The sequence below is a fragment of the Streptomyces sp. NPDC102360 genome (assembly GCF_044766085.1).
GTDB lineage: Bacteria > Actinomycetota > Actinomycetes > Streptomycetales > Streptomycetaceae > Streptomyces.
In genome coordinates, this window is sequence record NZ_JBIWLG010000001.1 from 1923463 (window position 1) to 1978408 (window position 54946).

At 71.4% G+C, this 54946-nt stretch carries 58 protein-coding genes (2 of these 58 running past the window's edge); 35 read left to right on the plus strand and 23 right to left on the minus strand.

The genetic code is table 11. From position 1 onward, the window contains the following. The 3 genes in view from ACIRHA_RS08840 to ACIRHA_RS08850 are tightly spaced (each overlapping or abutting the next) and all read left to right on the plus strand, a layout consistent with a single transcriptional unit that may run on beyond the window. Positions 1-186 carry the final stretch of a PadR family transcriptional regulator gene (locus tag ACIRHA_RS08840; RefSeq protein ID WP_403841651.1) on the plus strand. The gene continues 339 nt to the left of window position 1, outside the view, so only the last 186 of its 525 coding nucleotides appear in the window; its start codon lies beyond the left edge, outside the window; its stop codon occupies positions 184-186. Continuing rightward, positions 183-866, plus strand: a complete 684-nt coding sequence (locus ACIRHA_RS08845; RefSeq protein ID WP_403841654.1) for an ABC transporter ATP-binding protein — start codon at positions 183-185, stop codon at positions 864-866. Before ACIRHA_RS08840 ends, ACIRHA_RS08845 begins: the two co-directional genes overlap by 4 nt. Continuing rightward, positions 863-3151 (plus strand): FtsX-like permease family protein, encoded by a 2289-nt coding sequence (locus tag ACIRHA_RS08850; protein WP_403841656.1) that lies wholly within the window; start codon positions 863-865, stop codon positions 3149-3151. The genes ACIRHA_RS08845 and ACIRHA_RS08850 overlap by 4 nt, the downstream gene beginning before the upstream one ends. A gap of 49 nt (positions 3152-3200) precedes the next feature. Here the strand turns inward: ACIRHA_RS08850 and ACIRHA_RS08855 are convergent, their stop codons facing one another. Then, positions 3201-4109 (minus strand): LysR family transcriptional regulator, encoded by a 909-nt coding sequence (locus ACIRHA_RS08855; protein ID WP_403841659.1) that lies wholly within the window; start codon positions 4107-4109, stop codon positions 3201-3203. 135 nt (positions 4110-4244) lie between these two features. Here ACIRHA_RS08855 and mdlC point away from each other — a divergent pair, with 135 nt between their 5' ends. From mdlC to ACIRHA_RS08880, 5 genes are all read left to right on the plus strand, one after another. Beyond that, positions 4245-5831, plus strand: a complete 1587-nt coding sequence (gene mdlC, locus ACIRHA_RS08860; RefSeq protein WP_403841661.1) for a benzoylformate decarboxylase — start codon at positions 4245-4247, stop codon at positions 5829-5831. 2 nt (positions 5832-5833) lie between these two features. Continuing rightward, positions 5834-7291: an aldehyde dehydrogenase family protein gene (locus ACIRHA_RS08865; RefSeq protein ID WP_403841664.1), complete on the plus strand. Its 1458-nt coding sequence runs from the start codon at positions 5834-5836 to the stop codon at positions 7289-7291. Positions 7292-7396: 105 nt separating this feature from the next. Beyond that, complete coding sequence (locus ACIRHA_RS08870) at positions 7397-8626, plus strand: MFS transporter (RefSeq protein WP_403841667.1); 1230 nt, start codon at positions 7397-7399, stop codon at positions 8624-8626. 44 nt (positions 8627-8670) lie between these two features. Beyond that, positions 8671-9156, plus strand: a complete 486-nt coding sequence (locus ACIRHA_RS08875; RefSeq protein WP_403841670.1) for a GNAT family N-acetyltransferase — start codon at positions 8671-8673, stop codon at positions 9154-9156. Positions 9157-9256: 100 nt separating this feature from the next. Further along, entirely contained in the window at positions 9257-10813 is a 1557-nt protein-coding gene (locus ACIRHA_RS08880; RefSeq protein WP_403841673.1) for an MFS transporter, read from the plus strand. Here the strand turns inward: ACIRHA_RS08880 and ACIRHA_RS08885 are convergent. From ACIRHA_RS08885 to ACIRHA_RS08905, 5 genes are all read right to left on the minus strand, one after another. After that, positions 10797-11735 carry a PDR/VanB family oxidoreductase gene (locus ACIRHA_RS08885; protein WP_403841675.1) on the minus strand — a complete coding sequence of 313 codons (939 nt, stop codon included), beginning with the start codon at positions 11733-11735 and terminating at the stop codon, positions 10797-10799. The genes ACIRHA_RS08880 and ACIRHA_RS08885 overlap by 17 nt on opposite strands. Continuing rightward, complete coding sequence (locus ACIRHA_RS08890; RefSeq protein ID WP_403841677.1) at positions 11732-11902, minus strand: hypothetical protein; 171 nt, start codon at positions 11900-11902, stop codon at positions 11732-11734. The genes ACIRHA_RS08885 and ACIRHA_RS08890 overlap by 4 nt, the downstream gene beginning before the upstream one ends. Continuing rightward, a complete protein-coding gene (locus ACIRHA_RS08895; RefSeq protein WP_403841679.1) occupies positions 11899-12921 on the minus strand; it encodes a Rieske 2Fe-2S domain-containing protein in 1023 nt (340 codons plus the stop codon). The genes ACIRHA_RS08890 and ACIRHA_RS08895 overlap by 4 nt, the downstream gene beginning before the upstream one ends. Before the next feature lie 93 nt (positions 12922-13014). Beyond that, on the minus strand, positions 13015-13782 hold the full coding sequence (locus tag ACIRHA_RS08900; RefSeq protein WP_403841682.1) for an IclR family transcriptional regulator: 768 nt from the start codon (positions 13780-13782) through the stop codon (positions 13015-13017). 9 nt (positions 13783-13791) lie between these two features. Further along, positions 13792-14604, minus strand: a complete 813-nt coding sequence (locus tag ACIRHA_RS08905; protein ID WP_403841686.1) for an alpha/beta fold hydrolase — start codon at positions 14602-14604, stop codon at positions 13792-13794. A gap of 176 nt (positions 14605-14780) precedes the next feature. On the opposite strand from ACIRHA_RS08905, the gene ACIRHA_RS08910 reads away from it, so the two are divergent. The 3 genes from ACIRHA_RS08910 (at position 14781) to ACIRHA_RS08920 (ending at position 17622) form a co-directional block, all read left to right on the plus strand. Next, complete coding sequence (locus ACIRHA_RS08910; RefSeq protein ID WP_403841688.1) at positions 14781-15635, plus strand: Cof-type HAD-IIB family hydrolase; 855 nt, start codon at positions 14781-14783, stop codon at positions 15633-15635. A gap of 177 nt (positions 15636-15812) precedes the next feature. Further along, positions 15813-17150, plus strand: a complete 1338-nt coding sequence (locus tag ACIRHA_RS08915; protein ID WP_403841690.1) for a lipase family protein — start codon at positions 15813-15815, stop codon at positions 17148-17150. 64 nt (positions 17151-17214) lie between these two features. After that, positions 17215-17622, plus strand: coding sequence for a RidA family protein (locus ACIRHA_RS08920; RefSeq protein WP_403841692.1), 408 nt, complete (start codon positions 17215-17217; stop codon positions 17620-17622). Positions 17623-17699: 77 nt separating this feature from the next. On the opposite strand, the gene ACIRHA_RS08925 is transcribed toward ACIRHA_RS08920, so the two are convergent. From ACIRHA_RS08925 to ACIRHA_RS08960, 8 genes are all read right to left on the minus strand, one after another. Beyond that, a complete protein-coding gene (locus ACIRHA_RS08925; protein WP_403841694.1) occupies positions 17700-19181 on the minus strand; it encodes a SulP family inorganic anion transporter in 1482 nt (493 codons plus the stop codon). Between the two features lie 8 nt (positions 19182-19189). Further along, a complete protein-coding gene (locus tag ACIRHA_RS08930) occupies positions 19190-19771 on the minus strand; it encodes a carbonic anhydrase (protein WP_403841696.1) in 582 nt (193 codons plus the stop codon). Positions 19772-19844: 73 nt separating this feature from the next. Then, entirely contained in the window at positions 19845-20204 is a 360-nt protein-coding gene (locus ACIRHA_RS08935) for a hypothetical protein (protein WP_403841698.1), read from the minus strand. Positions 20205-20650: 446 nt separating this feature from the next. After that, positions 20651-22288, minus strand: coding sequence for an ABC-F family ATP-binding cassette domain-containing protein (locus tag ACIRHA_RS08940; protein ID WP_403841701.1), 1638 nt, complete (start codon positions 22286-22288; stop codon positions 20651-20653). An 82-nt stretch (positions 22289-22370) separates the two neighbouring features. Next, positions 22371-24005 carry a ribosomal protection-like ABC-F family protein gene (abc-f, locus tag ACIRHA_RS08945; protein ID WP_403841704.1) on the minus strand — a complete coding sequence of 545 codons (1635 nt, stop codon included), beginning with the start codon at positions 24003-24005 and terminating at the stop codon, positions 22371-22373. Between the two features lie 213 nt (positions 24006-24218). Next, positions 24219-24707 carry an HPP family protein gene (locus ACIRHA_RS08950; protein WP_403841706.1) on the minus strand — a complete coding sequence of 163 codons (489 nt, stop codon included), beginning with the start codon at positions 24705-24707 and terminating at the stop codon, positions 24219-24221. A 113-nt stretch (positions 24708-24820) separates the two neighbouring features. Beyond that, the gene (locus tag ACIRHA_RS08955) at positions 24821-24985 is read right to left on the minus strand and encodes a hypothetical protein (RefSeq protein WP_385761637.1); all 165 of its coding nucleotides are present in this window, start codon (positions 24983-24985) and stop codon (positions 24821-24823) included. Positions 24986-25115: 130 nt separating this feature from the next. Further along, entirely contained in the window at positions 25116-25673 is a 558-nt protein-coding gene (locus tag ACIRHA_RS08960; RefSeq protein WP_403841708.1) for a Dps family protein, read from the minus strand. A gap of 143 nt (positions 25674-25816) precedes the next feature. On the opposite strand from ACIRHA_RS08960, the gene ACIRHA_RS08965 reads away from it, so the two are divergent. Genes ACIRHA_RS08965 through ACIRHA_RS08975 form a run of 3 tightly spaced genes read left to right on the plus strand, consistent with a single transcriptional unit; the run spans position 25817 to position 29728 of the window. Next, positions 25817-26689, plus strand: a complete 873-nt coding sequence (locus ACIRHA_RS08965) for an ABC transporter ATP-binding protein (protein ID WP_403841711.1) — start codon at positions 25817-25819, stop codon at positions 26687-26689. Continuing rightward, the gene (locus ACIRHA_RS08970) at positions 26686-27669 is read left to right on the plus strand and encodes an ABC transporter substrate-binding protein (protein WP_403841714.1); all 984 of its coding nucleotides are present in this window, start codon (positions 26686-26688) and stop codon (positions 27667-27669) included. Before ACIRHA_RS08965 ends, ACIRHA_RS08970 begins: the two co-directional genes overlap by 4 nt. Positions 27670-27673: 4 nt before the next feature. After that, positions 27674-29728: an iron ABC transporter permease gene (locus ACIRHA_RS08975; RefSeq protein WP_403841716.1), complete on the plus strand. Its 2055-nt coding sequence runs from the start codon at positions 27674-27676 to the stop codon at positions 29726-29728. A gap of 9 nt (positions 29729-29737) precedes the next feature. Here the strand turns inward: ACIRHA_RS08975 and ACIRHA_RS08980 are convergent, their stop codons facing one another. Next, positions 29738-30211 (minus strand): peroxiredoxin, encoded by a 474-nt coding sequence (locus ACIRHA_RS08980; RefSeq protein WP_403841719.1) that lies wholly within the window; start codon positions 30209-30211, stop codon positions 29738-29740. A gap of 123 nt (positions 30212-30334) precedes the next feature. Here ACIRHA_RS08980 and ACIRHA_RS08985 point away from each other — a divergent pair, with 123 nt between their 5' ends. The 3 genes from ACIRHA_RS08985 to ACIRHA_RS08995 all read left to right on the plus strand — a co-directional run bounded on the left by ACIRHA_RS08985 (position 30335) and on the right by ACIRHA_RS08995 (position 31687). Beyond that, on the plus strand, positions 30335-30541 hold the full coding sequence (locus ACIRHA_RS08985) for a hypothetical protein (RefSeq protein ID WP_403841721.1): 207 nt from the start codon (positions 30335-30337) through the stop codon (positions 30539-30541). A gap of 278 nt (positions 30542-30819) precedes the next feature. Further along, positions 30820-31290, plus strand: a complete 471-nt coding sequence (locus tag ACIRHA_RS08990) for an SsgA family sporulation/cell division regulator (protein ID WP_403841724.1) — start codon at positions 30820-30822, stop codon at positions 31288-31290. Between the two features lie 112 nt (positions 31291-31402). After that, complete coding sequence (locus ACIRHA_RS08995) at positions 31403-31687, plus strand: hypothetical protein (protein WP_403841727.1); 285 nt, start codon at positions 31403-31405, stop codon at positions 31685-31687. Positions 31688-31764: 77 nt separating this feature from the next. Here ACIRHA_RS08995 and ACIRHA_RS09000 read toward each other — a convergent pair whose 3' ends face one another. Further along, on the minus strand, positions 31765-32511 hold the full coding sequence (locus tag ACIRHA_RS09000) for an IclR family transcriptional regulator (protein WP_403841729.1): 747 nt from the start codon (positions 32509-32511) through the stop codon (positions 31765-31767). Between the two features lie 178 nt (positions 32512-32689). Here ACIRHA_RS09000 and ACIRHA_RS09005 point away from each other — a divergent pair, with 178 nt between their 5' ends. The 9 genes from ACIRHA_RS09005 to ACIRHA_RS09045 are packed head-to-tail and all read left to right on the plus strand — an operon-like array spanning position 32690 to position 38597. Then, positions 32690-33850: an amidohydrolase/deacetylase family metallohydrolase gene (locus ACIRHA_RS09005; RefSeq protein ID WP_403841730.1), complete on the plus strand. Its 1161-nt coding sequence runs from the start codon at positions 32690-32692 to the stop codon at positions 33848-33850. A 52-nt stretch (positions 33851-33902) separates the two neighbouring features. Next, positions 33903-34298, plus strand: coding sequence for a hypothetical protein (locus ACIRHA_RS09010; RefSeq protein ID WP_403841732.1), 396 nt, complete (start codon positions 33903-33905; stop codon positions 34296-34298). 24 nt (positions 34299-34322) lie between these two features. Then, positions 34323-34691 (plus strand): SFCGS family glycine-rich protein, encoded by a 369-nt coding sequence (locus tag ACIRHA_RS09015; RefSeq protein WP_351331924.1) that lies wholly within the window; start codon positions 34323-34325, stop codon positions 34689-34691. Further along, positions 34688-35023 (plus strand): DUF4312 family protein, encoded by a 336-nt coding sequence (locus ACIRHA_RS09020; RefSeq protein ID WP_403841735.1) that lies wholly within the window; start codon positions 34688-34690, stop codon positions 35021-35023. Before ACIRHA_RS09015 ends, ACIRHA_RS09020 begins: the two co-directional genes overlap by 4 nt. A 4-nt stretch (positions 35024-35027) precedes the next feature. Next, positions 35028-35816, plus strand: a complete 789-nt coding sequence (locus ACIRHA_RS09025; RefSeq protein WP_266718419.1) for a DUF4311 domain-containing protein — start codon at positions 35028-35030, stop codon at positions 35814-35816. A gap of 13 nt (positions 35817-35829) precedes the next feature. Then, positions 35830-36576 carry a DUF4310 family protein gene (locus ACIRHA_RS09030; protein ID WP_403841738.1) on the plus strand — a complete coding sequence of 249 codons (747 nt, stop codon included), beginning with the start codon at positions 35830-35832 and terminating at the stop codon, positions 36574-36576. A gap of 25 nt (positions 36577-36601) precedes the next feature. Next, positions 36602-37714 carry a DgaE family pyridoxal phosphate-dependent ammonia lyase gene (locus ACIRHA_RS09035; protein WP_403841741.1) on the plus strand — a complete coding sequence of 371 codons (1113 nt, stop codon included), beginning with the start codon at positions 36602-36604 and terminating at the stop codon, positions 37712-37714. After that, a complete protein-coding gene (locus ACIRHA_RS09040) occupies positions 37711-37974 on the plus strand; it encodes an HPr family phosphocarrier protein (protein WP_403841744.1) in 264 nt (87 codons plus the stop codon). Before ACIRHA_RS09035 ends, ACIRHA_RS09040 begins: the two co-directional genes overlap by 4 nt. Positions 37975-38003: 29 nt before the next feature. Then, positions 38004-38597, plus strand: coding sequence for a bifunctional 4-hydroxy-2-oxoglutarate aldolase/2-dehydro-3-deoxy-phosphogluconate aldolase (locus ACIRHA_RS09045; RefSeq protein WP_403841746.1), 594 nt, complete (start codon positions 38004-38006; stop codon positions 38595-38597). Positions 38598-38719: 122 nt separating this feature from the next. On the opposite strand, the gene ACIRHA_RS09050 is transcribed toward ACIRHA_RS09045, so the two are convergent. Both ACIRHA_RS09050 and ACIRHA_RS09055 read right to left on the minus strand, forming a co-directional pair. Continuing rightward, positions 38720-39136, minus strand: a complete 417-nt coding sequence (locus ACIRHA_RS09050) for a 5-carboxymethyl-2-hydroxymuconate delta isomerase (RefSeq protein WP_403841749.1) — start codon at positions 39134-39136, stop codon at positions 38720-38722. A 148-nt stretch (positions 39137-39284) separates the two neighbouring features. Continuing rightward, positions 39285-40649 (minus strand): FAD-dependent oxidoreductase, encoded by a 1365-nt coding sequence (locus ACIRHA_RS09055; protein ID WP_403841751.1) that lies wholly within the window; start codon positions 40647-40649, stop codon positions 39285-39287. A gap of 249 nt (positions 40650-40898) precedes the next feature. On the opposite strand from ACIRHA_RS09055, the gene msrA reads away from it, so the two are divergent. The 3 genes from msrA (at position 40899) to ACIRHA_RS09070 (ending at position 43500) form a co-directional block, all read left to right on the plus strand. Continuing rightward, entirely contained in the window at positions 40899-41408 is a 510-nt protein-coding gene (msrA, locus tag ACIRHA_RS09060) for a peptide-methionine (S)-S-oxide reductase MsrA (RefSeq protein WP_403841754.1), read from the plus strand. A 106-nt stretch (positions 41409-41514) separates the two neighbouring features. Beyond that, entirely contained in the window at positions 41515-43242 is a 1728-nt protein-coding gene (locus tag ACIRHA_RS09065) for an MFS transporter (RefSeq protein WP_403841756.1), read from the plus strand. Positions 43243-43344: 102 nt separating this feature from the next. Next, positions 43345-43500 (plus strand): hypothetical protein, encoded by a 156-nt coding sequence (locus tag ACIRHA_RS09070; RefSeq protein ID WP_403841758.1) that lies wholly within the window; start codon positions 43345-43347, stop codon positions 43498-43500. A 3-nt stretch (positions 43501-43503) separates the two neighbouring features. On the opposite strand, the gene ACIRHA_RS09075 is transcribed toward ACIRHA_RS09070, so the two are convergent. After that, complete coding sequence (locus ACIRHA_RS09075; protein ID WP_403841760.1) at positions 43504-44670, minus strand: MalY/PatB family protein; 1167 nt, start codon at positions 44668-44670, stop codon at positions 43504-43506. A 3-nt stretch (positions 44671-44673) separates the two neighbouring features. Further along, positions 44674-46266 (minus strand): maltose/glucose-specific PTS transporter subunit IIBC, encoded by a 1593-nt coding sequence (gene malX, locus ACIRHA_RS09080; protein WP_403841763.1) that lies wholly within the window; start codon positions 46264-46266, stop codon positions 44674-44676. A gap of 423 nt (positions 46267-46689) precedes the next feature. On the opposite strand from malX, the gene ACIRHA_RS09085 reads away from it, so the two are divergent. The 3 genes from ACIRHA_RS09085 to ACIRHA_RS09095 all read left to right on the plus strand — a co-directional run bounded on the left by ACIRHA_RS09085 (position 46690) and on the right by ACIRHA_RS09095 (position 49844). Further along, positions 46690-47913 (plus strand): styrene monooxygenase/indole monooxygenase family protein, encoded by a 1224-nt coding sequence (locus ACIRHA_RS09085; RefSeq protein ID WP_403841766.1) that lies wholly within the window; start codon positions 46690-46692, stop codon positions 47911-47913. A gap of 72 nt (positions 47914-47985) precedes the next feature. After that, the gene (locus ACIRHA_RS09090; RefSeq protein ID WP_403841769.1) at positions 47986-48579 is read left to right on the plus strand and encodes a TetR/AcrR family transcriptional regulator; all 594 of its coding nucleotides are present in this window, start codon (positions 47986-47988) and stop codon (positions 48577-48579) included. Positions 48580-48605: 26 nt separating this feature from the next. After that, entirely contained in the window at positions 48606-49844 is a 1239-nt protein-coding gene (locus tag ACIRHA_RS09095) for an NADH:flavin oxidoreductase (RefSeq protein ID WP_403841772.1), read from the plus strand. 26 nt (positions 49845-49870) lie between these two features. Here ACIRHA_RS09095 and ACIRHA_RS09100 read toward each other — a convergent pair whose 3' ends face one another. The 3 genes from ACIRHA_RS09100 to ACIRHA_RS09110 all read right to left on the minus strand — a co-directional run bounded on the left by ACIRHA_RS09100 (position 49871) and on the right by ACIRHA_RS09110 (position 52264). After that, positions 49871-50524, minus strand: coding sequence for a dihydrofolate reductase family protein (locus tag ACIRHA_RS09100; protein WP_403841775.1), 654 nt, complete (start codon positions 50522-50524; stop codon positions 49871-49873). 78 nt (positions 50525-50602) lie between these two features. Next, positions 50603-51319 carry a hypothetical protein gene (locus tag ACIRHA_RS09105; protein ID WP_403841777.1) on the minus strand — a complete coding sequence of 239 codons (717 nt, stop codon included), beginning with the start codon at positions 51317-51319 and terminating at the stop codon, positions 50603-50605. A gap of 150 nt (positions 51320-51469) precedes the next feature. Beyond that, positions 51470-52264, minus strand: coding sequence for an SAM-dependent methyltransferase (locus ACIRHA_RS09110; protein WP_403841780.1), 795 nt, complete (start codon positions 52262-52264; stop codon positions 51470-51472). Between the two features lie 287 nt (positions 52265-52551). Here ACIRHA_RS09110 and ACIRHA_RS09115 point away from each other — a divergent pair, with 287 nt between their 5' ends. From ACIRHA_RS09115 to ACIRHA_RS09125, 3 genes are all read left to right on the plus strand, one after another. Next, positions 52552-53277, plus strand: coding sequence for a GntR family transcriptional regulator (locus ACIRHA_RS09115; RefSeq protein WP_403841783.1), 726 nt, complete (start codon positions 52552-52554; stop codon positions 53275-53277). 58 nt (positions 53278-53335) lie between these two features. Then, complete coding sequence (locus ACIRHA_RS09120; RefSeq protein ID WP_403841786.1) at positions 53336-54097, plus strand: sulfite exporter TauE/SafE family protein; 762 nt, start codon at positions 53336-53338, stop codon at positions 54095-54097. Positions 54098-54184: 87 nt separating this feature from the next. After that, positions 54185-54946: the 5' portion of an aldo/keto reductase gene (locus tag ACIRHA_RS09125; RefSeq protein WP_403841789.1), read on the plus strand. Its footprint extends 93 nt past the window's final position; only the first 762 of its 855 coding nucleotides appear in the window; it begins with the start codon at positions 54185-54187; its stop codon lies beyond the right edge, outside the window.

Consider the following 54946-nt stretch of genomic DNA (forward strand, 5'->3'; position numbering starts at 1 on the left):
TATCTCGATACCCAGCGGGCCGCCCATATGCAGCGGATGCGCGAGCTGACCGAGCTGCGCCGCACCGGGCAACTGGTCGACAGGCTGCTGGCCGACCACGGTCTCTTCCACCTCGAAGCCGACCTGCGCTGGATCGACACGACCGTGGCGCGGCTCGGAGCGTTGGCGGCGGAGGTGCGGCCATGAGCCTGGTCGAGGCACGCGATGTGATGCTCTCGTTCGGCAGCACCCCCGCGCTGCGCGGCGCCGAACTGTCCGTGGCACAGGGCGAGATCGTCGCCGTGACGGGTCCGAGCGGCTCCGGCAAGTCGACGCTGCTGCACTGCCTCGCGGGAATCCTGGTGCCCGACGAGGGCGAGATCCACTACGACGGGCGGCGCATCGACGCCCTGCGGGAGACCGAACGCAGCGCGCTGCGCCGCGACCGCTTCGGCTTCGTCTTCCAATTCGGCCAACTCGTACCGGAACTGACGGCCGAGGAGAACGTGGCGCTGCCGCTGCTCCTCGCGCGCGGCCGCCGGTCAAGCGCGCTCCGCGAGGCCCGAGCCTGGTTCGAGCGGCTCGGCCTCGACGGCCTCGAAGGACGCAGGTCGGGTGAACTGTCGGGCGGGCAGGCCCAACGCGTCGCGCTGGCACGGGCGTTGGTCGCACGCCCCCGAGTGCTCTTCGCCGACGAGCCCACCGGGGCCCTCGACTCGCTCACCGGGGAACAGGTGATGGACCTGCTGGTCGGCTCCGTCCGCGAGCAGGGCACCACCGTCGTCCTCGTCACCCACGAGCCGCGCGTCGCCGCCTTCGCCGACCGTGAGGTCATCGTCCGCGACGGCAGGGTGACACCGCTCTCCGTCGAACGGGCCGCCTCATGATCCGGCTCGCGCTTCGCCTCACCGTCGCGGGCGGCCGTGAGGCCCTGGTGCGGCTGACCGTGATCGCCGCCGCGGTGGCGGTGGGCGTCGCGCTGCTGCTCTCGACACTCGCCGCCATCCAGGCCACCCGGACCCAGAACGACCGCAACGCCTGGCTCAACACCGGCGCCGAGTCCACCCGGAGCAGGGACGCTCGGGCCTCCGGCGTCGACCCGCTCTGGTGGCTGCTGCGGGCCGACCACTACGACGGCGGGCTCATCGGCCGCGTCGACGTGGCGGCCACCGGGCCGAACGCGCCGGTGCCGCCGGGCCTGCCACACCTTCCGGCCCCCGGCGAGTACTACGTCTCCCCGGCGCTCGCCGAGCTGCTGCGCGCCACGCCCGCCGGTGAGTTGGCGGACCGCTACCCCGGCCGCCGGGCGGGCACGATCGGCAGGTCCGCGCTGCCGGGACCCGACTCCCTGCTCGTCGTGGTCGGACACCGCCCGGCTGAACTGGCAGGCAAGGAGGGCGCCCGGCGCGTCACGACCATCGAGACGCACTCGCCCAGCAGTTGCAGCGGCCCCAACTGCGACGTCGCCGTCGGCATCAACGCCGAGGGCATGGCGCTCATCCTCTCCGTGGTCGCGGTGGCGCTGATCTTCCCCGTGCTGATCCTGACCGGCACGGCGAGCCGCCTCGCCGCCGCCCGCCGTGAACAGCGCTTCGCCGCGATGCGTCTGGTCGGCGCGACACCGGGACAGGTGTCACTGATCTCCACCATCGAGGCCGCGGTCGCCGCCGTCGCCGGTACGGCCGTGGGCTTCGCCCTCTGGTACGCCCTGCGGCCCCTGGTGTCGCGTGCCGACCTGACCGGCACCCCGTTCTTCACCGCGGACCTGACGCTCGGCGCGGCCGACGTGCTGGGCATCGCCGTGGGCGTGCCGGTGGCCGCGGCGGTCGCAGCGCGTGTGGCACTTCGCCGCGTGCGGGTCTCACCGCTCGGCGTCACCCGCCGGGCCACGCCCCGTCCGCCGCGCGCCTGGCGGCTGATCCCGCTGGCGCTCGGCATCGGGCAGCTGTGGTGGGTCATCGGACGCGTTCCCGAGGACAGCTCGGGCCAGATACTCGCCTTCGTCCCCGGCATCCTGCTGATCCTGGTCGGCGTCGTCCTCGCGGGCCCATGGCTGACGATGGCCGGGGCGCGGCTGCTTGTCCGCTTCACCCGGCGGCCCGCGCTGCTCGTCGCGGGGCGGCGCCTCGCGGACGACCCGAAGGCCGGGTTCCGCGCGGTCAGCGGGCTCGTACTCGCGCTCTGTGTCACCAGTACGGCGGTCGGGATCATCACCTCGGTGGTCGCGGAGAGCGGAGTGCCCGAGGACAGGGCGGCGTTCGGCAGCTCGGTGGTCGCCGATTACGAGCGGCAGTTCGGGCCCGAGTCCAAGCGGAAGCCCCCGGCAGCGCTGCCTGCCGCGACCCGGTCGGAGCTGGACTCCATGTCCGGCGTCGAGAGCGTCATGGTGATCCGCACGAATCCGCTCGGCATCCCGGATCCCGCCGAGCCGGCCCCGCAGAAGGGGCAGCCGAAGATCCTCGCGGGCCTGGTGTCTTGCGGGGAACTGGCGCGGATGCCCGAGCACAACGACTGCCCGGCGGGGGCCGAAGCCGCCGCGATCCCGCCGGACTTCTCCCGCCTGGGCATGCAGGAGGACCGGGCCTGGCCCGCCGTATGGCCCGCGGCGAAGATCAGTGCGCAGCGGCTCGAGTCCTTGCCGGTCAGTCAGATCATGGTGACGACGGACGGCTCCACCGCCGCGGTCGAGCGGGTCCGCACACTCCTCACCGCGGCGTACCCCTACGAACTGCCGCCGTACACCGTCGCCGAGGATTACGCGCAGCGGTGGGGCGACATCGAGGGATACCGGCAACTGGCCACCGTCGTCATCGTGATCAGCTTCCCGATCGCCGGATGCAGCCTGGCGGTCGCGGTCGCCGGCGGGCTGAACGAACGCAAGCGCCCCTTCGCCCTGTTGCGGCTGAGCGGAGTGCCGCTGAGCACGCTGCGCCGGGTGGTGCTCCTGGAGAGCGCCGCGCCGCTGCTGATCGTCGCGGCGCTCGCCATCGGCATGGGCTTCCTGACCGCGCAGCTGTTCCTGCAGGCGCAGTTCGACTACTCGGTACGGGCGCCGGGGGCCGGCTACTACGGCCTGACCCTCGCCGGAATCGTCGTCTCGCTCGCCGTCATCGCGTCCACGCTGCCGCTGTTGCGGCGCATCACGGGGCCGGAGACGGCGCGCAACGCCTGATCCCGCAACGACCGACCGCGCGGCGTCCGCCCTTGCCGGTGGGCGCCGCTCACGCCTGTGTCGCATCGACCAGCGTGTCCCGCATGAAGTCCACCAGCCAGTGCTGTGCGGGTGTGCGGGCGTGCGCGTGCCGGGTATAGACCGAGACCTGCGCCGGTTCGATGTCGATCGGGAGTTCCAGCGACCGCACCCGGTGGTCGGCGGCGAACATGCGGGCCACAAGCCGGGGCGCCACCGCGACGAGTTCGCTGTCCTGGATGAGGTACGGCAGGCCCGCGAACCGGGTCACGTCGAGCACCACGCGATGCACGAGACCGTGCGCCTCCAGGGCGCGGCGCGGCCCCTCGTGCCCCGCGGGTCCCGAGACCGTCACATGCTGTTCGGCGCCGAGCGCGGCCAGGTCCACGGAGCGGCCGCGCAGCCGTGGATGGTCGCGGGCCACCACGGCGACGTATCCCTCGGAGAACAGCGGGATCCGCTCCACCCGCGGCGAGCCGAGCGGTGTCGAGGCGATGAAGGCGTCGATCTCCCCGCGGCCCAGCTGGTCGGCGGCGCCGCGGATGTCGAGCGGCCGCACCGTGAGCGTGGTGCCCGGCGCCCGGCGCGGCAGTGCGGCCATCAGCCGCGGCAGCAGGGCCACCTCGCCCAGATCGGACAGGCACAGGGTGAACGCGGTCCGCGCAGTCGCCGGATCGAAGGAGTGGGAGCCGCTGAGCGTCGTCTCGATTTCCGAGAGGGCGCGGTGCAGCGGCTCGTACAGGGCGCGGGCCGTCGTCGTCGGGGCGAGCCCCGCTCCCGTGCGCCGGAACAGTTCGTCGTCGAAACGGCGGCGCAGCTTCTGCAGCCCGTAGCTCACCGTCGGCTGCGTCACGTGCAGGGCCTCGGCGGTCGCCGTCACGCTCCGGGTCTCGTAGAGCAGCACGAAGGTCCGTACGAGGTTGAGGTCGAAGTCGCGCATGGTTGGCTCCTGTGTCCTGTCCGTCCCTCCCTTATCGAACCTGTCTATGAAGCGGGTAGGCAACATTGATTGGAGCGTGGTCGGCTTTGTTTCTAGGCTCAACCACATAGCCGCCGGTCAAGGAGGAGTCTGCGCATGCCGACCGCACGCCGCATCGCCCACGCATTCCTCGAGCGCCAGGGCCTCACCACGATCTTCGGAAACCCCGGCTCGAACGAACTGCCCTTCCTGGCGGGGCTCCCCGAGTCCTTCCGTTACGTCCTCGGCCTGCACGAAGGCGTCGTCGTCGGCATGGCCGACGGATACGCGCAGGTCACCGGCGGCCCGGCGCTGGTCAATCTGCACGCCGCCGCCGGTTCCGGAAACGCGATGGGCGCGCTCACCAACGCGGTGTACGCGCGCTCGCCACTGGTCCTCACGGCGGGCCAGCAGGTGCGCTCCGCCATCGGCCTGGAGGCGATGCTCGCCAACGTCGACGCCCCGCAGCTGATGCGCCCGCTCGTCGGCCACTCCGCCGAACCGGCCTGCGCCGCGGACGTCCCGCGCTCGCTGGCCCAGACGGTGTTCGAGGCCGAACTGCAGCGCCGCCCGTGCTACCTCTCCGTGCCGTACGACGACTGGGACGCCGAGGTGTCATCGCACGCCGGTGACGTCCTGGAGCGGCGGGTGCGGCGCGGTCTCACCCCCGACGCGGAGCAACTCGACGACCTCGTACGGGACATGGGCGCCGCCCGCAACCCCGTACTCGTCCTCGGCGGTGACATCGACACGGCCGGACACTTCGACCTGGCGGTGGCCTGCGCCGAACACCTCGACCTACCGGTGTGGGTGGCACCCTCGCCGCACCGCCTCCCGTTCCCCAACCGGCACCCGCTGCTGCGCGGTGTGCTGCCCGCCGGGATCGGCTCCGTGTCCTCCGCGTTGGCCGGACACGACCTGGTGCTCGTCGTCGGCGCCCCCGTCTTCCGTTACCACCAGCACGTGCCGGGCCCCTATCTGCCGGACGGCGCCAGGCTGATCCAGGTCACCGACGACGCGGGCGCCGCGGCCCGCGCGCCGATGGGGGAGGCGCTGGTCGCGGACCCGGGCCCTGTACTGACGGCGCTGATGGCACGACTGCCACAACGCACAAGCGGGTCAAGGGAGTTCACACCCTCGCCCGAACCCGCCACCGCTTCCGAAGGCGCCGCCCTCCACCCCGAGGGGGTCTTCGCCGCCCTTCGCGACACCCAGCCGCCCGGCACCCGCTACGTCGTCGAGTCGACCTCCACCAACGGTGCCTGGTGGCGGCAGATGGACCTCCGGCACCCCGGCTCCTACTTCTTCCCGGCCTCCGGCGGACTCGGCTTCGGTCTGCCCGCCGCCGTCGGCGCGGCGCTGGGCGACCCGGACCGGCCGGTCGTCGCCGTCGTCGGCGACGGCTCCGCCAACTACGGGATCACTGCGCTGTGGAGCGCCGCGCACTACCGGGTGCCCGTCACCTTCCTCATCCTGCGCAACGGCACGTACGGTGCGCTGCGCTGGTTCGGAACGCTGCTCGACACCCCCGACGTGCCGGGCACCGAGATTCCCGGCCTCGACTTCACCGCGCTCGCCGCGGGCTACGGGGTGCCCGCCACCGCCGTCACTGAACTCGCCGATCTGCGCGAGCAGTTGAAGAAGACCGCGACCGATGGGCCCCGCCTCATCCAGGTCGACACCCACCCCACCTCACCGGAGTGAACATGACTCTCCTCGAAGATCCCGTATGGCACGAGCGGATCCACCTCGACGGCTGGACCGCGGGAAGCGGGGGCACGTCCGCCGTCGTCGAACCCGCCACCGGGCAGCGGCTCGGTGCGATCGGCAGTGCCACCGCCGACGACGTGGCCCGCGCGGCAACCCGCGCCGCCGAGGCGCAGCAGGAGTGGGCCCGCACCTCGCCCGCCGAGCGCGCCGCCGTGCTGCGCAGGGCAGGTGACCTGTTCGCCGAGCACGCCGAGGAGATCAAGGACTGGATCGTCCGCGAGGCCGGATCGACCCGCACCAAGGCAGGCGTCGAGACCGACTTCGCCGCCGCCGAGTGCTACGAGGACGCGGCCCTGCCCGCACACCCGCTCGGCGACGTGCTCAGCAGCGGCGAGCCCCGCTGGTCGTTCGCGCGCCGCGTGCCCGCCGGTGTTGTCTCGGTCATCGCGCCGTTCAACTTCCCGCTGATCCTAGGCATCCGCTCCGTCGCTCCCGCGCTCGCCCTCGGCAACGCCGTGCTCCTGAAGCCGGACCCGCGCACCGCGGTGTGCGGCGGTGTCACCATCGTCCGCATCTTCGAGGAGGCCGGCCTGCCCGAGGGACTCCTTCACCTGCTGCCCGGCGACGCGAGCGTCGGCGCCGCCGTCGTCGAGGCGCCCGAGGTCTCCGTCGTCTCCTTCACCGGTTCAACTGCCGCCGGGCGCAAGGTCGGTGAGGCCGCCGCCCGCAACCTCAAGAAGGTCCACCTCGAACTCGGCGGCAACAACGCCCTCGTCGTCCTGCCCGGCGCCGACCTCCCCGCCGCCGCCTCGGCCGGTGCGTTCGGCTCGTACCTCCACCAGGGCCAGATCTGCATGGCGACCGGCCGCCACCTCGTCCACGAGTCGCAGGCGGAGGAGTACGTGGCGCTGCTCGCCGAGAAGGCGAACCGGCTGCCCGTCGGCGACCCCGCCGTCGGTGACGTCGCGCTCGGCCCGATCATCGACGGCCGGCAACTCGCCCACATCGACAAGGTGGTGACGGACAGCGTCGCCGCGGGCGCGAAGATCGCCGCGGGCGGCAAGGCCGACGCGCCGTACTACCCGGCGACCGTCCTCACCGGCCTCGACGACGACAGCCCTGCCTGGCGCGAGGAGATCTTCGGGCCCGTCGCGCCCGTGCGCACCTACCGCGACCTCGACGAGGCGGCCCGCATCGTCGACGCCTCGCCGTACGGGCTGTCCGTCGGCATCCTCGGCGACGTCGGCACCGCCATGACCCTCGCCGACCGGATCCACTCCGGCAAGGTGCACATCAACGAGCAGACCGTCATGGACGAGCCCGGCGCGCCCTTCGGCGGCGTCGGCGACTCCGGCAACGGATCCCGGTTCGGTGGCGCGCAGGCCAACATCGAGGCGTTCACCGAGACGCAGTGGGTGACCGTGCGCCCGCAGATCGCGCCGTACCCCTTCTGATTCCCCGCAGAAGCCCTACTGAAGGGGCCGGCCCCTTCAGATCACCGTCCCCCAGGAGCAGCGCGTCCCCGTCCCCATCCGCTCATTCCGGCAAGGAGCACGCCAATGACGACGTCTCCCACGCGGGCAGCCAGCACGGCGGTGCTGTGCTGGCTGACCGTTCTGCTCGAGGGATACGACCTGGTGGCGCTCGGCGCCACCATCCCCACCCTGCTCAAGACGCACCACCTCGGCTTCACCGCCGCCGATGCCACCGCGGTCGCCACCGTCTCCCTCGTCGGGGTCGCGGTCGGCGCCGCGGGGCTCGGCCCGCTCACCGACCGCTTCGGCCGGCGCGGCATGCTCATCGGCTCGGTACTGCTGTTCTCGGTGTTCACGTTGGTGACACCACTCGCCCCGAACGTGGCCGTGTTCGGTGTCCTGCGCTTCCTCGCCGGGCTCGGCCTCGGCGCCTGCATGCCGGTCGCCCTGACCGTCATGTCGGAGAACCTGCCCGAACACCGCCGCGCCAGCGCCAGCACGTTCACCATGACCGGCTATCACGTCGGCGCCGTGCTGACCTCGGTGCTGGCGCTCGCCGTGGCCGGGGACTGGCACTGGCTGTTCTACGGCGGGGGAGTCGCGGGCCTGCTCGTCGTCCCGCTGATGTGGTGGAAGCTGCCGGAGTCCGCCGCGTACCTCGCGGCCAAGCAGCAGCCCGAGGCCGACCGCATCGGCATGCGCGATCTGCTCGGCCCGCGCGTCCGCCGCACCACGCTCGCCGTATGGGGCGGCTCCTTCATGGGCCTGCTCCTCGTCTACGGGCTCAACACCTGGCTGCCCCAACTCATGCGCAGCGCGGGCTATCCCATCTCCCGCTCCATCGCGCTCCTGCTGGTCCTCAACGTCGGCGCCGTCATCGGGCTCGTCGTCGCCGGGATCGTCGCCGACAAGTACGGCATCCGGCGCGTGGCCCGCATCTGGTTCGCGGCGGGCGCCGTACTGCTCGCCGTCCTGAGCCTGCGTATCGAGAGCAGTCTGCTGCTCAACGCTCTGGTCCTGCTCACCGGCGTATTCGTCTTCTCCGCGCAGGTCCTCATCTACGGGTACGTGGCCCATGTCTTCCCGGCCCGCACCCGCGGCACCGCGCTCGGCCTCGCCTCCGCGGTGGGTCGGCTCGGGTCGATCACCGGGCCCTTCGTCACCGGCGCCCTGGTCACGGCGGGCGTCGCCCACCCCTGGGGCTTCTGGTTCTTCGCGGGCGTCGCGGCACTCGGTCTCGGCGCGATGCTGCTCCTGGCGCCGCCGACATCCGACGACCGGGCCAGGAGGCCGAGCGCGGCGTTCACCGGCTGAGCCGCCCCGACGGACAGGACCGGCTCCGTGCCAGACTCGCCACCATGAAGATCAGAGACATCAGGGACGGGGACTGGGAACGGATCTGGCCGTTCTGGCAGCGGATCGTGCGCGCGGGCGAGACCTACGCCTGGGACTCCGACACCAGCGAGCCCGAGGCCCGCGCCCTGTGGACCGGGGGCGCGGGCAAGCGCGTCCTCGTCATGGAGAACGACGCCGGTGACGTCGTCGCCACCGCGTACGTGAAGCCCAACTACAGCGGTCCGGCACGGGACATCGCCAACGCCGGATTCATGGTCGACCCCGACCACGGCGGCCACGGCCACGGCCGCGCACTCGCCGAACACGTCCTCGCCACGGCCACGGCGGACGGCTACCGCGCCATGGTCTTCAACGCCGTCGTCGAGACCAACCCCGCCGTACGGCTGTGGACTTCGCTCGGATTCACGATCCTCGGCACGGTGCCCGCGGCGTACGAGCACCCCCGGCACGGCAGGGTCGGACTGCACATCATGCATCGGACGCTGTAGCCCCTGGTGGGGTGGTGCGGACGCGAGCCATCCGTTGAGTTAGGGTTACCTAACCAGCGGGGTGGTCCCCGTGTTCACCGCCTGCCCACAAGGAGCCCGCATGACGGCGACGCCCGCCGCCGAGCAGCCGACCACCCCCGCGCCCGCCCGGCCGAGGGACCCGCGCCGCTGGCTCATCCTCGGCGTGATCTGCCTCGCCCAACTCGTCGTCATCCTCGACAACACGATCCTCAACGTCGCCGTCCCCACCCTCACCGCCGACCTCGGCGCCGACACCGCAGACGTCCAGTGGATCATCAACGCGTACGTCCTCGTGCAGGCGGGACTGCTGCTCGCGGCGGGCGCGGCCGCCGACCGCTACGGCCGCAAGAAGCTGCTCCTGAGCGGTCTCGTACTGTTCGGTGCGGGCTCGCTCGCCGCCGCACTCGCCACCAGTACCGGCCAGTTGATCGCCGCGCGCGCCGGCATGGGCGTGGGCGGCGCCCTCCTGCTGACCACCACTCTCGCGGTGGCCGTGCAGGTCTTCGACGACGACGAACGCGTCCGCGCCATCGGTGTCTGGGCCGCCGTCAACGCCCTCGGCTTCGCGGCGGGGCCGCTGGTCGGCGGCGTCCTCCTCGCCCACTTCTGGTGGGGCTCACTCTTCATGGTCAACGTGCCCGTCGTGCTGCTCGGCCTGTGCGCCGTCAGCGTCCTCGTGCCGGAGAGCCGGGCCGAGCAGAGCCACCGACCCGACCTGCTCGGCGCGCTCCTGTCGACGGTCGCGATCGCCTCGCTCGTCTACGCCGTCGTCTCGGGCCCCGACCATGGCTGGTCCTCCCCGTACGTGCTCGTGGGCGCGGGGGTCGGGGTGTGCGCGCTGACTGGGTTCGTGCTGTGGGAGCGGCGCGTCACCGACCCCATGCTCGACATGAGCTTCTTCCGCAACCGGACGTTCACCGGGGCCGTGATCGGCGCCGTACTGATCACCTTCGGCAGCGGGGGAGCGCTCTTCCTCCTCACGCAGCAGCTCCAATTCGTCCTGGGCTACGGCCCGTTGGAGGCCGGGCTGCGCACCGCGCCGTTCGCGCTCACCGTCGTGCTGCTCAACTTCACCGGCGTGTCGGCGCGGTTGAGCAAGCGGCTCGGCATTCCGGGATCCGTGGCCGTCGGCATGACCCTTCTCGCCTGCGGACTCGCCGCGGTCGCCCTCGCCGGGCGGGTCGTGGACGGGTACGGAGGACTGCTTGTCGGGCTCGTCCTCATGGGGGTCGGCTGCGCCTTCGCCAACCCGGCGATGGCCGTCGCCGTGATGGGTGCGATCCCCCGCGAGAAGGCGGGGGCGGGCGCCGGTATCCAGGGCACGGTCACCGAGTTCGGCAGCGGCATCGGCGTCGCCGTCCTCGGCGCCGTCCTCAGCGCCCGCTTCTCCGCGCTCGTGCCGGTGGCGGCGGCCTCGCTGCCCGCCGCCCTCGCCGCGAGCGACTCGGCGGCCGAACGGCACACGGTGACGCGGGCCTTCGGCTCCGCCCTGGAGACCGGTCAACTGGTGGGCGCGGCCGCCGTGTTGACCGGAGGCCTGGTGGCGGCCACGCTGCTGCGCCGCGCGGAACACGCGGCGCGGCCGGAGGCCGAACCCGACACCGTCACGGACGCGGCGGTCACAGGTCCAGCGTGAGCCGCTCGCCCTTCGCCCGCGAGACGCACACCATCATCGTCTCGTTGGCGTCCCGCTCGGCGGCGGTAAGCACGCTGTCGCGGTGGTCGACCTCCCCGGCGAGCACGTCCGTCTCGCAGGTGCCGCACGTGCCCTCGGTGCAGGAGTACAGCACCTGGACCCCGGCCTCCTGCAACGTGGCGAGGATCGTCCGGTCCGCCGGTACCTTCAACGTCCGCCCACAAGCGGCCAGTTCGACCTCGAAGGCCGTGTCGCCGCTGGTGTCGGTCGCCGTCGGCGTGAACCGCTCCGTGCGCAGCGCCTCGGCCGGCACCAGCTCCTCGACGGCGGCGAGCAGCGGTTCGGGACCGCAGGCGTAGACGAGTTCACCGGGCCGAAGATCCGCGAGGACCGCGGGGAGGTCCAGCAGGCCCTCGACGATGTCGACCCGCCCGCCGGGGTGTCGGCCGGTCAACTCCTCGGCGAACGCCATCGTCGCGCGGGAGCGGCCCCCGTAATGCAGGGACCATTCCGCTCCCTGACCGGCCGCCGCGGACAGCATCGGCACGATCGGCGTGATGCCGATGCCGCCCGCGACGAACCGGTACGCGGGAGCCGGTTCGAGCCGGAAGTGGTTGCGCGGCCCACGGGCACGTACCGCCGCGCCTTCCTGGAGCTCGCCGTGCACATGCGCCGAACCGCCCCGCCCATCCTGCTCGCGCAGCACGGCGATCCGCCAGGAGCCGGCGTCGCCGCCGCACAGCGAGTACTGGCGCTCGACGCCCTCCGTGAGCAGCAGGTCGATGTGCGCGCCCGCCTCCCACGCGGGCAGCGGCGCGCCGTCCGGGCGGCGCAGCAGCAGGGAGACGACGCCGTCGGCCTCCTGGCGGCGTTCGGCGACGACGAGGTCGTACGTGTCGAGACGGTCGAGCGGGTCGCTCACGAGGTGCGGTCCTTCTGATCGGGGGCCTGCGGGTGGTCCGGGTGGGCGAGCATCCACTCCCACATGGCGACCGGGTCCTCGCTCATGGCCTGCGCGCCGCAGTAGCAGCGGCCGTCAAGGAGGTCGGTGCCGGGGAGCCATTCGATGCGGTAGACGGGCCTGTTCACCGCGCCGCCAGCTTCCCGAGGATGCGGCGCGCGGCCAGGCCGCCCGTGTCGATGTTGATGCTGAGCTCCTGGTATCCCTCCGGCTCGGTGTCCAGGGTGCGCTGCAACAGATTGAGCGCGTCCACGTCCTGCATGACGACCTTGTGGTTGAACTCCCGCAGGAACGTGGTCACTTCGTCGTCCTCGGTCGCGAAGTTCCGCGAGACCGCCCAGAAGTCGTACACCTTGCCGGGCGAGGACGGGGTGATCGCGTATGTGATCTCCGTGCGGAACGCGGGGGTCTCCTGCCCCGACGGGCTGATCGTGCTGTGCAGCAGATACAGGCACGGCGCGTGGTACTCGATGTCCTGGCGCCGGTCGATGCGGCCCTCGATGCCGGTGGAACGGGCGTAGAACGGCGGGCACTCGGCGTCCTTCATGTGCCGCGACACCCGCACGATCCCGGACTCCTCGTCGACCTCCGTGGCGATCGGTGTCTCGGCGACCTCGGGTGTCCCGATGTAACCGCCGTGCAGATACGTCTCGTGGGAGAGGTCCATGAGGTTGTCGACAAGGAGCATGAAGTCCGCGTCGATCGGCTCCATGCCCTCCACGGTCACGAAACCGTCCTCGACCAGGTGCGGGGCGCGCGGGATCACCGACGCGTCGGCCCGCTCCGGGTCGCCGACCCACACCCACACCATCCCGTCGACCTCGGCGACGGGGTACGAACTCACCCGCGCGGTCCGCGGCACGCGCTTCTGCCCCGGCACGAACACGCACGTGCCCGTCGTGTCGTAGGTGAAGCCGTGGTACCCGCACACCACCCGGTCACCGTCGAGCCCGCTCTCCGACAGCGGGTAGCGGCGGTGCACACAGCGGTCCGCGAGCGCCACCGGCTCCCCGGCCTCGGTGCGGTAGAAGGCGATCGGCTCACCGAGGATCGTGCGGCCGAGCAGCTCCCTGCCCACCTCCTTCGACCACGCGGCGACATACCACTGCTCACGGGCGAAGGCCGAATACGACGAGTTGCCGGTCATGACGGGCGTCCCTCCAGTCACCGCGCGGCACCGTCGCCGCGCGTCACCGACCACACTGGTGACCTGAACCACAGCCCCACAACGCCACTTCCGTCAGACGGAAGCCGGGGGCGCGCTCGAGACGGGTTGCCACCCCAGGGCGCGCGAGATGCCGCGTCCGGCCAGCTGCACCGCCGGAATGAGCGCGGGCGTCCGCGCGCCCTCGACCGGTACGACGACGGAGACCGCGGCGACGACATCCCCGCGCGGTCCGCGCACCGGCGCCGCCACCGACAGCGCGTCGTCGGTGATCTGACGGTCACTCACCGCCACGCCGGCGCGCCGCACTTCGGCCAGCATCCGGCGCAGCCGCACCGGATCGGTGACCGTGTACGGGGTGAACGCGTCGAGCCCGTCCCCGGGGTAGCCGTCCTGCAGATCGAGGCCGCCGTGCGCGAGCAGCACCAGACCCACGCCCGTCGCGTGCAGCGGCCAGCGCGCGCCGACCCGCGAGTGCACGCCCACCGCCGAACGGCCCGACAGGCGCTCGATGTAGACGACCTCCCGGCCATCGCGCACGGCGAGGTGCACGTTCTCGTGCGTGGCCTCGTACAGGTCCTCAAGGAACGGCAGCGCCGCCTGGCGCAGGCCGAGACCCCGCGGCGCGAGCGCCGCGATCTCCCACAGGCGCAGCCCTACGTGGTAGTTCCCCGCGTCGTCGCGCTCCAGGGCGCCCCAGCGGGAGAGCGCGCCGACGAGCCGGTGCGCGGTGGGCAGCGGAAGTTCGGCGCGGTGCGCGAGCTGGGTCAGCGTGAGCGAGGGGTGGTCCTGGTCGAAGGCGCCGAGCGCGTCGAGCAGCCGGTCGCTCGCGGAACGGGTCACGGTCGCGCCCTACCCGGTCGGGCAGCGGTCGCGGAGGAAGTCAAGGAGCACGTCGTTGAACAGCTCGGGCTGTTCCACGCCCGGCAGGTGCCCGGCCCCGTCGATCACCCTGAGGACCGAGTCCGGCATCAGCTTCACGATCTCCTCGGCGTCCGTGACCGGCGTGTACACATCGTCCGCGCCGACCACCACGAGCGCGGGAACCCGGGCCGCCGCGAGACTGTCGCGGTAGTCGGGACGCTCGGCACGGCCGCGCAGCGCGGCGGCGGCCCCACGCGGGTCGGTGACCTGCATCATGCCGAGGACATGCGCGGCGACCTCCGGCAGCGCCGCCACGTTGTAGCGCGCGAGCATCTTGTCGATGACCTCGTCCGCGTACCCGCCCATGCCCTCGGCGAGCAGCCGCACCGCGAGCCGGTTGCGGACCACCTTGCCCTCGGGGGTCTCGGCCGGCGCCGAGGTGTCGGAAAGGAGAAGTGCGCGGGTGCGGTCCGGGTGCCGCAGATGGAACTCCATGGCGATCTGGCCGCCCATGGACACACCGCCGACCACTGCGGTGTCGAGGCTCAGCTCGTCCAAGAGCGCGGCGATGTCGTCCGCGAAGCGGGCGAGCGGCACCTGCCCCGGAGTGACCTCGCTCTCGCCGTACCCGCGCAGATCGGGCGTGAGTACCCGGTACCCGGCCGCCGTGAGCGCCTCGGCCTGGGTGGCCCACAGGGTTCGGTTGAACGGATGCCCGTGGATCAGCACGATCGCGACGCCGTCCGCAGGGCCGAGATCGTCGTACCGCAAAACGGTGCCATCCGTCGTGAATCGGGGCATGGCGTGCTCCAGGTTGGGTTGGTCCCGCGCGGGGTGAGTGCCGGAACCGTACGGCGCGGGCGTGCGCATGATCAAGAGTGTTGGCCGGTCAGAGCGGGGAGGCGGCCCTTTTAGACTGGTGGAGCCGCGCCCTCGCCCGGGGTCCCGCGGCCCACACCACCGAACCAGGAACCACCGTGAACACCCAGCACCAGGCGGCCGCCGCCACCCTGCCAGACATCCGCCTGGTCGTCACCGACATGGACGGCACGCTCCTGGACGGCGACGGGAAGATACCGGATTCCCTCTGGCCGCTCCTGGCCGAAATGAATCGCCGCGGCATCGCCTTCTGCCCCGCCAGCGGACGGCAGTACGCGACGCTCGCCGCCGAGTTCGCCGCCGTGGACGACGGCGGCATGGTCTACGTCGCGGAGAACGGCGCGTACGTCGTGCGCGGCGGCGCCGAACTCAGCTCCGACCCGCTGGAGCCGGCCACCGTCGAGTGGATCGTCAAGTCGGTGCGCGCCCTCGTCGACGAGGGCGGGGCCGACGTGGGCGTCGTCGTCTGCGGGAAGCGGTCCGCCTACGTGGAGCGCTCCGACGAGGCGTTCATGACCCAGGTCCGCAAGTACTACGCCGCCCACGAGATCGTCGCCGACGCCACCGCCGTCGAGGACGACTTCGTGAAGGTCGCGCTCTTCGACTTCGGCAACGCGCAGGACACCACCGCCCCGCTTCTCGCCCCGCTCGCCGACTCGCACCAGGTCGTCGTCTCCAGCCGGCACTGGATCGACGTCATGAACCCGGCCGCGAACAAGGGCGCCGCCGTCCGCAGGCTCCAGGAAGCCCTGGGCGTCACCCCCGCGCAGACCGCGGTGTTCGGCGACTACCGCAACGACCTGGAGATGCTGGACACCGCCGACTGGTCCTACGCCATGGCCAACGCCCACCCCGACGTCCTGGCCCGCGCCCGGCTGCGCGCCCCGGCCAACACCGAGAACGGCGTCGTCCGCACGGTCGGTGACCTCCTCGGGATCATGGTGCGGCCGTAAATTACTGAACCGTAACCTTCCTGGTGCTACCCGCGGTAACGGTGTTCTGGATAACGTCCGGCAAGGCGCGCGGTGGCGGTGGGACGACCGCTCCGCACGCTCCGTCGGCCTGCCCGATGTTCCGGCCGACAGCCGCAAGGCGGGGGTCCGCTCCCGCCCGTAGACCGGAGGTTCGCCATGCCCGCCGCCCCCACCCGCCTGCTGGCCGCCGCCGTCACCGTCGCCGCGTGTGTCGGTGCCCAGGCCGTGCCCGCCGCGGCGGCCACCGGAGCGGAGACCTCCGGTGACACGGTCTCGCGCGGTGTCACGATCCCCGCGTTCTACAACCCGCCGGCCGAACTGCCCGGCGCCAACGGGTCGTTGATCCGCAGCGAGGGGCTCCCGCTCGCCCTCAGCCTGCCCGGCCTGCACGGACCGCTGCCCGGCAAGGCGACCCGCATCATGTACAAGACCACCGACTCCAACGGGAAGCCCGCCGCGTCCACGGGCGCGTACATCGAGCCCAGCGCCAAGTGGCGCGGCTCCGGGCCCCGTCCGCTCGTCGCGCTCGCACCCGGCACGCAGGGGCAGGGTGACCAGTGCGCCGCGTCGATGGGTCTCGAACACCCTCTGCGCATCAACGGGCAGACACTGGTGGCCGGTTACGAGGACCTGGCGATCTACCGGCTCCTCGCCAAGGGTGTCGCCGTCGTCGTCACCGACTACATCGGCCTGGGCACCACCGACCGCCTGCACACCTACGTGAACCGGCTCGACGAGGCCCATGCAGTGCTCGACGCCGTGCGCGCCGCCCGCGCCCTCAAGGACGCCACGATCACCAGCGGTTCGCGCGTCGGCCTCTTCGGCTACAGCCAGGGCGGCGGCGCCACCGCGGCCGCCGCCGAACTCCAGCCCACCTACGCGCCCGACGTCACGCTCTCGGGCACCTACGCGGGAGCGCCGCCCGCCGACCTGGCCGCGACCACCAAGGCCATCGACGGCACCGACCTCGTCGGCGCGCTCGGCTGGTCGCTCAACGGGTTCCTGCAGTCGGAACCGGAGCTTCGGGCAATCGCCGACAAGTACTTGAACGACAAGGGCCGGGCCGCCCTGAAAGACCTCTCCACGGCGTGCGTCGGCGACGCCATCCTCGGCTACTCGTCGAAGAAGAGCTCGGCCTGGACGAAGGACGGTCAGACCCTCGAGGACATCATCAAGGCCGAACCCCGCCTCCAGGAGTTCCTCAACCAGCAGCGCATCGGCACCATCGAGCCGCAGAGCCCGGTGCGCGTCGCCACCGGTGTGAGCGACAACCTCGTCCCGCACGGCCAGGCACGTCAGTTGGCCGTCGACTGGTGCGGCCGCGGAGCCCAGGTCACGTACAAGCCGGTGAGCATCCCGGACGTCGGCCGCGCCCTGATCAACCACTTCGCCCCGCTGCTCACCGACCAGGGCCCGGCGATCAACTGGCTCACCGACCGCCTCTCCGGCGAACCGGCGACGTCTACCTGCGCGGAACTGCCCGCGCAGAAATGACCGCGCGGGCGGGTGTGGGCCATGGCACGATGACGGCCCATCGAACCCGCCCGAAGGGAACCCCGTGGCCCGCGCCGTCACCCTGATCCGTTCCGACGCACTCTCCGATGTCGCCGAGTACGCCTACGCGGCCACCGCGCCGGCCGAGGCACGGCTCGTATTCCTCGCCGGCTCCTGCCCGTTGGCGAAGGACGGCTCGACCGTCGCGGTCGGCGACCACGCCGGACAGGCGGCCCAGTGTGTCGCGAACCTGCGCGTCGCCCTCGACGCGGCCGGCGCCGGACTCGAGGACGTCATCAGCACCCGCGTCCTCGTCGCGTCGACCCGGCGGGAGGATCTGGTCACGGCCTGGCAGGTGGTGCGTGACGCCTTCGGCGACCACGACGTGCCGAGCACCCTGATGGGTGTCACCGTGCTCGGCTACTCCGACCAGCTCGTCGAGGTCGAGGCGGTCGCGGCCGTCGTCGACTGACACGCACCAGAGAATCCGACGTGCGAAAGCCCCGACTCCCTTGCGGTGCAAGGGAGTCGGGGCCGTTCGGAGCAGGATCAGGCGGATGTCACCTTGACCGGTTCCGTCTCCGCGGAACTGTGCCGTTCGGCCCAGTTCTCCAGGGCCGTGCGGCATGCATGGTCCAGGTGGTGGAGGCCGGACAGGTTCAGCTCCACGGGGCGGTCCTGCGGGAGTGCCTCCAGGCTGTCGAGGATCTTCGGCAGCTTGAGGAACGTCGCGTTGCCGGACAGGTGTGCCTGCACCGGGCCCGCACCCTTGTCTATGATCTCCAGCTTGATGTGCGAGGCCTCCCAGGCGGTCTTCACGACCGACAGGGCGAGGCCGATGAGGACGCCCTCGAACATGCTGACCGCCACGATCGACACCGCGGTGACGACCAGGATCAGCGCCTCACCGCGGTGGTCGCGCCAGAGCGTGACCAGCGCCCGGACGGGCACCAGCTTCGCCCCGGCGTGCACCAGCACACCCGCGAGGGCCGGGATCGGGATGTAGGCGAGCAGCGCGGGCAGCAGCGCGGCGAACAACAGCAGCCATACGCCGTGCATGACCCGCGATGCCTTCGTCTTGGCGCCCGCCTGCACATTGGCCGAGCTGCGCACGATCACCGCGGTCATCGGCAGCGCGCCGAGCACGCCGCACACCGCGTTGCCCGCGCCCTGGGCGAGGAGCTCCTTGTCGTACGCGGTACGCGGACCGTCGTGCATGCGGTCCACGGCCGCCGCGCTGAACAGCGACTCCGCGGAGGCGATCAGCGTGAACGCCACGATCGTGCCGAGCACACCGACGGCGGCGAGTTCACCGAACGCGTCGAGGGGCGGTGGCTGGATCGAGCCGAGCAGGCCGTTGACCTCGACCATGGTGACGGGCGCGTCGAACACGAACGCCGCCAGCATGGCCAGGCCCACCGCGGCGAGCGGACCGGGAACGACGCGCGCCTTGCGCGGCATGTGCTTCCAGAACACGAGGATCGCGACGGTCCCGGCGCCCAGGGCGAGCGAGGCCAGCGCGCTGGTGCTGCCGAGTGCGTCGATGAACGCCTCCGGGAGCCCCGCTATCTTGCCGATCCCGGACTCCGGGGCCTTGGCGTCGAGTACCGAGTACATCTGGCCCGCGATCAGGACCAGACCGATGCCCGCGAGCATGCCCTCGACGACCGAGACGGAGATGGCCCGGAAGTAGCGGCCTACCTTCAGTGCGCCCATGGCGACCTGAAGCAGGCCGGTCGCCAGCACGATGACACCGAGGACCGGCAGACCGAACTCGCGCACCGCTTCGTACACGAGCACGGTCAACCCGGCGGCAGGGCCCGACACTTGGAGGCTGCTGCCGCGCATCAGGCCGGTGACGATGCCGCCGACGATGCCGGTGATCAGGCCGAGTTCCGCGGGCACACCGGAGGCGACGGCAACGCCGACGCACAGCGGAAGTGCCACCAGGAACACGACGAGCGAGGCGGTGAAGTCCGCCTTGAGATGAGGGAACTTGGGGGCTGGGGTGCGGGGGGTGGTTTCGGTCATGGTGGCGCTCACAGAGTCTCGAACGCGTCGGTGTCGACACGGTGTTCGCGGACGCCGCCGGTGTGCACCTCGTAGTACCAGCCGCGCAGCGTGAGGCGGCCGTCGGCGAGCCGGCGCTCCACACACGGGTAGGAGCGCAGCCTGAGCAGCTGGGCGAGGACGTGCTGTTGGACGGCCGGGCCGACCGTGACATCGGCGGGATCGCACGCGCCGGGCTCGTCCGCGGCGTGCGCGAGCCAGTCCCGGACGGCGGGCACGCCCGCGAGGTCGTCGCCGCGCACCAGCGCGCCGATCGCCCCGCAGTGCGAGTGCCCGCACACGACGATGTCCTGGACGCCGAGGACTTCCACGGCGTACTCGATGGTGGCGGTCTCCCCGCTGGGGCTGCCATTGGTGTACGGGGGCACGATGTTGCCCGCGGTGCGGAGCTCGAACAGCTCACCGGGGCGCGCGCCCGTGATCAGGGCCGGCACGACGCGAGAGTCGGAGCAGGTGATGAAGAGGACCTGCGGGGACTGGCCGTCGGCGTGACTGGCGAACTCCTCAGGGCGCTGGCCAAACGTGCGGGCGTTGTCGATGAGGGGCTGCATGTGTGGTGATTCCTCCTGGCGCGCCGGCAGGGCGCGTCGGACGGGCAGGACAGGTGGGAAGAACTGTCGGGAATCAGCAGCGGAAGACCTGGAGGGACGCCGCTGTCAGCTCGTCGATGGATCTGACCGGTCTGGCGTACGAGGCGTGTGGTGCGTCCGCCGATGCGGCGGTGGTGTCCGGCGCGAGTGACTCGACGTCGGGGCCGGGCAGCTGGGACGAGCCCGAGGCCGCGCGGTGGCGGTCGCGGGTACGGACCGCTTCGGCGGGCCCCTGGGGGTCCGCCCCGTCGCCGTGGCAGGCCTTCGCGTCGGCCGGCGCCGCGACCGAGGAATGTGCGGACGTGAACGAATGTCCGGACGCGAGCAGGGGGAGCGACAGCAGCAGGGCGATGACGAAGGCCATCGCTGTGCGCTTGCTCCCACCTCGGGACATGTTTTCCCCTCGCGCATCTCTCACCAAGAGATCGCCAACGTACGGTCAACTAATGGTCAAGACACAGGTTAACTCTGCAAAGGTGGCTCGTGGGTTAACTGAGTGTTTCGGCTCGAAGGATGGGCGAAAGAAGGGGGTGTTTTGGCGTGAATGACTCCCCTGGACTCGCGATCGTGACTCAAGCCACCACAGTCACCGACGCACCCCAAATTGCCGACGACACAGTCCTGTTCGGCCCCATGGTCACCATGCGAGCCATGTGCAGGCCGCATCCGGAATCCGTTCCGGACGAAATGCTGGAAAGGCTGATTCAAGTAGTCGTGTGGGGGCTCAGTGGCGGCAATATGCAGCGCTACGAATGCGTCGTGGTCATCGACTCGAACGTTATGGAGGAACTGGAACCTTTGTGGAGGCATTGTGTGGACACCTATTTGGCGACCACCGGGTCACCCCTCGCGGGCGTTCGGGCCGAGCCGGATCTCGCGGCCCTTCCAGTGCTCGCGCAGCCGGCGGTCGTGGCAGGCGACGACGATGGCGCCGGGGCCCGCGCCCAGCGCGTCCTCCAACTCGTCGCACAGTGTGGGAGACAGGTGGTTCGTCGGCTCGTCGAGCAGCAGCAGTTCCGGCGGGTCCGCCACGAGCAGCGCGAGCGCGAGCCGGCGCCGCTGGCCGACCGACAGCCGGCCCACGGGCTTGCCGAGGTCGGCCGGGCCCAGCAGGCCGAGCCCGGACAGCGGCACCGCCTCGGCCCGCGCGAACCCCAGCGCCCGCGCGTACGTGTCCCGGGCGGTGCGCTCGGGCCGCGCGAACACGGTGTCCTGGGCGAGCAGCCCCACCGACAGGCCCGCCCGCCGCCGTGTCCCGCCGCGCGCCGTCAGCTGCCCGGCGAGGAGCGCCAACAGGGTTGATTTCCCCGTGCCGTTGGCGCCGGTGACGAGCAGGCGGTCCTCGGGGGAGACGTCGAGCCGGTCCAGCGTCAGCCGCCCGGGGACCTCGACCGCCCGCAGGGACACGAGCGGCTCGTCGATGTCCTCGCCCGACCTGTCGGCGAGACGGTCGGGCCGGAAGCGCAGCGGCGGAGGAGGCGCGGCGACCTGTGTGCGTTCCAGGTCCTCCAGGCGCCGGGTGGCGTTGCGGACCCGGCGTGAGATCTGGCTCTGCACCCGGTTGGCGCGGACGCCGTACCCCATCTTCTCGTTGTCGCGCGGGCCGCGGTCCGGGGCGACACGGCGCGCCGAGACACCGGCCGCGTGCCGCAGCGCCGCCAACTCCTCCTGCTCCTCGGCGAACCGCCGCTCCCACCGCTCCCGCTCGGCCCGCTTCTCCCCGAGGTAGGCGCTGTAGTTGCCGCCGAACCGCACGGGCCCTTCCACCGCCGGATCGAGGTCGACGAGGTCCGTGCAGACGGCGTCGAGGAACGCCCGGTCGTGGCTGGCGAGGACGACCACGCCGGGCAGCGCCCGCACCTGTTCCTCCACGAACAGTGCGGCGTCGTCGTCGAGATGGTTCGTCGGCTCGTCGAGCAGCAGCGCGGCGGGACGGCGCACGAGCAGTGCGGCCAGGGCAAGCCGCCCGCGCTGGCCACCGGAGAGCGAACCCAGGGGGCGGGTGTGCGCGAGCGCCCCGAGACCGAGGCCGGCGAGGGTGATCTCGGCGCGCCGGTCCGCGTCCCACGCCTCGCGCTCCCGGGCGCTCTCGAGCAACTGGCCATAGGTGTCGAGGAGTTCCGGGTACGTGTCGGAGTCCTCCGGCGTCCGGGCGAGCTCTTCGCCGAGCCGGTCGAGCTCGGTGAGCGCGGCGCGGGTCTCGCGCAGCGCGTCGGCCAGCACGTCCGCGATCGTCGTCGTGGCGTCGTACGGCGCCTCCTGCTGGAGGAAGCCGAGGTCGGGCGGTCGTACGACGCTCCCGGAGTCGGGGGTGTCGACGCCCGCGAGCAGGCGCAGCAGGGTCGACTTGCCGACCCCGTTCTCGCCGATCAGGCCGATGCGGCGGCCGGGAGCGGCGGTGAGCGACACACCATCGAGGACGCGGCGCGTGCCGAGGGTGCGGATCAGGTCGTGGGCGATGAGGGCGGGCTTGGGCATGAGGTGTGTTCCGTCCGACGTGAGCAGCAGTGGGGCCCGCCGGGCGTACGCCTCGGGCGGACCATGTCGTCACGCCGGCGGGTCACATCTCGGGCGCCCCCACCTCGGTCAGCTCGCCGCCCGCGAGCCGCAGCCCGCGCTCCACACCGATCCGCGCGAGGAACCGCTCGTCATGGCTGACCACCATGAACGCGCCCTGGTACGAGGCCAGCGCGCTCTCCAACTGCCCCACGCCGACCAGGTCGAGGTTGTTCGTCGGCTCGTCGAGGAGCAGCAGCTGCGGGGCCGGCTCCGCGCACAGCACGCAGGCCAGGGTGGCCCGCAGCAGCTCCCCGCCGGACAGCACCCCGACCGGCAGCTGGGCGCGCGGGCCGCGGAACAGGAACCGGGCCAGCAGATTCATCCGCTCCGCCTCGGGGCGCCCCGGCGCGAACGTGGCGAAGTTCTCCGCGACGGTGCGCTCGGGGTCGAGCAGGTCCAGACGCTGCGACAGATAGGCGATCCGGCCGTCGGCCCGCTTCACGCTGCCGCCGCTCGGCTGGAGACCGCCGCTCACGAGCCGCAACAGGGTCGTCTTCCCCGCCCCGTTGGGACCCGTCAGCGCGATGCGCTCGGGGCCCCGCACCGCGAAGTCGACGCCTGAGGCGGCGAACAGGTCCCGCTCGCCATGGCGGACCTGCGCGTGCTCGGCCAGTACGAGGGTGCGGCCCGCGGGCACCTTCGTGTCGGGCAGATCGAGGACGAGGCGAGGATCGTCGCGCACGGCGCGCTCCGCCTCGTCGAGGCGCGCCTTGGCATCGCCGACGCGCGCCGCGTGCGTCTGCCCGGCCCGCCCCGCGGACTCCTGGGCGCCGCGCTTCATGGTCCCCGCGAAGATCTTGGGCAGTCCGGCGCTCTTCAGGTTGCGTGCGGCGTTGCTCGCGCGGCGCTCGGCGCGCTCGCGGGCCTGCTGCATCTCCCGCTTCTCGCGCTTCACCTCCTGTTCGGCGTTGCGGACGTTCTTCTCGGCGACGTCCTGCTCCGCGCCCACCGCCTCCTCGTACGCGGTGAAGTTGCCGCCGTACCAGCGCAGTTCACCGTGGTGCAGTTCGGCGATCCGCTCCATACGGTCGAGGAGCGCGCGGTCGTGACTGACCAGCAGCAGGCAGCCGTTCCAGCGTTCCAGTACGTCGTAGAGGTGGCGGCGTGCGTCGAGGTCGAGGTTGTTGGTCGGCTCGTCGAGGAGCAGCACATCGGGCCGGCGCAGCAGCTGGGCGGCGAGGCCCAGGGACACGATCTGGCCGCCGCTGAGGGTGTCGAGACGCCGGTCGAGGGCGAGCGTGCCGAGACCGAGGGAGTCGAGTTCGGCGCGGGTGCGCTCCTCGATGTCCCAGTCGTCGCCGATGACGGTGAAGTGCTCCTCGCTCACGTCACCGGACTCGACGGCGTCGATGGCCCGGACGATCTCGGCGACACCGAGCACCTCGGCCACGGTGAGCGAGCCGGCCAGCGGCAGGTTCTGGGGGAGATGGCCGAGCACACCCTGCACGGTCACCGAGCCGACAGTGGGCTTCAGCTCACCGGCGATCAGCTTGAGCAGTGTGCTCTTGCCCGCGCCGTTCGGGGCCACGAGACCGGTGCGGCCGGACGGCACGGAGAAGGAGAGGCCGTCGAACACCGGGGTGTCGTCGGGCCAGGAGAAGGACAGGTTCGAGCAGACGACGGAAGCGTCGGACACGGAAGAGACCTCGCGTGGGAGACGGGCAGACCGATACGGCTGCCCGGAACAGGAAAAGGGGACGACTGTGAGGCCACACCGGCGATGCATCCGCGCACCGGCCGCTGGCCTGTCAGAGCCGGGTCATCACCCGGAGATGTCGTCGTCCACCGCCATGTTCGTTCTCCTCAAGAGGCGAAAGGTCCAAGAACACTAACAGCTGGGGACGGCCGGTCACCAGCTCAACGGATAGCGGACCGGGTGTCCGCCGATCCGGCCGGGCAGCAGTCCGACGACGACCAGCAGCCCGGTGCCGAGCGCGAGCAGGGAGAGGAAGGGGACGGGGTGCGGGGCCTGTAGTACGACGATCACCGAGGTGGCGGCGGCGGGGGAGTGGGAGAGGTGGGTGAGCATCATCGCCCCCAGCGAGAGCCCGGCGGCGACGGCCGCGCCCCATCCGTTGCTCCCCGTCACCGCGAGCGTCCCGAACCCGATGGCGGCGGAGATCAGCTGGCCCCCGACGAGATTGCGCGGCTGCGAGATCGGCAGTCCGGGCGCGCCGTGCACCAGGGCGGCGCTCGCGGCGAGCGGGGGTATCAGGAGCGGCTGTCGCAGCAGCACGCCGACGCCGACCAGCACCAGCAGGGCGCCGATCGCGAAGACGGTGGCCCGCAGGGCGTGCAGGGGATGGGGGCCGGGTACGGCGGACGGGGGCGTGGACATGCGATCTCCGGGCAGGGGGAGCGGGGACCCGGTGATCATAAACAAAATGTTGAAGCCCTGGCATTTTGCTTGCCTCTCGGGCAAAAAACCCGGCCAAGGAAGGCCAGGGCCCGCTACTGCCGCCGGTTGTCCTCGGCGATCCGTGTCGCCCGCGAGCGCACATCCGCCTCGGACAGGCCCGCGTCGCACACGATCGTCATCACGCTGCCGTCGTCCAGCGACACCTGCCGCATCTCGACGCCCAACTTCCGTGTGCGCTGCGGCTCTTCGTCGGACATGAGAGCTCCTCACGGCCGACGCGGCGCGGTGCCGCGTCGGCTCAACAATTGACGAACTCCCACCGTAGACACACCCGGTGGTGCGCGGGTGCACCGGCGGGCCGCAGTCACACGATCGGGCCCGTCGGCCTCACCGTACGGCCTGGCGTGCCGCCTCCGTCTCGGTGTCGGCGTCACTGGTGCGCAGGGCGCCGCCCGCCGTCTCCAGGTGGGCGCGGACGAACCACTGGAACTTCTCGAGGTCGCGCAGCTGCCCGATCAGCAGGTCCTGGGTGGCCAGGTCCATCGTGCCGGTCTGCTCGACCGCCTTGCGGACGTCCTCGACGAGACCCGTGTAGACGACGTCGAGTGCGCCGAGGTGCGCGAGGGCGTCCGCCCGGCCGACGCTGTAGTCCTCCCAGGTCCGCGCGGCGACGAGCACGCCGGGTGTGCCGTGGCTGACTCCGCCGAGCGCCGCGGCGCGTTCCGCGACCTCGTCCGCCATCTCCCGGACCTTCTCGACCTGCGGGTCGATCATCTCGTGCACGGCGATGAAGTGCGGTCCGACGACGTTCCAGTGGATGTGCTTGAGCGTGAGGTGCAGATCGTTGAGGGCGTGCAGGCGCAGTTGCAGGATGTCGATGAGCTCGCCCGCCTCGGCCACGGAGAGGCCGGGGACGGTGTACTTCGGGTTGCTCCGCAGAGCCATGGTGCGTGTCTCCCTTCGGACTTCGTGCGGTATGACCTGCACTGACGGACTACCCCGCATGCCGGATCCATTCATGGTCGGCGCCGATCGGAAGGCGGCCCCCGGGGTTCCACGGTGAGTAAGGTTAGGCTAACCTTCAGGGCGTGAGATCTGGTGAACGCGCAGGTAGCGCCCCTCGTCCGCGCGGTCACGAACTGTCGGCCGAGCATGTGACCGTGTCGTACGACGGAGTCGACGTCGTGCACGACGCGGCCCTTGTCCTCAAGCCCGGCGAAGTGACCGCCCTCGTCGGCCCCAACGGCAGTGGGAAGTCGACGCTGCTGCGGACCGTCGCACGGCTGCAGAAGCCCCGGCACGGCACGTTGAGCCTCGATCCGGGAACGTCCGACGCCGCCGACGGCTTCGACCTCACCGCCCGTCAGTTCGCCCGCCGAGTCGCCCTGTTGACGCAGAGCCGGCCCACGCCGGGCGGGCTCACCGTGCGCGACGTCGTCGAGTTCGGCCGCTACCCCTACCGCGGCCGGTGGGGCCAGGCCGACGCCGAAGGCGCCGAGGTCGTCGCAGAGGTCCTCTCGATGACCGGAGTCGAGACACTCGCGGACCGGGGCGTCGACCAGCTCTCCGGCGGACAGTTGCAGCGCGTGTGGCTGGCGAGCTGCCTCGCCCAGCAGACCGGCGTGCTCCTCCTCGACGAGCCGACCACCTACCTCGACCTGCGCTACCAGATCGAACTCCTCGACCTCATGCGGGACCTGGCGGACGACGGCGGCATCGCCGTCGGCGTCGTCCTGCACGACCTCGACCAGGCCGCCGCCGTCGCCGACCGGATCGCGCTGCTCAGCGAAGGCCGCGTCATCGCCGACGGCGCCCCCGAGGACGTACTGCGCTCCGAGCGCCTCACCGAGACGTACGGCATCCGCGTCGACGTCGACACAGACCCCTTCACCGGACGGCTGCGCACTCGCGCGATAGGCCGTCACCACAGCAGAAGCGAAAGGCTCCAGAGCACCTCATGAGACGCCCCCTGATCATCGCCTCGGCGGCCGCGGCCGCGGCCCTCGTCCTGTCCGCCTGCGGCACCTCCGAGCCCGCGAAGGCCGGCTCCGACGCCAAGTCCGAGAAGATCACCCTGACCGGCGCGGACGGCTCCAAGGTGCGCCTGGACGGCCCGGCGACCAAGGTCGTCGGCACCGAGTGGAACGTCGTCGAGTCCCTCGTCACGCTCGGCGTCGACCCCGCGGGCGTCGCCGACGTCAAGGGCTACAAGGCCTGGGACACCGCCGCGCCGCTCACCAACTCGCCCAAGGACATCGGCACTCGGGGCGAGCCCAGCATGGACAGCATCGCGGGCCTCACCCCCGACCTCATCATCGCCACGAACGACCTGTCGGCGTCCGCCGTCAAGCAGATGAAGAAGATCGCCCCGGTCCTCCAGGTGAAGTCGGCCGACGGCGCCGACCAGGTCGGCACGGTGTTCGAGACCCTCGACACCATCGCGAAGGCCACCGGCAAGGAAGACGAGGCCAAGGCCGCCAAGAAGGCGTACGAGGCGAAGCTCGCCGAGGGCAAGAAGGCCCTGAAGGACGCGGGCGCCGACGGCTCGAAGATCGCCACTGCCGACGGCTACTCAGCCTCCAACCAGGTCTCCGTACGCGCCTTCACCAGTGGCTCCCTGCTCGGCTCCGTCAACGAGGACCTCGGTCTGAAGAACGCCTGGAAGGTCAAGGGCGACAAGGACTACGGCCTGGCCACCACCGACGTCGAGGGCCTCACCGGGCTCGGCGGCGACGTCCGGTTCACCTACATCAGCAACAAGAAGGCCGGCGGCTCCGACGTCTTCGCCAAGGACCTCGCGGACAACTCCGTATGGAAGTCGCTGCCCTTCGTGAAGGCCGGTGACGTGCACCGACTGCCCGACGGCACCTGGCTGTTCGGCGGGCCGAAGTCGATGGAGCAGTACATCGACGGCGTCGTCGCCGCCCTGACGAAGAAGTAGGCACGTGGCCGTCTCCGCACCTCCCCGCACTCTGACGGCGCCGTCCTTCGGCGCCGTCGGGGTGACGGCCGGGCTCGTGCTGCTCGTCGCCGTGCTCGCCGTCGTCGACATCACCTACGGCACGGCCGACGTCGGCGCCCGCCAGGTGTGGCAGGCCCTCACCGGGCAGGCCGAGGCGGGCGACGCCTCCGTCGTCGTCGCCTCCCGGCTGCCGCGCATGGTGGCCGGGCTGCTCGTCGGCGTGGCGCTCGGCGCCGCGGGCGCCGTGCTTCAGGCGGTCAGCCGCAATGTGCTCGCCTCGCCCGACACCCTTGCCGTCAACGCCGGTTCGTACCTCGCGCTCGGCGTGCTCGCGGCCACCGGCGCGACCGCCTCCGTGTTCGCGTCCTCCGCCGTCGCCTTCGTCGGCGGACTCGCCGCGGCCGCCGTCGTGCTCGGGCTCGCCGGGCGCGCCGCCACCACCGTCCGCCTGGTCCTCGCGGGCAGCGCCCTCGCCCTCGGCCTCAACGCCGTCACCGAGTCGCTGATCCTGCTCTTCCCCGAACAGACCGAGGGCCTCTACCAGTGGAACCAGGGCAGCATCGCCCAGAACGGTTTCGCCGGAGTGGCCCGCATGGCGCCCATCGTGGTCGCCGCGCTCATCGGCCTCATCCTGCTCGCCCGCCGGGTGGACGGGCTGACCCTCGGGGACGACGCGGCGCGCGGCCTCGGCATCCCGGTGCGCGGCACCCGCGTCACCGCCGTCGTGCTCGCCGCGCTCATCTCGGCGGCCGCCGTCACCCTGGCAGGACCGATCGGCTTCGTGGGCCTGTGCGCCCCGGCCCTGGTCAGGCCCGTTGCCCGCCGCGTGCGTTCGCTCGTACGGCACCGGGTGCGCATCCCCGTCGCAGGCCTCGTCGGCGCCGCGCTCGTGCTCGGCTCCGATCTGCTGCTGCGCGCCGTGACCTCCGCCCAGGTGGCGGTCACCGTGCCGACGGGCGTGGTCACCAGCGTCGTCGGCGCGGTGTTCCTGGTCGTGATGGCGCTGCGGCTGCGGGACGGGGAAGCCGCCGCGCCGCCGGACCGGATGCGCATCCCGAGCCGCAAGGTCCTCGCGGTCACCGTGGCCGCCCTGGCGGCCGTGCTGGTCGGCACGGCCATCGCGGGCGTCCTCCTCGGCGACAGCACCCTGCTCCTCGGCGACGTCGTCAACTGGGCGGGCGGGCAGGCCGGTCAGGCCATCACGTTCGTCCTGGACACCCGGGTGCCGCGCGTCCTGGCCGCCCTGTGCGCGGGCGCGGCGCTCGCCCTGTCCGGCACCCTCGTGCAGTCCGTGACCCGCAACCCGCTCGCGGAACCCGGCGTCCTCGGTGTCTCCGGCGGCGCCGCGCTCGGCGCCGTCCTGCTGGTCACCACGGTGCCCGGCGCCGGGTCGTGGAGCATCGCCGGCGCGGCGTTCGCGGGCGCCGCCGTCACGTCCGCCATCGTCTTCGGACTCGCGGCCAAGGGTGGGTTCCAGCAGAGCCGGCTCGTCCTGGTCGGGGTCGGCACGGCGTCGGGGACGGCGGCGCTGATCAGCCTTCTGATCGTGCTCACCGACCGGTTCAGCGCGACCAAGGCCCTGGTGTGGCTGTCGGGTTCGACGTATGGGCGCGGCTTCCAGGACGTGCTGCCGGTCGCGGCCGTGCTCGTCGTCGGCGCCGTCATCGCGGTCGCCCGGCGCAAGGAACTCGACCTCGTCTCGCTCGACGCGGACACGCCCCGCCTCCTCGGCCTCGACCTCGCGCGCGGACGCCTCGGCTTCCTGGTGCTCAGCGTGCTGCTCAGCGCCACGGCCGTCGCCGCCGCGGGAACGATCGGCTTCGTCGGCCTCGTCGCACCGCACGCGGCCCGCGCCCTGGTCGGGCGCAAGCACGTGCGTGTCGTCCCCGTCGCGATGCTCCTGGGCGCCGCCCTCGTCTGCGTCGCGGACCTGCTGGGCCGCTACGTCATCGCCCCGGCCCAGCTGGGCGCGGGCCTGATGACGGCCGTCGTCGGCACGCCGTACTTCGTGTACCTGCTGGTTCGCGGACGGCGTTAGGGAGGGGCTTCACCCTGCCTTCGTACGAAGCACCTCGAGGGCCCGGTCCGCATGCGCGCTCATCCTGAACTCGCTGCGGACCACCTCGAGCACCTGCCGGTCGGTGCCGATCACGAACGTGGCGCGCTTGGTCGGCAGCGGGCCGAATCCGCGCGCCACCCCGAACCGGCCGCGCACCTCGCCCTCCGGGTCCGACAGCAGCGGAAACCCGAGGGTGTGCCGCTGCGTGAACTCCCGCTGGCGCTCGACGGCGTCGGCGCTGATCCCCACCGGGCGCGCGCCGACCGCCGCGAACTCGGCCGCCAGATCCCGGAAGTGGCAGGCCTCCGCGGTGCAGCCGGGGGTGAGCGCGGCCGGGTAGAAGAAGAGCACGACCGGCCCATCGGAGAGCAGGGACGACAGCGAGGTCGGCGCCCCCGTCTCGTCGGGCAGCGTGAAGTCCTCGACGCGGAATCCGGCTTGGATCCGTCCAGCAGCGGGCATGGGGTCCCTCCCAGGGGTCGACGGCGGATGTGTGCTCCGCTCACGTATACCGAACAGTAGGTTGTGCCGAACAGAAAGTGCCCCGGGGATGTTGATCCGGTGCGAGCTGGGTAAGGGCGCTTTATGGACGTGTCGCATGACCAGAACGTGGAGACGGCAGTGGCCGCTGCTGCCTTCCTCTCCGGACAGCAGGTCACCGAGAAGCAGTGCGGTGGCTGCGGATCCGTGGTGGCAGGCATCAACGGCCGCTACGCGTGCGGCGCTTGTGGCTGGATCAACCACTGGTCGGACGGTGACACCCACCTGCCCGGAGCGGAGGACGACGTCTGATCGGCGCCGTAGGGGAGCGGTGTGCTCGAACGTTCCTGCGGTGTCCGCCCCTCGCGTCGAACTGGCTGTGAAGGCCGTCTGGTCATTCGCGCATATGCCACTCGGTGTATGCCCCTTGGCCTAAGGTTGGGAATGTCGCCCTTGTCGGGCGGCAGCACAGTCCGGCGGGAGCAGTGATGGGCCGGGCGACCCCACGCACCGGCAGTGCCGCCGGGTGCGGGGCATGGAGTGGTGAGTGCTCCCGCACAGGTGCGACAGCAGGGATGGGGTGGGTCAGGGTGAGCCCTGACGAACGGCACACGTATGGGCGCCTGGAGGCGCTGGCCACGGGAGTTCTCGCCTACCCGGACGGCGAGCGGCTCGCGTGCGAGATGCAGTTGCGGTACAGCGCGGACGACCCCTTGGTCGTCCGGATCGTCGCACCCAAGGGTGCGTCACGCGGCGGGAGTTGGACGCTGTCCCGCGATCTGCTCTCCGCGGGACTCACCTGCGCGGCGGGCATCGGCGACGTCACGGTTCGGCCCGTCGCGCTGGAGGGCGAGCCGCTCGGCGTGGAGATCGAGGTCCGCGGCGAACGCGCGGGCGAACCGGTCCGCTTCGTGATGGGGCACCGGGCGCTGCTCACCTATCTGGAGCGCAGTCACGCCCTCGTCCCGTTCGGGGCGGAGGCGGATGAGGGCGCGATGGACCGGGAGTTGGAGCTGTTCCTCGACGAAAGGGGACGCCCTGGCGACGCAGGAAATGCGTGACAATCCGCGCATTGCGCCTTTCATGTGGTCCTCGGCCCCGGCCGCAACCGGTGCACGGTTCCCGTGGCTCTCTGCCTTCGAGACAACGGCGTACGCCACGAAGGAGACCGGCATGCACACCATCGCGACCGGGCTGGACGAAGAGCAGATCCGCGCCATCGACTGGGCCGACGACTGGCTGCTGGCCCCGCCGAACCCGGCGCACCGCCTGCCTCCGCGGGTCGACCCGAAGGACATGCGCCGCCTCGAACTGCACGCCGTGCTCACGGCGTCGGGCATCGCGCCCTCGCCCGGTGACACGGAGGCCATCGAGCGGCTCAGTGCGCTCCCGGACGACGTGCACGCGACGCTGCGCCGCTGGCTGGGATGTTGTGGTCAGTGCGGATGCGCCGCCTGAACCCCGCCGTGGCACCGGGTGGTGACACCACCGGGAGGGCCCCCGCACATCAGGTGTGCGGGGGCTCTGGTGTGTCGTCACAAGCGGCGTGACACGTCCTGCGCCGCCTGCCGCACCGCCGGGGCGAACCCGGCCAGTTGCTCCTCGGTGACGAGGAAGGTGAGCGAGGAGACCGAGACGGCGGCGACCGGCGTGCCGTCCGCGTCGAGGACCGGGGCCGCGATCGAGCAGATCGACGCGTCCGCCTCCTCGTAGTCGGTGGCGTGCCCGGCATCGCGGATCGCCGCCAACTCCTCGATGAGGGCCGCCCGGTCGGTGTGTGTGCGGGGGGTGCGGGCGGGCAGGCCGGTGCGGTCGAGGACGGCGGCGGCCTCGTCGGCCGGCAGATGGGCCAGCAGCGCCTTGCCCGCGGCGGTCGCGTGCAGCGGCAGCGGGGCGCCGACGTCGGTGGCGATCCGGTAGGCGTGACCCGGATCGACCTTGTGCGTGTACGTGGCGTGGTCCCCGCTCGGCACCGCCAGGTGCACGGCCTGCCCGATCCGCTGCTGCAGCGCGCGCAGCACGGCGTCGATGCCGACCGCGTCGTCGGACAGTACCTGCGCGGCCATCGCGCGCAGTTGGTTTCCGCAGCCGTAGCGGCCCTCGCCGTCGGCGGCGGCGTACCCCTCCTCGACGAGTGTGGCGAGGACCCGGTGTGTGCTGGCCTTGGAGACGCCGGAGCGCTCCGCGATGTCGCCGAGCCTGTGCGGTCCGTCCGCACGCGCCACGGCGTGCAGCACTCGAAGCGCCTTGACGACGGAATTCGCGGGCTTGCTCGGTTCCATTGACCCTCCGAGGAGACGCGGGCTATGTTTCCACTCGATCCGCCGAGCGGAACAGCATTCTACTCCACGGAACGAACTTGGGTCCTCGACTCGGGTGTCCAGCAGCGGTGTGCCCAGCCGGGCTCCGCTGCGCCCGTCGTCGCACGCACCACTCTCATGCCGGGAAAGGTCGCCGTCCATGGCTGTGCACGCAGCTCCTTCCGAAGGTCCGCAACGATTCGATCTCGTCGTCTCCGGTGGCCTGTTGGCCGACCCCCTGCGCCCGGAGCCCCACGCCGGTGACCTCGCCGTGCGGGGCGGCCGGATCGTCGCGGCCGGGGACCCCGGCACGCTGGACGGCGAGGAGCGCGTGGATGCCACGGGCCTGCTGGTGGCACCCGGCCTCATCGACCTCCACTCGCATGTCTACGCGCCCCGTACCTCGCTCGGTGTGCCCGCCGACACGGTCGGCGTCGATCAGGGTGTCACCACCGTCGTGGACGCGGGCAGTTGTGGCAGCGACCACTGGGACGACTTCGCGGGCAACGTTGTCAACGCCGCCGCGACCCGCGTCCTGAGCTGGCTCAACATCTCCCGGCACGGCCTCGTCCACGGCCGCACCGAACTCGCCGGCGGTCCCGACGACATCGACGAGGCGGCCACCGAGAAGCTGCTGCGCGAGCACCCCGACCGGGTGCGCGGCATCAAGGTGCGGATGAGTTCCTCGGTCCTCGGCGACAGCGGCCTCGAACCCTTGCGGGCCGCCAAGCGGGTCGCGGAGCGGGTGGGCCGGCCGGTGATGGTGCACGTCGGGAACGAACCGCCGCGCCTCGCCGACGTGCTGGACCTGCTCGGCGAGGGCGACGTCGTCACGCACGCATTCCACGGCAAGCCCGGCGGTCTGTTCGGCAGCGAGGACGCCGCGCGCCGGGCCGTGGCGCGCGGGGTGCGGCTCGATGTCGGTCACGGCAGCGCCAGCCTCAACTTCGCCACCGCCGAACGGGCCCTCGCCGCGGGCTTCACCCCGCACACCATCAGCACGGACGTGCACGTGGGCAACGCCGAGGGGCCGGTCCACTCGCTCGTCACCACGCTCAACAAACTGCTCGCGCTCGGCCTCTCGCCGCACCAGGTGATCCGCTGCGCGACGTTGCACCCCGCTCAAGTGCTCGGCCTGGACGACGAGTTGGGCACCCTGCGCGTCGGAGGAGCCGCCGACCTGACGCTGTTGCGCCTCGCCGAGGGCGCCGTCGTGCTGACCGACGCCGACGGCGACACACGTACCACCCCCACCCACCTGAAGGCGGTCGCGACGCTGCGCGCCGGACGCCTGCACACCCCCGGGACCGCACCAGGCTGAGTCCCACCCACCGACCGCTCCACCGAACCACGAACCACCGAGAGGCCCGTGAATGAGCACGCCCCTGATCGAACGGCTCGCGACAGCCGTCCAGGACACCTCGCAGCCCGTCACCGAAGAGGACCGGGCGGACCTGGCGGAGTTCCTGCCGCTGGCACGGGCCCATGCACAGGTCGCCGGGGTCGACTTCGACGAGACACGGGTGCTCGCGCTCGCCGTGCACGCGCTCGCCTTCGTCCGCCGGGTGCGCGCCGCCGAACACCTCGACCCGCTCGACCCGGAACTCGCCGCCGAACTGCGCGCCGACCGCATGGCGGCCGCCCGCACCCTCATCGACACGTACTGCACCCCGCGCGAATTCCTCGCGGGGGACACCGAAGTCCTGCTGCTCGCCCTGCACTTCGAGGCGGCGGCACAGCTCCAGCACCAGTCCACTCCCCAGGCCTGACCCCACCCACCAAGGAGCACCGCCATGACAGTCAAGATCGTGATCGGACACCGGCTCGGCAAGGGCCAGGCCGTCGCCGACGGCATCCGCGCGGCGGGCGGCGAGCCCGTCCTCATCCCGGGCCCCGGCGCCGACATGAAGGTCGGTGACGTGATGGACGCCGAGGGCGCCGCGCTCGGCATCTCCTTCTGCGGCAGCGGTGGTGCCGGAGCGGTCACCGCCAAGGCCAAGTACGGCCACGACATCGAGTTCGGCATGCGCTCGGCGCAGGCCGGCGTGACCGCCGTCGAACAGGGCCGCACCGTCCTCGGCTTCGGCTTCCTCGACAGCGAGGAACTGGGCTTCAAGGTCACCGAGGCGCTGATCAAGAAGCTGGGGAAGGACGCCTCGTGAAGCAGACCCGCCACACCCTGCGGCTCACCGGCTCCGGGCCCACCAGGGACAAGGCGTTCGCCACCGCCATCGGGCAGGTGCAGTCGTCGGTCGACAAGGTGACCGACGGTGTGTGCTTCCGCGTGGAGCCCCTCGAACTTGAGGTCGTCTCCGCCGTGGAACACCGCTGGACGGAACGCTTCCTCGGGCTGCTCTTCCCCCGCACCCGGCAGCGCTTCGAACTCACCCTGCGCGTCGAGGTGCAGGTGGCCTCCCTCGACCTGGAAACCGTCGACTTCACGGTGCGCGAGGAGCGGCTCTCGCCGGTCCAGCACGCCCTCCACATGAGGTGACCCGATGAACGAGACCCTCACCGTCCTGCTGGAGTCCCTCGTCATCGGCGGACTCATCGGCTTCGGTGCCTCCGCGGGCGTGGCCCGCATGTTCCACGCCCCGAAGGTCCAGGGCATGGGCGCGTTCCGCACACTCGGCGAGCTGAACGCGTGTCAGAACGATCCGGTCGCCCACTTCTCGTTCGGCCTCGGCTTCCTCTTCAACGCCTGGTCGAGCGCGGTCGGTACCGGCGCGCTCACCTCCGACGTGGACCACCGCATCGTGCCGCACTGGACGGCGTCGGTCGCGATGATCAAGAACCGGAAGCTGGCCGAGACCCTTCACAACCCGCGGCGCATGGCCATCACCGGCACGGCTGTCGGCATGGTCCTGGTCACCCTCCTCAACACCACCGCCGCCTCGATCCCGCACTCCCTGCAAGAGGTCGCGGCCAAGGTGCTCGGGCCCGCGTCGGAGTGGCTCATCAACCCCGTGATGCCGATCATCTTCTGGATGGCCGCCGTCGACGCGGGCCGGCGGGCCGGCGCCTGGGGCACCGTACTCGGCGGCCTCGGCCACCTCGTGATGGGCAACGCCGTGCCCGGCATCGTGCTCGGCATCGTCATCGGCAAGGGCGTCGACGACCTGGGCTGGACGAAGGTCACCAAGTCCCTCGCGGCCGTGGTGCTCACGCTCTTCGCGGCCAGCACCTTCCTGCGCGGGGCCGACGTCACCCTGCTCCAGCAGCTGAACGTCGACATCCCGCACTGGCTCACGCACCTCCACGACGTGACCGGCACCAAGCCCGAGTGAGGCAGGCAGCGACATGACCGACACATCAACCTCCGCCACGGGCGGCATACCGGCGCAGTCCGGCTCCGGTTCCGGCGAGCAGCCGGCCAAGGGCGGCTTCCTGACCAAGGTGCCGGGCGAGGGCAGCTTCTGGCTCTCCGAATGGGCCTTCCCGGTCTTCGTGGCCTGCCTGGCCGCGGGCATCTTCACCGGAACACAGCTCTACTACACGTACGGGACCGGCGTGTTCAGCGACGTCGCGGTCGCCTCCATGCTCAAGGCCGGTATGGAGAACGGCAGTTACGGCGCCGCCGCCGCCTTCGGCGCGGGCTTCCTGTTCGCCCGCGTCATCGAGGGGCCCATGGTCGGCATCCTCGACATCGGCGGCTCCCTCCAGACCGGCGTGGGCATCGGCATCCCCGCGATGCTGCTCGGCGCCGGATTCACCGCGCCGCTCGAACACTTCTGGCTCGCGATCCCGGTGGGCGCCGCCCTCGGCGGTCTCATCGGCGTCGCGATCCTCGCGATCCGGCGTGCCACCGTGAACTCCACGGGCGGCACCTCCACGTTCGGCGCCGACGTGATGATGGGTGCGGGCAACTCCGCAGGCCGCTATCTGGGCCCGCTCGTCATCATCTCAGCCGCCACCGCCTCGCTGCCCGTCGGAATCGGCTCCACCATCGGCGCCGCGCTCTTCTACAAGTGGCAGAAGCCGCTGACCGGCGGCGCCATCATCGGCGCGATGATCGCGGGCCTCTTCTTCCCGATCCCCGGCAAGTGACCGCCTCCAGGCCTTAGGACGTACCGTGCAACACACCCTCCACCACGACCTCGGCACACCGCCCGCCATCAACGCCAGTGGCAAGATGACGGCTCTCGGCGGCAGCGTCCTCAGCGACGGTGTCATCGCCGCGATGGGCGACGCGGCCCGCCACCACGTCGTCATGGACGACCTGATGGCCGCCGTCGGCCGCGAGATCGGCCGAGCCACCGGCACCGAGGACGGCTGCCCCACCACCGGGGCCGCTTCCGGCATCGCCATCGCGGTCGCCGCCGTCATCACAGGCACCGACCTGTCCCGCATCGAGGCCCTGCCCGACGCGGGCGACGCCCCCTGCGAGGTGATCCTGCCGCGCGGTCACTCCGTCCACTTCGGAGCGCCTGTACGGCAGATGGTCGCGCTCGGCGGCGGCCGCCCGGTCGAGGTCGGCTCCGCGAACAAGGTGAGCGCCGACCACCTGGCCGGCGCGATCGGCCCGCGCACCGCGGCCCTGCTGTACGTCCAGTCCCACCACGCCGTGCAGAAGGGCATGGTGTCCCTCGCCGAGACCATCGAAGTGGCTCGCGCCCATGACCTCCCGGTCATCGTCGACGCCGCGGCCGAGGGCGAACTGAGCCGCTGGCCCGCCACCGGCGCCGACCTCGTGATCTACAGCGGCGGCAAGGCCGTCGGCGGACCCACCTCCGGGATGATCTGCGGCAGCGCCGCGTACATGGCGGCGTGCCGGGCCCAGTACGGCGGGATCGCCCGCCCGATGAAGGTCGGCAAGGAGACCCTCTTCGGCCTCGTCCAGGCCCTGCGCGAGTACGGCAGCGCCCAGAGCGGCGGGCACCGGCCGCGCATGGAGAAGCTCGCCGCGCGCCTCGCGGACCTGCCCGGCCTCACCACCCGGGTCGTCAGCGACGAGGCGGGACGTGACATCCACCGCACCGAACTCACCGTGGACCCCAAGACGGCGGGCCGTGACGCGGCGGCCCTCGCCGCCGAACTCGCCGCGACCGGCGTGTACCTGAGGGACCATCACGCCGTCACGGGCCGCCTCGCGATCGACCCGCGCCCCATGAACCCCGACGAAGAGGAACAGCTGGTGGACCGGCTGACCGCACTGCTGGACGGATCCGACGGAGGAAACCGATGACGATCGTCGAACGCCGCCTGGTGGTAACCGAGGAAGCGGGCCTGCACGCCCGCCCCGCCACCGCCTTCGCCCAGATCGCCGCCCGCGCCTCGGCCGACGTCACCGTCGCACGGGACGACGGGCACGAGGTCCCCGCCCGCAGCGTCCTGTCGCTCATGACCCTCAACATCCGCTGCGGCGACGCCATCGTGCTGCGCGCCCGCGGGGCCGACGCCGAGTCGACCCTGGACGCACTCGCCGAGATCGCGGCCCCGGCATGACCACAGCCCGTACCTGACCGGAGTCCACCATGCACGCCGAAGTCATCGACGCCCTGCGCGCCGCCCGCGTCACCCCGACCGTGCGCGAGGCCGACGCGGACACCGCCGACGCGGTGGCCCGCACCCTCGTGGAATGCGGCCTCACCGCCTTCGAGTTCACCGCCACCACGCCCGGCTGGGAGGACCTGGTCACGGCCTGGGCGAAGGAGTTCCCCGAGGTGACACTCGGCCTCGGCACCGTCACCTCGCCCGACATCGCCGAACGCGCCCTTGCGGCCGGTGCGAACTTCCTTGTGAGCCCGTTCCAGGTGCCCGAGGTACGTCCTGTCGCCGATGCCGCCGGCCGGCTCCTGGTCGAGGGCGGCCTCACTCCGAGCGAGCTGCGCGTCGCGGCGGACCGGGGCGTCGCCAAGCTGTTCCCCGCTCATGTCGGAGGCATCGCCTACCTGAAGTCGGTGCTCTCCGTGCTGCCCGGCGCCCGGATCATGGCGACGGGCGGCGTGAGTGTGGCCGACGCCGACACGTGGCTTGCCGCGGGCGCCTTCTCGGTGAGCATCGGCAGCGACCTCACACGCGGCGACGTGGCGGCCAACGTGGCGCGGCTGAAGGAGCGCGTCGGCTGACTCGCCATCGCGCTGGTCCTGGGCGACCTCGTCCTGGCACAGGGCAACACCTGGCGAGTGGTCGACGGCTCCGGGAAACGCCTGGAGTCGTTCGACGTAAAGACAGTGGTAGGACCGCCGAGCTAAGCGGCCGGTGTGCACCCGTGGCGGTCCGGACGGGGGCCCGTCCGCGCGCTGAACTCGCGGCGCGTCGGGTACAGGCTGTACGCCGCGAGGGGGCGTACCTCGACCGAGCACACCACGTCGTCACCGGCGTCCGCGCCCACGTGCTCCAGGAGCAGCGCCAGGATCCGCTGCGACAGGCGTGTCATCGTCCGCTCGCTGCGCCCCGGGAGCAGCGCCACCTCCACGTGCATGACCGGCACGTCGTCGTGCTCGCTGCCGACCACGTAGGTCTCCGTGGCGGCGCGGAAGAACGTCTTGCAGGTGCCGCGCGAGCCGGAGCCCTCCACGACCAGGGCGTGCAGCGCCGTGGCGAGGGCGGCCCGGTCGAGGGTGTCGGTGAGCCGGGGCGAGTAGTCGACGGTGATCTGAGGCACGGCGCCTCCAGGGGCGGACAAGGCGGGTGGCAGGTGAGTGGTTTTTACATCTACCTGTCGGCCACTTTATCCCGTCGCCTTCGGCGCCTCGAACGCGCGGGTACGTGTGAGGGCCCGGCCGATGTCGGCCGGGCCCTCACACGTCATGTCACGCCTCGCTGGCGTCGAGCATCTCCGCGCGCTCCACGATCTTCACGCGCTCGCGGCCGTGCGGTTCGCCGAGCGCCTTCTCGGCGGCGTCCAGCTTGTACCAGCCGTCCCAGGTCGTGTACCGGATGCCGCGCTCGCCGAGGAACTCCTCGACGGACTCCGGGGTGGGGGAGACCGGCGTCTGGAGGCGGCCCTCCGCGTGGTCGGCGAGCAGGTTCGCGATCGCCTCGTTGGCGTCGCCCTTGGTGTGCCCGATGAGGCCCACGGGGCCGCGCCGGATCCAGCCGGTCACGTACGTCGACCGCAGGTGCTCGCCGCTCTCCTGGATGACCCGGCCGCCCTCGTCCGGGACGGTGCCGGACTTGATGTCCCAGGGCAGCTTGGGCAGTTCGTCGGAGAGGTAGCCCACCGCGCGGTAGACGGCGCCGAGGTCCCAGTCGGTGAACTTGCCGGTGCCCTTGACGTTGCCGGTGCCGTCCAGCTCGGTGCGCTCGGTGCGCAGGCCGACGACGCGGCCGTCCTCGCCGAGGATCTCGGTCGGCGACTCGAAGAAGTGCAGGAACAGCTTGTGCGGACGGTCGCCCTCGTCGCGGATCGCCCAGTTCTCCAGCGTCTTGGCGACCATGTCGGTCTGCTTCTCGCTGCGGCGCGCGGCGATCGAGCCCTCGTCGTAGTCGATGTCCTCGGGATTGACGATGACCTCGATGGACGGGGAGTGGTCCAGCTCGCGCAGCTCCATCGGGCTGAACTTGGCCTGGGCGGGGCCACGACGGCCGAAGACGTGGACCTCCAGGGCCTTGTTCGCCTTCAGGCCCTCGTAGACGTTGGCCGGGATCTCGGTCGGCAGCAGCTCGTCCGCCGTCTTCGCGAGGACGCGCGCGACGTCGAGCGCGACGTTGCCGACGCCGAGGACCGCGACCTTCTCCGCCTCCAGCGGCCAGGTGCGCGGGACGTCGGGGTGACCGTCGTACCAGGACACGAAGTCCGCGGCGCCGTAGGAACCCTCGAGCTCGATGCCCGGGATGTCGAGCGCCCGGTCGGCGGTGGCGCCGGTGGAGAAGACGATCGCGTCGTAGAAGGCGCGCAGGTCGTCGAGGTCGATGTCGCGCGGGTAGTCGACGTTGCCGAACAGCCGGATCTGCGGCTTGTCGAGCACCTGGTGGAGGGCCTTCACGATGCCCTTGATGCGCGGGTGGTCCGGCGCGACGCCGTAGCGGATCAGACCGAACGGGGCCGGCATGCGCTCGAAGAGGTCGATGGACACCCCCGGCTCGGAGGCCGCTTCGGACTTGAGCAGGGCGTCGGCGGCGTAGATGCCGGCGGGGCCGGCTCCGACGATGGCGACCCTCAGGGGGCGAGGCATGGTTCAGGTTCCCTTCGAGTGGTTCCCGTGGTCCGTAGGCGCTGGTCGGGCCACGAGTGCTTGAAGGGAAGCCTAAAGTAAGGCAAGCCTTAGAAAGTAGGCGGGTCCGGTCTATGGGCACATAAGGCTGCCTTATGGGGGTCGATAGCTTCGCTTTAGGGGCTCGGCCTAAGCTGGAAGATCTGTGGGTCGCGCGCTGTTGGACCCGTTGGATCTGTTCGTCGTGTCAGGTAGTGCAGGGAGTGGCGTATGTCGGAGGTAACCGAGAGGGCAGTGCTGGCAGGCGGCTGCTTCTGGGGGATGCAGGACCTGATCCGCAAGCGGCCCGGTGTGCTGTCGACGCGCGTGGGGTACTCCGGCGGTGACACGCCGAACGCCACGTACCGTCACCACGGCGACCACGCCGAGGCCATCGAGATCGTCTATGACCCCTCCGTGGTCACCTACCGGGACCTGCTGGAGTTCTTCTTCCAGGTCCACGACCCGACCACGAAGGACCGTCAGGGCAACGACCTGGGGCGCAGCTACCGGTCCGCGATCTACTACGTGGACGACGTGCAGCGCCAGGTCGCCGTCGACACCATCGCGGACGTCGAGGCGAGCGGCCTGTGGCCCGGCAAGGTCGTGACCGAGGTGGAACCGGTCGGTGACTTCTGGGAGGCCGAGCCGGAGCACCAGGACTATCTGGAGCACTACCCCGAGGGTTACACCTGCCACTTCCCGCGGCCGAACTGGAAGCTGCCGAAGCGGGCCGCCTGAGCGTTCGCCGTGCGGGCGTCACTCCCTGTGGGGGAGTGGCGCCCGCAGCCGTCTTCTCGCCCGCAAGCATCTTGTTTCCGTGTACACGTAAATACATGATGGCCGCATGCATAAGCGGGAGTCGAAGACCACGAGCCCCTTCAAGCAGCCCAAGGCCGTCTGGGCCGTCGCGTTCGCCTGCGTCATCTCCTTCATGGGCATCGGCCTCGTCGACCCGATCCTGCCTGCCCTGGCCGACAGCCTGCACGCCACGCCCAGCCAGGTGTCCCTGCTCTTCAGCAGCTACCTCATCGTCACCGCGGTCGCGATGCTCGTCGTCGGCTGGTTCTCCAGCCGCTTCGGCGCCAAACGCACCCTCGTCGTCGGCCTGAGCGTCATCGTCGTCTTCTCGGCGCTCGCCGGAGCCACCGGCTCCATCAACGGCATCGTCGGCTTCCGGGCCGGCTGGGGACTCGGCAACGCGCTGTTCATCGCCACCTCCCTCGCCGTCATCGTCGCGTCGGCGAGCGGCGGGTTCGGCGGCGCGATCATCCTCTACGAGACCGCGCTCGGACTCGGGATCGCCGTCGGGCCGCTGCTGGGCGGCGAGTTGGGGGCGATCAGCTGGCGCGGGCCGTTCTTCGGCGTCGCCGTCCTGATGGCCATCGCACTCATCGCCACCATCGCCTTGGTCCCCGATCTGCCCAGGCCCAAAAAGATCACGTCCCCGCTCGCCCCGCTCAAGGCGCTGCGCCACCGCGGCCTGCTGACCATGGGCATCATGGCGCTGCTCTACAACTGGGGCTTCTTCACGATGCTCGGGTACGCGCCGTACCCCATGGAACTCGAGGCCCACGACCTCGGCCTCGTCTTCACCGGCTGGGGCCTCCTCGTCGCCCTGTTCAGCGTGTACTTCGCGCCGCGCCTCCAGGCGCGCTACGGCACCGCGGCCGTCCTGTACGCGAATCTGTTCTGCCTCGGCGTCGTGATGGCGGTCATCGCCGCGGGGGTCTCGACGCCCACCGTGGTGATCGTCGCGGTCATCGTCAGCGGCGCCTTCATCGGCATCAACAACACGCTCACCACACAGGCCGTCATGCTGGTCTCGCCGGTGGAGCGGCCCGTCGCCTCGTCCGCGTACGGCTTCCTGCGGTTCATCGGCGGTGGCTTGGCGCCCTACGTCGCGGGGAAGCTGGCCGACGCCATGGACCTGAGCGTGCCGTTCTACCTGGCCGCGCTCACCTTCCTCCTCGCCATCCCGGTCCTCGCCAGCGGCCACCGGCTGCTGGGGCAGGCCGAGGCGGCCCTGGGCGGAGGCGAGCCGGTGCGGCCCTCGCTGACGCCCGTGGGAGCCGTGGCCCGCAGCGCCGACCCGCGCGTCGTCGTCGCCGTCGGGGACCACGACCGGGCACCCGCCATAGTCGACGCGGCCGCGCGCCTCGCCCGGGACACCGGCAGCCCGCTGGAGGTCGTGCACGTCCGGCAGGCCGCCGTGGTCGACGACCAGGCCGCCGACGCCGAGGACCTGGCCCAGGCCCGCGCCGCCGTGCAGGAGCACCTCGACCGGCTCGCGGGTCAGGGCGTGGCCGCCACCGGGCAGGTCCTGGACAGCGTCGGGGACCACGCCGCCGCCGGCCGCGCGCTGGCCCGGCACGCGGCGGACGCCGGCGCCCGCACCGTGGCCGTCGGACACTCGCCGCGCGGCCCGCTCGCCCAGTTCGCCGACGGCAGCTTCACCACCGCCCTCACCCACGCCTGCGCGTGCACGGTCGTCCTCGTCGGCACCGCCACGGACTCCGCGCCGCGCCGGCTGAACGCGGCGGCGCTGGCCGAACTGCGCGGCGCCGGGGCCTGAACCGCCGGCGCAGGCCCGCGTTTGATCCGTCCCGATTCGGTTAGGCGCAAGATCAGTCGAAACGGGGAGGCACACGGGATGTTCGGTCCTGGGAACGGGTGGGTGCGCACACGCACCGCGGAAGACACCAAGGCGTTCATCAAGGAGAAGGAGCTCGAGCGGGAGCTGCGGAGGCCGCCGGGGAAGGGCACCGCGATCCTGACCGGGATCGTGGTGCTGTTCCTCATCGGCTGGGGCGTGTACGCCCTCGTCCGCTGACCCTCAGCGGACGGCGCGTACACCGTCGATGAGGGCGCTCACCCCGCGCTCGACCTTCGAGCGCGGGCAGCCCACATTGAGCCGCACATGACCGGCCGCGCCGTACGCCGCGCCTGGCATGATCGCCACCCGCTGCCGCTCGACCAGCTCGCGCTGGAGCGCCTCCTCGTCGACACCGAGGGGGCGCAGATCGATCCAGGCGAGGTAGCCGGCCTCGGGTGGCGTCCAGCCGAGCTCGGGGAACGCCTCGGCAAGACGCTCGGCCACGTAGGACAGGTTGCCGCGCAGATACGAGCCGAGCGCGTCCAGCCAGGCGCCGCCCTCCCGGTAGGCCGCGATGTGGCCGACCACGGACAGCACCGCGGGTGACGACAGGCCGTCGGCCTCCTTGAGCCGGTGCAGGTACGCGTCCCGGGAGCCGCTGTCCCCGACGATGCCGTAACTTCCGGTCAGCGCAGGGATGTTGAAGGACTTCGACGCGGACGTGACGACGGCCCACCGGGTGCCGGGGCCCGCGTGCAGCGTCCACGGCCGGTGGACGGCGGGCGGGTGCGCGAGGTCCGAGTGGATCTCGTCGCTGATGACCGCCACGCCGTGGCGGGCGCACAGCTCGGCCATGCGGTCCAGCTCCTCCGCCCGCCACACGTGACCGGTGGGATTGTGCGGGGAGCACAGCAGCAGCACCGAGGTGTCCGGCAGCGCCAGCAGCCGCTCCAGCTCCGCCCAGTCGCCCAACGGGCAGGTGAGCAGCCGCCGTTCGTGCGCGGCCACCGTCTTCGGGAAGGCGTCGTACGTCGGCGAGTGCGCCACGACGCCGTCGCCGGGCCGCGACCACAGGCGCAGCAGCTGACCGACCTGGTAGATCACGGACGGGCCGTAGACGATCGACTCGGGGTCCACGGGGGCGCCGTGCCGGGCGGCGTACCAGTCGACGATCGCGGACAGGAAGTCCTCGTGGCGCCAGCGGGAGTAGCCGAGCACGCCGTGGTCGAGCCGGGCGCGCAGCGCCGTGAGGACCTCGGGGGCCGTCTCGAAGTCCATGTCGGAGATCGTGAACGGCAGCAGGTCCGGCACGCCGAAGCGGTCCTCGACGTAGTCCCACTGCGTGCACCAAGTGCCGTGCCGGTCGACGACGGTGTCGAATTCGTAGGTGGTTGAGGCGTGTCGCACGGCTCAGCCCACCGGGACCATGGTGGCGATGGCGTCCTTGACGGACTGCACCTGCGGGCCGATGACGACCTGCACGGTGTGCACGTCGAGCTTCACCACGCCGACGGCGCCCAGCTTCTTCAGGCGCGGCTCGTCCACGCGCTCCGCGTCCTCGACCGTCAGCCGGAGCCGGGTGATGCAGTTGTCGAGGGACGTGATGTTGTCCGCGCCGCCGATCGCGGCGAGGATCGCCACGGCGTCGTACTTCCCGGCGACCAGCTCACGCGGGGCCCCCGACTCCTGCGCCTCCTCCGCGGGTTCTTCCTCGGTCTCCTCCTCGCGCCCCGGCGTCTTGAGGTCGAAGCGCACGATGGCCCAGCGGAACAGGAAGTAGTACACGGCGAACCACACCGCGGCGATGACCGGCACCAGATACCACTTGGTGGTCGTCCCTTGCAGGACACCGAAGACGAGCCAGTCGATGACATTGCCGTCCGTGTTGCCGATGAACACCCCGAGAACGGCGGCGGCGAGGAAGCCGAGACCGACGAGGACGGCGTGCAGGAGGTACAGCCACGGCGCGATGAACAGGAACAGGAACTCCAGCGGCTCGGTGATGCCGCCGACGACACAGGCCACGACGCCGGAGACCAGGAGCGCCTTGATCTCGGGGCGCATGCTCTTGCGGGCGCAGTGGTACATGGCGAGCGCGGCGCCCGGCAGACCTCCGAGGTAGGCGGCCATCTTGCCCTGCGACAGGAAGTGGGTGGCGTCGGTGACGGCGGCCGTGGGCGGCTTGGAGCAGTTGAGCTGCGCGTAGAACATGTTCAGCGCGCCGGACACCTGGTCCCCGCACACCGCGCCGGAACCGCCGACATCGGTGAAGCGGAACATGGCGACGAGGATGTGGTGCAGGCCCACCGGGCGCAGCAGCACCTCGCCCATGCCGAAGAAGAACGGTCCGAAGACACCCGCGTGACCGATCGCGCGGCCCAGGTCGGTGATCCAGCCGTTGAACGTCGGCCACACCAGCGGGATGAGCAGACCGAGCACGCTCAGCGTGAGCGCGGAGACGATCGGCACAAAGCGCAGGCCGCCGAAGAACGCCAGCGCGTCGGGCATCCGTTGCGTACGGAAACGCTGGTGAAGCAGGCTGACAACGATGCCAACGGCGACCGCGCCGAGGAGTCCCGTATCGATGGACTGGATGCCGATGACATCGGCGATGCCGTAGTGGGCGATCGCCTTGGCGTCGTCGAAGTCCACACCCTTGGCGGTGAGGTAGAAGTTCACCGCGAGGTTCATGGCGGCGTAGCCGACGAAACCGGAGAATGCGGCGACGCCCTTGTCCTCGCGGGCGAGCCCGAGGGGGATGGCCATCGCGAACATCACGGGCAGGAACTGGAAGGCGACCTGGCCGGTGTTGGCCATCCACGTGAAGACCAGGTGGAAGCCCTGGCCCTGGAGGAAGGTCAGGTTGTTGGTGACGGCGTCGCTGGAGAGCGACGAGCCGATGCCCAGCATGATGCCGCAGAACGCGAGCAGCGCCACGGGGAGCATGAACGTCTTGCCGAGGCTCTGGAGGAACTCCCAGAGCGCGGCCTTGGTCTTCTGCATGGGGGGTCTGTCGTCTTTCGGGCCTGGACGGGAGGCGGGCACAAGCCGGCCACCTGGTCACAAGCCGACCGGGGCGTCCGGTCACCTGCCGCGTACAGGGATCGCCCGTCGAGCGGCGTCGAGGGTGTCCGATCCGCCGAGACGGATGAGATCACAGCAGGTCGCGCCATGTCTATGGCCAATCTCGCCCGCCCTCGGGCCCGGCTCTCGAACGTCACCTGCGAGGCCGCCGAGACGTCACCCGCAAGGCTCGCCGCGACGTCGCCTGCGCGCCGGCTCCGAGCACGCTCCGGGCGTACGGGGAGTGGCCCTGGGAACGCGGCCAGGGGAAGCGCATGTGGGACCCGGGTGTCGGGTAGGGGCATGGGCGCCAGATCGGTTGTATCTGTCACCGGGTCGAACTCGTCGTGGGGGAGAGAGCGCATGCCGGACATCGGGATCGTGGGAACCGGAGTGGCGGGCCTGCATCTGGGGCTGCTGTTACGCGCACAGGACATCGACGTCACCCTCTACACGGACCGGCCCCCCGATGCCGCCGCCACCGGACGGCTCCCGGCCACCGTCGCCCACCACGCTCCGACCCTGCTGCGGGAGGCGGTGCTCGGCGTGCAGCGCTGGCCCGGGGACACGTACGGCTACGGCTGCCACCACCACTACGTGGGCGGGCCCACCCCGCTGATCTTCCGCGGCGACTTCGCCGCGCCCTCGCGCGCCGTCGACAACCGGCTCTACCTGCCCGCGCTCGCCGCTGACCTCCAGGAGCGCGGCGGCAAGCTGGTGGTGCGGCAGGTGACGCCCGCCGACCTGGAGCATGTCGCGGCCCGGCACGACCTGCTGGTCGTGGCGTCGGGGCGCGGCCCCCTCTCGGGGCTCTTCCCGACGGTGGCGGACCCCGCGACGCTCGATGCCCCGCGCCGCCTGCTGTGCGCCGGCCTGTACCAGGGCGTGGCGCCGAACGATCCGAAGGGCGTGACGCTGTCGATCGCGCCGGGCCGGGGCGAGGTCATCGAGATCCCGCTCTATTCCGCCGCCGGGCACGTCACCGCGCTCCTCTTCGAGTGTGTGCCGGGCGGCGGGGCCGACGGCCTGTGTGCGGCGGACGCCGGGGAGGACGAGGAGCGCTTCCTGCGCGGGGCGCTCGACGAACTCGCGCACCACCACCCGACCGTCTTCGAGCGCGTCGACCCCGCGGCCTTCGGGCTGACCGGCCCCCTCGACGTGGTGCGGACCGCGATCGTGCCGACCGTGCGCGCCGACTACACGCGGCTGCCCGGAGGGCGCTACGCGCTCGCCCTCGGCGACGCGCACACCACCGTCGACCCCATCGTCGGGCAGGGCGCCAACGCCGCCTCGCACTCCGCCCAGGTCGTCTCCGACGCCATCGCCGAGGACCCGGCCTTCGACGCACTGTTCTGCGAACGCGTCGCCCGGCGCCGCGCCGAGGTCGTCCTCGGCGCCGCCCGCTGGTCCGAACTCATGCTCCGCCCGCCCGCCGAGCACATCCTGGAACTGCTCGGCGCGATGAGCACGCACAAGAGCGCGGCCGACGAGTTCACCGACAACTTCGGCCACCCGGACCGGCAGTGGCGCATCGTGGCGACCCCGGAGCGCACCCGTGGATTCCTCCGGCGGCACGGGGCCGCGTAGCCGATCGGCCTCGGCGCGGGAAGTTTTCCATCACTGATTGAAAAGTGTGCCGGGCCGTGCTGTCCTGTGCCCATGTCCACCGACACCACACGGGCGGCACTGCTCGACGCCGCCGAGCGGCTCTTCCTCGCCAAGGGGTACGAGCAGGTGTCAGTGCGCGCGGTGAACGCGGCGGCAGGCATGAACCCGGCCGCGGTCCACTACCACTTCGGTACCAAGGAAGACCTGGTCGCCGCGCTGCTGCAGAGCCGGCTCGGCCCGCTGTGGGCGCAGCCGCTCGCCGACGTGGAGCGCAGGACGGCCGGTGGAAAGGCCCCGCGCGTCGAGGAGTTCGTCGACGTGCTGGTGCGGCCGCTCGACGAGCTGACCTGCACGCCGCACGGCCGCATGCTGCTGCACCTGCTCGCCCGCGTCGTACTGAGCCGCCGTCAACTTCCCTTCGACGAGCGGTGGTTCGGGTATCGGTCATGGCGCACGCTGCTGTGCGCCGCGCGGCCCGAGCTCTCCCGGGCCGAGGCCGGGCACCGGCTGCGCATGACGTTCGACCTGCTGCTCCAGCTCTACGGGGAGCCGCAGCTGGCCACCGCCGAGCTGGGCGGCACACCGCGCCCTCCGGCGGACACGGTCATCGCCTTCGTCGCGGCGGGCCTGAACGCCCCTGCGTGAACCGACAGTTGAGGAGTTGCACCGTCATGAGCACAGCAGACTCCACCCGCGACACCACCGGGCCCGCGCCCGACCTGCTCGCCCCCGCGCGGCTCGGCCCCCTCACCCTGCGCAACCGGGTGATCAAGGCGGCCACCTTCGAAGGTGTCACGCGCGACGCTCTGGTCAGCGACGAACTCATCGAGTACCACCGGCGCCCCTCGGCCGGTGGCGTCGGCATGACGACCGTCGCGTACTGCGCCGTCGCCCCCGAGGGACGTACCGAACGCGATCAGATCCACATGCGGCCCGAGGCCGTTCCCGGCCTGCGCCGGCTCACCGAGGCCGTGCACGCCGAGGGCGCCGCGATCTCCGCGCAGATCGGCCACGCGGGACCCGTCGCCGATCCCGTCTCCAACGGACTGCCGGCGCTCGCGCCCAGCCGCTTCCTGAACCTGCAGTCCTTCCGCTTCGCCCGCCCGGCCACCCGCCACGACATCGCGCGCGTCACCAAGGCCCACGCCCGTGCGGCCCGCACCGCCGTCGAGGCCGGATTCGACGCGGTGGAGATCCACCTCGGCCACAACTACTTCGCGAGCTCCTTCCTCAGCCCGAAACTCAACAAGCGCAAGGACGAGTACGGGGGCACTCTCGCCAACCGGGCCAAGGTCGCCCGGGGCGTGGCCCGCGCGGTCCGCGACGAGGTCGGCGACGAGATCGCGATCACCGCCAAGCTCAACATGGACGACGGCGTGTCCGGCGGCATCTGGCTCGACGAGAGCCTGCGCACCGCCGCCTGGCTGGAGGCCGACGGCAGCGTCGACGCCCTCGAACTCACCGCGGGCAGCTCCCTGCTGAACCCCATGTACCTGTTCCGCGGCGGCGCGCCCGTGCGACAGTTCGCCGCGACGTTCCCCCAGCCCCAGCGGTTCGGCATCGAGCGCGTCGGAAAGAAGTTCATCCGCGCCTACCCGTACGAGGAGGCGTTCCTGCTGCCCTCGGCACGCCAGTTCCGGGCCGCGCTGAAACTGCCGCTGATCCTGCTCGGCGGCATCGCGGACCGCGAGACCGCCGAAGCGGCCATGGCCGAGGGCTTCGAGTTCGTGGCGATGGGCCGCGCGCTACTGCGCGAACCCGACCTCATCAACCGCTTCGCCGAGGACCGCGCCGCCGACCGGCCCACGCACTCGCTGTGCATCCACTGCAACCGCTGCATGCCCACCATCTACACCGGCACGCGCTGTGTCCTCATCGAGCCGGAGCCCTTCCACGCGCGCGGCCACTGAGTACGTGACCCCACGCGCGCCGGGCGTCACTTCCGCCAGAACAGATGGTGGCGCACCCCGCCCGTCGGGCTCGGCACGACATTGAGGTGGAAGCGGTCGAGGAGATCGTCGGGTGAGTCCCACAGCTTGGAGCCGGAGCCGAGCTCGACACCGTCCGCGACCGCCACGTGCAGTGTGTCGACGAGGTCCGCCTCGAGGAACTCGCGGATGACGGTGGCTCCGCCGCCGAGCCGGATGTCCTTGCCCTGCGCCGCCACCCTGGCCTGCTTGAGGACGGTGCCGGGGTCGGCGTCGACGAAGTGGAACGTGGTGTCCGAGAGCGTGATCGACGGGCGCGTGTGGTGGGTCATGACGAACACCGGGGTGTGGAACGGCGGTTCCTCGCCCCACCACCCCCGCCACTCGTCGTCCTGCCAGGGCCCGCGCTGGGGCCCGAACTTCCCGCGCCCCATGATCTCGGCACCGATGTTGTGGTGGAAGTCCCGCGTCAGATAGTCGTCGATGCCGCGGGACCCTCCCGGGTCCGTGCGATTGGGCCAGCTCGCCGTGGCCCCGGCCCAGGCGAACATCTGCCCCGGGTCGGCGTGGCCGAACGGCCGCTCCAGGCTCTGGCCCTGACCAGCGCCGAAACCGTCCGCGGACACGTTGAAATTCTGGACCTTCACCAGTTGCTGTTTCACGGCGCTCCTTCTACGTGATCGACAACTGTGAGACTGCCACGGCGAACGAAACTCATCGCGCAGGCGACGGGCGGGGTGTCACGCGGCGCCGTCCTTCGCCCCGGCCTTGCTCTCCACCGCCTTGTCCTGTCCGGCCTTGGTGTCGGTGGCTCCCTTCGCGGGTGCGCCGGGAGCGGGCAGGGCGACGTAGAACACCGAGCGCTGCTGGCGGGTGCGCTCGGCGCGGGCCTTGGCGACCAGGGCTTCCAGCGTATTGCGGACGACCTTGGTGCTGAACTCCCGCTTCGGGTGCTTCTTTTGCAGCGTCGAGGTGATCTCGGCGGCCGAGCGGGGGCTGGTCTCGGAGCCCAGCTGGGACACGATGAGCTCGACCAGCGTGGAGCCCTGCGGCTCGGTCTTCTCGGCCGCGGGCGCAGCCGGCTTGGTGGTGGCCGCGGCCTTGGCGGGCTTCGCGGGCTTGGCCGCCTTCGCGGGGGTCCCGGCCGTGGCCTTCTTGGCCTGCGCGGGCTTGGCGGCCGTCGTCTCCCGTGACTTCTGCCGCGGAAGCTTGCCTGCCGCCTTGCCGACCGCCTTCTCGGGGGCGGGCGCCGGAAGGGGCGGCAGGTCGCCGCTGCCGAGAGAGTTCAGCATGCTCTCCAGAAGCGTGCGGTTCTCCTCGAGGGTGCCCAACTCCGCCTGCAGCGAGGAGATTTCCTCGCTGATCCGCTTCAACTCGCCCTCGTTCTGTGCGATGTCGTCGCGGATCCGGTCGGCGTAGCGGGACTTGAGTTCGGTCTGGGGCGTGGTGTCCGACATGGTGGCTCGCTTTCGTGACAAGGAGGATCTGTCGGTGTGTGTACGTGTGTGCCGTAGGGCCGGATGGTACTCACCCGGGTGCCCATCGCGTGGCACGTCAGTACAGATCGGTCACCTTTTACGGTACGGGAGTTGGCGTGTTGACGCGTATCAGGGCTTGCGTCCGATGCCACCGAAGCTGCTGACCGGCTCCGGGAGTTCACCCTCGCCGCCCTCGGGGCGCCACTGAGAAACCGAGGTCAGACCCGGTTCGACGAGCTCAAGTCCCTCGAAGAACCGGCCGATCTGCTCGGGCGTGCGATTGGTCCGCGGGTTGTCACTGGTGCTGTTCCACTGCTCGACCATCGCCCGGGTGGCCTCCGGGTGGTACACCTCGGTGCTGTCGCACAGAACCAGGTGACTGCCGCCGGGCAGCGCGCTCTTGAGCTCCTCGACGATCGTGTAGGCGCGGTCGTCGGTGACATGGGCGACGACCCCGAGCAGCATCAGGGCGACCGGACGGGTGAAGTCCAGCGTGTCCGCGGCCTGCCGGAGAATGCCGGCGGGGTCGGTCAGATCGGCCTCGATGTAGTCGGTGGCTCCCTGCGGAGTGCTGGTCAGCAGGGCCTCCGCGTGCCGCAGCACCACCGGGTCGTGGTCGACGTAGACGATGCGCGCCGTGGCATCGTGGCGCTGCGCCACGTCGTGGGTGTTGTCGACGCTGGGCAGCCCGGTGCCGATGTCGAGGAACTGGTCGATGCCCACGTCCCGTACGAGGTGGGACACGGTGCGGGCGAGGAAGGCGCGCTGGGCGCGGGCCACCTGCACGATCCCCGGGTTGACCTGCTGAATGGCGTCGCCGACCTCGCGGTCCACCTCGTAGCAGTCCTTGCCGCCGAGCCAGTAGTTCCAGATGCGGGCCGAATGCGGGGAGTCACTGTCGATCAGCGGACGGTCCTGGGGCACGAGTAGCTCCGAAGGGTCGATGGGGCGCCGGGGATCATGCGTCAACCAGGGTATTCCATGCGGGAGTTGATACGTCGGCGTGGTGTGGGTGCCACCCGCTGTGCAATGCGGTGGCCGGTGTGACGGGTGTGCGGTGGGTGTGACGCCGGGGACCGGCGTTGCGCCCCATGGCCGCCGCTCCGTCGCAGGTCAGACGTTTGTGCAGGTCGGATGGGGTGGCGTAACACCCGCGAAACATCAGGGGGCGTACGGTCTGCCGTCACATGCACCACGGAGAAGGGACGGGCATGGAAGACCGTGACGGATCGAGGGCCGACCGGGCACGCCGTGTCGCCGATGTGCTGCGTCAGCGCATCGTCGACGGCGCCTACGAGGGTGTGCTGCCGGACGAGCGCGCCCTCGGCCGGTCACTCGGCGCCACCCGCAACGCCGTGCGCGAGGCGCTGAACATGCTGCGGGACGAGGGTGTCGTCACCCGACGGCGTGGCATCGGCACCCTCGTGACCGGCCACAAGGCCGAACACGGCCTCGCCCGACTGGTGGGCCTCGCCGAGGAGTTGACCGCGTACGGCACGGTCGGCAACGAGGTGCGCGAGGCACGTGTCGTGGAGCACGCCCCGCCCGCGATCACGCAACGCCTCTGCCTCCCGGAGCACTCCGAAGCGGTCTACATCGAGCGCCTGAGATCCCTCGACGCGGAGCCGCTCTCCCTGGACTCCACCTGGCTCGCCCCCGACATCGGCCGCCCGCTGCTCGACCGGCACCTGGCGGGACGGGATCTGTTCGCGCTCATCGAGGAGACCAGTGGCACGCGGCTCGGCAGCGCCGAGGTGACCGTGCACGCCGTCACTGCCGACCCGGACACCGCGCGGCTGCTGGGCGTGGCGGAGGGCGCCGCGCTCTTCACCATCGACCGGCTGACCCGGCTCGCGGACGGCCGGCCCGTCGACGCCGAGTCACTGCGGGTGCGCGCGGACCGGCTCGCCCTGCGGGCCGTCCTGCCGAGGGACTGAAGGAGTTGTACGTGCGAAGCGAACGACGAAGAGGCCGGCAGGACGGGTGGGAGCGCACATGACCCTGGACACGACACACCTCGTCCTCCTGGCGGTGGCCGGTCTTGTCGGAGGCATCGGGATCACCGCCATCGGGCCCGGCGGAGTGCTGCCCACCATCGGCCTGTTCCTGTTCTCGGGCCTCACGCCCGCGGGCGTGGCGGGCACCGCCATCGTCACCCACGTCGCCACGGGCCTGCTCGGCACGGCCGCGTACGCCAGGTCGGGACAGCTCCGCGACCCCGGAACCCGGTGCTGCGCCGCCGTACTCGCCGGCGCCGCCCTGGTGGGAGCGCCGCTGGGCGTGCTGTGCAACACCCTGGTCGCGGGCCGCGGCTTCGGGATCCTGCTGGCCTGCGCGGTCGTCGTGACCGGCATCCTGGTGTGGGTGCGCGACCGGCGCGCCACGGACGGCGCCGAGCACGCACACATCCCGATGGGCCGCACGGTCCTGATCGGTGTCGTCGTCTCGGTCGTGGCGGGCCTCTTCGGGCTCGGCGGCCCCATGCTGAGCGTGCCGCTGCTCGTGGTGGCCGGGCTGCCGGTCCTGTCGTCGCTGGCCGCCGCCCAGGCCCAGTCGATCGTGATCGCGAGCGTGGGCACCGTGGCGTATGTGGTGCACGGAGCCGTCGACTGGCGGCTCGCGGCCCTGGTGGGCATCCCGGAGCTGGCCGGCGTCCTCATCGGCTGGCGCATCGCACACGCACTCCCGGCCCGCCGCCTGAAGTACGCGATGGTCGCGTTCCTGCTGGCCTCGGCACCGTTCCTGGCGCTGCACTGAAGAACTGGGGCCCATGGTTCGGAACAGGCTCTTCATGCAACTGCCCTGTTAACGTTGCGGTGTTGACCGAGGGGGCGGAGGCGGCAGATGACATCGAGCACGTTTCGTATCGGCGGGGATCTGGGCGTACGGCGGCTGGGGTTCGGTGCCATGCACCTGCCGACCGAGCCGGGATCGGCCCGCGAGAACTCCGTCGCGGTCGCCCGGCGGGCCGTCGAGCTGGGCGTCACGCTGATCGACACCGCGCACATGTACGGCGGGGGAGCCAACGAGGAACTCCTCGCCGAGGCCCTGCACCCGTACCCGGACGGGCTGCTCGTCACCACGAAGGTCGGTATCGCGCGGTCGGGCCCTGAGGAGGAGTGGCGGCTCGACGGGCGACCGGCCGTCCTGCGCGACCAGGTCGAGCAGGCGCTGCGCCGCCTGCGCGTCGAGCGGATCGAGCTGCTCCAACTGCACCGGATCGATCCGGAGACACCGCTCGCCGACCAACTCGGCACGCTCCGCGATCTGCGGGCCGAGGGAAAGATCGGCCGGATCGGGCTGTCCGAGGTCACGGTCGACGAACTCGAAGAGGCCCGGAAGACCGTCGACATCGCGAGCGTCCAGAACCGCTACAACCTGCTCGACCGCGAGCACGAACCCGTGCTCATGGCCTGCGAGGCGGCGGGGATCGCGTTCCTGCCCTGGCGTCCGGTCGCCTGGGGGAAGTCCGGGGCGGAGGCCGGGATCGGCGCGGTGGCGGCCGATCTCGACGCCACACCCACGCAGGTAGCGCTGGCCTGGCTCCTCGGCCACTCACCGGCCGTCCTCCCGATCCCCGGCACCGCCCGGATCGACCACCTGGAG

Bases quoted from the DNA above. Each gene is read 5' to 3' on its own strand.
- ACIRHA_RS09085 (WP_403841766.1), top strand. From the start codon at position 46,690: ATGCCGGACATCGGGATCGTGGGAACCGGAGTGGCGGGCCTGCATCTG.
- ACIRHA_RS09005 (WP_403841730.1), top strand. From the start codon at position 32,690: ATGGCTGTGCACGCAGCTCCTTCCGAAGGTCCGCAACGATTCGATCTC.
- ACIRHA_RS08855 (WP_403841659.1), bottom strand. From the start codon at position 4,109: ATGCGCGACTTCGACCTCAACCTCGTACGGACCTTCGTGCTGCTCTAC.
- ACIRHA_RS09105 (WP_403841777.1), bottom strand. From the start codon at position 51,319: ATGTCGGACACCACGCCCCAGACCGAACTCAAGTCCCGCTACGCCGAC.
- ACIRHA_RS09055 (WP_403841751.1), bottom strand. From the start codon at position 40,649: ATGCCTCGCCCCCTGAGGGTCGCCATCGTCGGAGCCGGCCCCGCCGGC.
- ACIRHA_RS08950 (WP_403841706.1), bottom strand. From the start codon at position 24,707: ATGTCCACGCCCCCGTCCGCCGTACCCGGCCCCCATCCCCTGCACGCC.
- ACIRHA_RS09065 (WP_403841756.1), top strand. From the start codon at position 41,515: ATGCATAAGCGGGAGTCGAAGACCACGAGCCCCTTCAAGCAGCCCAAG.
- ACIRHA_RS08905 (WP_403841686.1), bottom strand. From the start codon at position 14,604: ATGCCCCGATTCACGACGGATGGCACCGTTTTGCGGTACGACGATCTC.
- ACIRHA_RS08865 (WP_403841664.1), top strand. From the start codon at position 5,834: ATGACTCTCCTCGAAGATCCCGTATGGCACGAGCGGATCCACCTCGAC.
- ACIRHA_RS08960 (WP_403841708.1), bottom strand. From the start codon at position 25,673: ATGGCTCTGCGGAGCAACCCGAAGTACACCGTCCCCGGCCTCTCCGTG.
- ACIRHA_RS08925 (WP_403841694.1), bottom strand. From the start codon at position 19,181: ATGACCGAAACCACCCCCCGCACCCCAGCCCCCAAGTTCCCTCATCTC.
- ACIRHA_RS08985 (WP_403841721.1), top strand. From the start codon at position 30,335: ATGGACGTGTCGCATGACCAGAACGTGGAGACGGCAGTGGCCGCTGCT.
- ACIRHA_RS08870 (WP_403841667.1), top strand. From the start codon at position 7,397: ATGACGACGTCTCCCACGCGGGCAGCCAGCACGGCGGTGCTGTGCTGG.
- ACIRHA_RS09045 (WP_403841746.1), top strand. From the start codon at position 38,004: ATGCACGCCGAAGTCATCGACGCCCTGCGCGCCGCCCGCGTCACCCCG.
- ACIRHA_RS09090 (WP_403841769.1), top strand. From the start codon at position 47,986: ATGTCCACCGACACCACACGGGCGGCACTGCTCGACGCCGCCGAGCGG.
- ACIRHA_RS08845 (WP_403841654.1), top strand. From the start codon at position 183: ATGAGCCTGGTCGAGGCACGCGATGTGATGCTCTCGTTCGGCAGCACC.
- ACIRHA_RS08995 (WP_403841727.1), top strand. From the start codon at position 31,403: ATGCACACCATCGCGACCGGGCTGGACGAAGAGCAGATCCGCGCCATC.
- ACIRHA_RS09120 (WP_403841786.1), top strand. From the start codon at position 53,336: ATGACCCTGGACACGACACACCTCGTCCTCCTGGCGGTGGCCGGTCTT.
- ACIRHA_RS08875 (WP_403841670.1), top strand. From the start codon at position 8,671: ATGAAGATCAGAGACATCAGGGACGGGGACTGGGAACGGATCTGGCCG.
- msrA (WP_403841754.1), top strand. From the start codon at position 40,899: ATGTCGGAGGTAACCGAGAGGGCAGTGCTGGCAGGCGGCTGCTTCTGG.
- ACIRHA_RS09000 (WP_403841729.1), bottom strand. From the start codon at position 32,511: ATGGAACCGAGCAAGCCCGCGAATTCCGTCGTCAAGGCGCTTCGAGTG.
- ACIRHA_RS08980 (WP_403841719.1), bottom strand. From the start codon at position 30,211: ATGCCCGCTGCTGGACGGATCCAAGCCGGATTCCGCGTCGAGGACTTC.
- ACIRHA_RS08935 (WP_403841698.1), bottom strand. From the start codon at position 20,204: ATGTCCCGAGGTGGGAGCAAGCGCACAGCGATGGCCTTCGTCATCGCC.
- ACIRHA_RS08940 (WP_403841701.1), bottom strand. From the start codon at position 22,288: ATGCCCAAGCCCGCCCTCATCGCCCACGACCTGATCCGCACCCTCGGC.
- mdlC (WP_403841661.1), top strand. From the start codon at position 4,245: ATGCCGACCGCACGCCGCATCGCCCACGCATTCCTCGAGCGCCAGGGC.
- ACIRHA_RS08970 (WP_403841714.1), top strand. From the start codon at position 26,686: ATGAGACGCCCCCTGATCATCGCCTCGGCGGCCGCGGCCGCGGCCCTC.
- ACIRHA_RS09095 (WP_403841772.1), top strand. From the start codon at position 48,606: ATGAGCACAGCAGACTCCACCCGCGACACCACCGGGCCCGCGCCCGAC.
- ACIRHA_RS08850 (WP_403841656.1), top strand. From the start codon at position 863: ATGATCCGGCTCGCGCTTCGCCTCACCGTCGCGGGCGGCCGTGAGGCC.
- ACIRHA_RS08930 (WP_403841696.1), bottom strand. From the start codon at position 19,771: ATGCAGCCCCTCATCGACAACGCCCGCACGTTTGGCCAGCGCCCTGAG.
- ACIRHA_RS09030 (WP_403841738.1), top strand. From the start codon at position 35,830: ATGACCGACACATCAACCTCCGCCACGGGCGGCATACCGGCGCAGTCC.
- ACIRHA_RS08880 (WP_403841673.1), top strand. From the start codon at position 9,257: ATGACGGCGACGCCCGCCGCCGAGCAGCCGACCACCCCCGCGCCCGCC.
- ACIRHA_RS08895 (WP_403841679.1), bottom strand. From the start codon at position 12,921: ATGACCGGCAACTCGTCGTATTCGGCCTTCGCCCGTGAGCAGTGGTAT.
- ACIRHA_RS09040 (WP_403841744.1), top strand. From the start codon at position 37,711: ATGACGATCGTCGAACGCCGCCTGGTGGTAACCGAGGAAGCGGGCCTG.
- ACIRHA_RS09025 (WP_266718419.1), top strand. From the start codon at position 35,028: ATGAACGAGACCCTCACCGTCCTGCTGGAGTCCCTCGTCATCGGCGGA.
- ACIRHA_RS09010 (WP_403841732.1), top strand. From the start codon at position 33,903: ATGAGCACGCCCCTGATCGAACGGCTCGCGACAGCCGTCCAGGACACC.
- ACIRHA_RS08955 (WP_385761637.1), bottom strand. From the start codon at position 24,985: ATGTCCGACGAAGAGCCGCAGCGCACACGGAAGTTGGGCGTCGAGATG.
- malX (WP_403841763.1), bottom strand. From the start codon at position 46,266: ATGCAGAAGACCAAGGCCGCGCTCTGGGAGTTCCTCCAGAGCCTCGGC.
- ACIRHA_RS09015 (WP_351331924.1), top strand. From the start codon at position 34,323: ATGACAGTCAAGATCGTGATCGGACACCGGCTCGGCAAGGGCCAGGCC.
- ACIRHA_RS09115 (WP_403841783.1), top strand. From the start codon at position 52,552: ATGGAAGACCGTGACGGATCGAGGGCCGACCGGGCACGCCGTGTCGCC.
- ACIRHA_RS08915 (WP_403841690.1), top strand. From the start codon at position 15,813: ATGCCCGCCGCCCCCACCCGCCTGCTGGCCGCCGCCGTCACCGTCGCC.